At 63.9% G+C, this 57416-nt stretch carries 49 protein-coding genes and 3 pseudogenes (1 of these 52 running past the window's edge); 14 read left to right on the top strand and 38 right to left on the bottom strand.

The window, feature by feature from the left end:
- Nucleotides 1–309 precede the first annotated feature (309 nt).
- Both OKW37_RS10590 and OKW37_RS10585 read left to right on the top strand, forming a co-directional pair.
- On the top strand, nt 310–2001 hold the full coding sequence (locus OKW37_RS10590) for a putative bifunctional diguanylate cyclase/phosphodiesterase (protein WP_409259504.1): 1692 nt from the start codon (nt 310–312) through the stop codon (nt 1999–2001).
- 95 nt (nt 2002–2096) lie between these two features.
- Nucleotides 2097–3554 (top strand): HDOD domain-containing protein, encoded by a 1458-nt coding sequence (locus OKW37_RS10585; RefSeq protein ID WP_429406623.1) that lies wholly within the window; start codon nt 2097–2099, stop codon nt 3552–3554.
- A 100-nt stretch (nt 3555–3654) separates the two neighbouring features.
- On the opposite strand, the gene OKW37_RS10580 is transcribed toward OKW37_RS10585, so the two are convergent.
- The 15 genes from OKW37_RS10580 to OKW37_RS10510 all read right to left on the bottom strand — a co-directional run bounded on the left by OKW37_RS10580 (nt 3655) and on the right by OKW37_RS10510 (nt 21088).
- The gene (locus OKW37_RS10580) at nt 3655–5031 is read right to left on the bottom strand and encodes an EAL and HDOD domain-containing protein (protein WP_429406625.1); all 1377 of its coding nucleotides are present in this window, start codon (nt 5029–5031) and stop codon (nt 3655–3657) included.
- Nucleotides 5032–5281: 250 nt separating this feature from the next.
- Complete coding sequence (locus OKW37_RS10575) at nt 5282–6076, bottom strand: ABC transporter substrate-binding protein (protein WP_176365738.1); 795 nt, start codon at nt 6074–6076, stop codon at nt 5282–5284.
- A gap of 145 nt (nt 6077–6221) precedes the next feature.
- A complete protein-coding gene (gene astE / locus OKW37_RS10570) occupies nt 6222–7292 on the bottom strand; it encodes a succinylglutamate desuccinylase (protein WP_429406627.1) in 1071 nt (356 codons plus the stop codon).
- Entirely contained in the window at nt 7276–8616 is a 1341-nt protein-coding gene (gene astB / locus OKW37_RS10565) for an N-succinylarginine dihydrolase (protein ID WP_429408440.1), read from the bottom strand. Before astB ends, astE begins: the two co-directional genes overlap by 17 nt.
- A 12-nt stretch (nt 8617–8628) precedes the next feature.
- Nucleotides 8629–10092, bottom strand: a complete 1464-nt coding sequence (gene astD, locus OKW37_RS10560) for a succinylglutamate-semialdehyde dehydrogenase (protein WP_429406629.1) — start codon at nt 10090–10092, stop codon at nt 8629–8631.
- Between the two features lie 2 nt (nt 10093–10094).
- Nucleotides 10095–11132: an arginine N-succinyltransferase gene (astA, locus tag OKW37_RS10555; protein ID WP_184008656.1), complete on the bottom strand. Its 1038-nt coding sequence runs from the start codon at nt 11130–11132 to the stop codon at nt 10095–10097.
- The gene (gene aruF, locus OKW37_RS10550) at nt 11129–12181 is read right to left on the bottom strand and encodes an arginine/ornithine succinyltransferase subunit alpha (RefSeq protein WP_429408442.1); all 1053 of its coding nucleotides are present in this window, start codon (nt 12179–12181) and stop codon (nt 11129–11131) included. The genes astA and aruF overlap by 4 nt, the downstream gene beginning before the upstream one ends.
- Nucleotides 12182–12248: 67 nt before the next feature.
- A complete protein-coding gene (locus OKW37_RS10545; protein WP_429406631.1) occupies nt 12249–13484 on the bottom strand; it encodes an aspartate aminotransferase family protein in 1236 nt (411 codons plus the stop codon).
- 157 nt (nt 13485–13641) lie between these two features.
- Nucleotides 13642–14685, bottom strand: coding sequence for a GlxA family transcriptional regulator (locus tag OKW37_RS10540; RefSeq protein ID WP_429406633.1), 1044 nt, complete (start codon nt 14683–14685; stop codon nt 13642–13644).
- A 28-nt stretch (nt 14686–14713) separates the two neighbouring features.
- Entirely contained in the window at nt 14714–15505 is a 792-nt protein-coding gene (locus OKW37_RS10535) for an ABC transporter ATP-binding protein (RefSeq protein WP_184032922.1), read from the bottom strand.
- 91 nt (nt 15506–15596) lie between these two features.
- Nucleotides 15597–16310: an ABC transporter permease gene (locus OKW37_RS10530; RefSeq protein WP_184062056.1), complete on the bottom strand. Its 714-nt coding sequence runs from the start codon at nt 16308–16310 to the stop codon at nt 15597–15599.
- A gap of 5 nt (nt 16311–16315) precedes the next feature.
- Nucleotides 16316–17005, bottom strand: a complete 690-nt coding sequence (locus OKW37_RS10525) for an ABC transporter permease (protein WP_090805677.1) — start codon at nt 17003–17005, stop codon at nt 16316–16318.
- A 355-nt stretch (nt 17006–17360) separates the two neighbouring features.
- Nucleotides 17361–18314 (bottom strand): patatin-like phospholipase family protein, encoded by a 954-nt coding sequence (locus OKW37_RS10520; protein ID WP_184044233.1) that lies wholly within the window; start codon nt 18312–18314, stop codon nt 17361–17363.
- Between the two features lie 59 nt (nt 18315–18373).
- Nucleotides 18374–18925, bottom strand: coding sequence for an outer membrane protein assembly factor BamE domain-containing protein (gene bamE / locus OKW37_RS10515; RefSeq protein WP_090803993.1), 552 nt, complete (start codon nt 18923–18925; stop codon nt 18374–18376).
- A 561-nt stretch (nt 18926–19486) separates the two neighbouring features.
- A complete protein-coding gene (locus OKW37_RS10510; protein ID WP_184062057.1) occupies nt 19487–21088 on the bottom strand; it encodes a rhodanese-related sulfurtransferase in 1602 nt (533 codons plus the stop codon).
- A gap of 325 nt (nt 21089–21413) precedes the next feature.
- Between OKW37_RS10510 and OKW37_RS10505 the strand changes: the two genes are divergently transcribed.
- Nucleotides 21414–22409, top strand: a complete 996-nt coding sequence (locus tag OKW37_RS10505; protein ID WP_429406636.1) for an LLM class flavin-dependent oxidoreductase — start codon at nt 21414–21416, stop codon at nt 22407–22409.
- Between the two features lie 126 nt (nt 22410–22535).
- Here the strand turns inward: OKW37_RS10505 and OKW37_RS10500 are convergent, their stop codons facing one another.
- Nucleotides 22536–23327 (bottom strand): SDR family NAD(P)-dependent oxidoreductase, encoded by a 792-nt coding sequence (locus tag OKW37_RS10500; RefSeq protein ID WP_429406638.1) that lies wholly within the window; start codon nt 23325–23327, stop codon nt 22536–22538.
- A 550-nt stretch (nt 23328–23877) separates the two neighbouring features.
- On the opposite strand from OKW37_RS10500, the gene OKW37_RS10495 reads away from it, so the two are divergent.
- Nucleotides 23878–24078, top strand: coding sequence for a hypothetical protein (locus OKW37_RS10495; RefSeq protein WP_184062060.1), 201 nt, complete (start codon nt 23878–23880; stop codon nt 24076–24078).
- Nucleotides 24079–24129: 51 nt separating this feature from the next.
- Here the strand turns inward: OKW37_RS10495 and OKW37_RS10490 are convergent, their stop codons facing one another.
- Nucleotides 24130–25047 carry a LysR family transcriptional regulator gene (locus OKW37_RS10490; protein ID WP_429356981.1) on the bottom strand — a complete coding sequence of 306 codons (918 nt, stop codon included), beginning with the start codon at nt 25045–25047 and terminating at the stop codon, nt 24130–24132.
- Between the two features lie 128 nt (nt 25048–25175).
- Here OKW37_RS10490 and OKW37_RS10485 point away from each other — a divergent pair, with 128 nt between their 5' ends.
- On the top strand, nt 25176–26108 hold the full coding sequence (locus OKW37_RS10485) for a DMT family transporter (RefSeq protein WP_187612018.1): 933 nt from the start codon (nt 25176–25178) through the stop codon (nt 26106–26108).
- A 501-nt stretch (nt 26109–26609) separates the two neighbouring features.
- Entirely contained in the window at nt 26610–27812 is a 1203-nt protein-coding gene (locus tag OKW37_RS10480) for an acyltransferase family protein (RefSeq protein ID WP_429406640.1), read from the top strand.
- Between the two features lie 312 nt (nt 27813–28124).
- On the opposite strand, the pseudogene OKW37_RS10475 reads toward OKW37_RS10480, so the two are convergent.
- Nucleotides 28125–28403: pseudogene (locus OKW37_RS10475) on the bottom strand (alpha/beta fold hydrolase); the annotation flags it as partial.
- A 767-nt stretch (nt 28404–29170) separates the two neighbouring features.
- Here OKW37_RS10475 and OKW37_RS10470 point away from each other — a divergent pair.
- Together OKW37_RS10470 and OKW37_RS10465 are read left to right on the top strand one after the other, a co-directional pair.
- A complete protein-coding gene (locus OKW37_RS10470) occupies nt 29171–29317 on the top strand; it encodes a hypothetical protein (RefSeq protein ID WP_429401673.1) in 147 nt (48 codons plus the stop codon).
- 28 nt (nt 29318–29345) lie between these two features.
- Nucleotides 29346–29522: pseudogene (locus tag OKW37_RS10465) on the top strand (sigma factor); the annotation flags it as partial.
- Between the two features lie 410 nt (nt 29523–29932).
- Here the strand turns inward: OKW37_RS10465 and OKW37_RS10460 are convergent.
- The 17 genes and pseudogenes from OKW37_RS10460 to OKW37_RS10380 all read right to left on the bottom strand — a co-directional run bounded on the left by OKW37_RS10460 (nt 29933) and on the right by OKW37_RS10380 (nt 46426).
- A complete protein-coding gene (locus tag OKW37_RS10460; RefSeq protein WP_429406642.1) occupies nt 29933–32200 on the bottom strand; it encodes a filamentous hemagglutinin N-terminal domain-containing protein in 2268 nt (755 codons plus the stop codon).
- 1051 nt (nt 32201–33251) lie between these two features.
- Nucleotides 33252–34079, bottom strand: coding sequence for an alpha/beta fold hydrolase (locus OKW37_RS10455; RefSeq protein ID WP_184062068.1), 828 nt, complete (start codon nt 34077–34079; stop codon nt 33252–33254).
- A 48-nt stretch (nt 34080–34127) separates the two neighbouring features.
- The gene (locus OKW37_RS10450) at nt 34128–35030 is read right to left on the bottom strand and encodes a SphA family protein (RefSeq protein ID WP_184062069.1); all 903 of its coding nucleotides are present in this window, start codon (nt 35028–35030) and stop codon (nt 34128–34130) included.
- Nucleotides 35031–35101: 71 nt separating this feature from the next.
- Nucleotides 35102–36109, bottom strand: a complete 1008-nt coding sequence (gene dmpG, locus OKW37_RS10445) for a 4-hydroxy-2-oxovalerate aldolase (RefSeq protein WP_429406645.1) — start codon at nt 36107–36109, stop codon at nt 35102–35104.
- Nucleotides 36110–36129: 20 nt separating this feature from the next.
- On the bottom strand, nt 36130–37089 hold the full coding sequence (locus tag OKW37_RS10440) for an acetaldehyde dehydrogenase (acetylating) (protein ID WP_429406647.1): 960 nt from the start codon (nt 37087–37089) through the stop codon (nt 36130–36132).
- A gap of 28 nt (nt 37090–37117) precedes the next feature.
- A complete protein-coding gene (locus OKW37_RS10435) occupies nt 37118–37309 on the bottom strand; it encodes a 2-hydroxymuconate tautomerase (protein WP_018424339.1) in 192 nt (63 codons plus the stop codon).
- 31 nt (nt 37310–37340) lie between these two features.
- Complete coding sequence (gene dmpH, locus OKW37_RS10430; protein WP_429406649.1) at nt 37341–38129, bottom strand: 2-oxo-3-hexenedioate decarboxylase; 789 nt, start codon at nt 38127–38129, stop codon at nt 37341–37343.
- Nucleotides 38126–38950 (bottom strand): 2-oxopent-4-enoate hydratase, encoded by an 825-nt coding sequence (gene dmpE, locus OKW37_RS10425; RefSeq protein WP_184062073.1) that lies wholly within the window; start codon nt 38948–38950, stop codon nt 38126–38128. Before dmpE ends, dmpH begins: the two co-directional genes overlap by 4 nt.
- An 8-nt stretch (nt 38951–38958) precedes the next feature.
- Nucleotides 38959–40414 (bottom strand): annotated as a pseudogene (locus OKW37_RS10420) (2-hydroxymuconic semialdehyde dehydrogenase).
- A gap of 38 nt (nt 40415–40452) precedes the next feature.
- Nucleotides 40453–41382, bottom strand: a complete 930-nt coding sequence (locus OKW37_RS10415) for a catechol 2,3-dioxygenase (RefSeq protein ID WP_184062075.1) — start codon at nt 41380–41382, stop codon at nt 40453–40455.
- 25 nt (nt 41383–41407) lie between these two features.
- Entirely contained in the window at nt 41408–41779 is a 372-nt protein-coding gene (locus tag OKW37_RS10410; RefSeq protein ID WP_184062076.1) for a 2Fe-2S iron-sulfur cluster-binding protein, read from the bottom strand.
- A gap of 33 nt (nt 41780–41812) precedes the next feature.
- Entirely contained in the window at nt 41813–42886 is a 1074-nt protein-coding gene (locus tag OKW37_RS10405) for an NADH:ubiquinone reductase (Na(+)-transporting) subunit F (RefSeq protein WP_184062077.1), read from the bottom strand.
- 14 nt (nt 42887–42900) lie between these two features.
- The gene (locus OKW37_RS10400) at nt 42901–43260 is read right to left on the bottom strand and encodes a phenol hydroxylase subunit P4 (RefSeq protein ID WP_184062078.1); all 360 of its coding nucleotides are present in this window, start codon (nt 43258–43260) and stop codon (nt 42901–42903) included.
- A 41-nt stretch (nt 43261–43301) separates the two neighbouring features.
- A complete protein-coding gene (locus tag OKW37_RS10395) occupies nt 43302–44825 on the bottom strand; it encodes an aromatic/alkene/methane monooxygenase hydroxylase/oxygenase subunit alpha (RefSeq protein ID WP_184062168.1) in 1524 nt (507 codons plus the stop codon).
- An 18-nt stretch (nt 44826–44843) separates the two neighbouring features.
- Entirely contained in the window at nt 44844–45113 is a 270-nt protein-coding gene (locus OKW37_RS10390; RefSeq protein WP_018424330.1) for an MmoB/DmpM family protein, read from the bottom strand.
- Nucleotides 45114–45120: 7 nt separating this feature from the next.
- Nucleotides 45121–46134, bottom strand: a complete 1014-nt coding sequence (locus OKW37_RS10385; RefSeq protein WP_429406654.1) for an aromatic/alkene monooxygenase hydroxylase subunit beta — start codon at nt 46132–46134, stop codon at nt 45121–45123.
- A 55-nt stretch (nt 46135–46189) separates the two neighbouring features.
- A complete protein-coding gene (locus tag OKW37_RS10380) occupies nt 46190–46426 on the bottom strand; it encodes a phenol hydroxylase subunit (protein WP_018424328.1) in 237 nt (78 codons plus the stop codon).
- Nucleotides 46427–46544: 118 nt separating this feature from the next.
- Here OKW37_RS10380 and OKW37_RS10375 point away from each other — a divergent pair, with 118 nt between their 5' ends.
- On the top strand, nt 46545–46757 hold the full coding sequence (locus OKW37_RS10375) for a hypothetical protein (protein WP_184062079.1): 213 nt from the start codon (nt 46545–46547) through the stop codon (nt 46755–46757).
- Nucleotides 46758–46842: 85 nt separating this feature from the next.
- Here the strand turns inward: OKW37_RS10375 and OKW37_RS10370 are convergent, their stop codons facing one another.
- From OKW37_RS10370 to OKW37_RS10360, 3 genes are all read right to left on the bottom strand, one after another.
- Complete coding sequence (locus OKW37_RS10370; RefSeq protein WP_018424326.1) at nt 46843–48558, bottom strand: sigma-54-dependent Fis family transcriptional regulator; 1716 nt, start codon at nt 48556–48558, stop codon at nt 46843–46845.
- 346 nt (nt 48559–48904) lie between these two features.
- Nucleotides 48905–49381, bottom strand: coding sequence for a lecithin retinol acyltransferase family protein (locus tag OKW37_RS10365; RefSeq protein ID WP_429408444.1), 477 nt, complete (start codon nt 49379–49381; stop codon nt 48905–48907).
- Between the two features lie 628 nt (nt 49382–50009).
- Entirely contained in the window at nt 50010–51122 is a 1113-nt protein-coding gene (locus OKW37_RS10360) for an alpha/beta fold hydrolase (protein ID WP_429406657.1), read from the bottom strand.
- A gap of 477 nt (nt 51123–51599) precedes the next feature.
- Here OKW37_RS10360 and glgC point away from each other — a divergent pair, with 477 nt between their 5' ends.
- The 5 genes from glgC to OKW37_RS10335 all read left to right on the top strand — a co-directional run.
- Complete coding sequence (gene glgC / locus OKW37_RS10355) at nt 51600–52865, top strand: glucose-1-phosphate adenylyltransferase (RefSeq protein WP_184062082.1); 1266 nt, start codon at nt 51600–51602, stop codon at nt 52863–52865.
- Nucleotides 52866–53003: 138 nt separating this feature from the next.
- Complete coding sequence (gene glgA, locus OKW37_RS10350) at nt 53004–54464, top strand: glycogen synthase GlgA (RefSeq protein WP_429406660.1); 1461 nt, start codon at nt 53004–53006, stop codon at nt 54462–54464.
- A gap of 269 nt (nt 54465–54733) precedes the next feature.
- Complete coding sequence (gene pdxY, locus OKW37_RS10345; protein WP_090803972.1) at nt 54734–55600, top strand: pyridoxal kinase PdxY; 867 nt, start codon at nt 54734–54736, stop codon at nt 55598–55600.
- A gap of 145 nt (nt 55601–55745) precedes the next feature.
- Nucleotides 55746–56207, top strand: a complete 462-nt coding sequence (locus tag OKW37_RS10340; protein WP_090803970.1) for a hypothetical protein — start codon at nt 55746–55748, stop codon at nt 56205–56207.
- Nucleotides 56208–56627: 420 nt separating this feature from the next.
- Nucleotides 56628–57416, top strand: partial view of a branched-chain amino acid ABC transporter substrate-binding protein gene (locus OKW37_RS10335; protein ID WP_090803969.1) — the 5' portion only. The gene runs 363 nt beyond the window's last position; only the first 789 of its 1152 coding nucleotides appear in the window; it begins with the start codon at nt 56628–56630; its stop codon lies off the right edge, out of view.

Raw genomic sequence — 57416 nt, 5'->3', positions numbered from 1 at the left:
AACCGAATCGTCCCGGCGACGGCGCCGGGCTTCTCCTTACCAGATGTTTTTCTCCACGGGCCGCTAAAGATTTCCCCGCATGCGTCGTTATCTCGTTCTGATGGGGCGGCCTGCTATCTCCTGGCCGCCCGGAGCGGCGGACAAGCAGCCCCGCCTGCGGACGAACCCAGGTTGCCAGCGACAAACATGGAAGCGAACACGATCACCGCGCCCCGCCGGGGCTCCTTGCGCACGGTCATCGACCGGCTGTGGGCGTTCGGCCGGCGCGAGGACGACGACCAGCCGAGCAGCGCGAAGCGCCCGCCCCCACTGGAACAGGTGGTCGGCGCGGTCGATCTGCTCGCGCACGTCGACGATGCGCTGCGCTTCATCTACGTGTCCGACGCGAGCCTGCGCTTCATCGGCTATCACCGCGAATACCTGAAAACCGCGACGCTGCACGATCTGGTCGCGCCCGCCGACGTGCCGCGCCTCGACGCGCTGCTCAAGCTCGCGGCGGCCTCGGGCAATGTCGAGAAAGCGACGCTCGGGCTCGTCAAGTCGCTGACCTATCCGATCACGGTCGAGCTGCGGGTCGTGCGCAGCAGCCACGACGGCGTCGACGGCTACGCGATCGCCGGCTTCGACGTGTCGTCGTGGCGCGCCACCGAAGAGCGCCTGACCCAGGCGCTGCATCTGGACCGGCTGACCAGCCTGCCGAACCAGTCGGGCTTGCTGCACGCGTTGCTCGACGCGCAACAGAAGGCCGACGCGCACGGCACGCCGGTCGCGCTCTTGCTGCTCGATCTCGACGACTATCAGCGCGTGAATCGCGCACTCGGCTACGACGCCGGCGACGAGATGCTGCGCGACACGTCGCGGCGCCTGTTGAACATGACGAGCCCGAACGAAACGATCGCGCGCGTCGCCAGCGACGAGTTCGCGATCCTCGTGAAGCCTGCCGCGAGCCGCACCGACGCGGCGGCGGCCGCCGAAGCGCTGGCGCGGCGTCTGTTGACCGCGATCCAGCAGCCGTACGTGTTCAAGGGTCAGCAGGTGCACCTGTCGGCCAGCATCGGCATCGCGCTGTACCCGGACGTGCGCCACGCCAACGACACCGGCGGCCACGACACGCACCTGCTGCGCTGGGCCGACCACGCGCTGTTGCAGGCGAAGGCCGCGGGCGGCAACACGCTGGCGTTCTACGTACCCGACGACAACCCGGCCGACGCCGAGCGCCTCAAGCTCGAGGCCGACCTCTACGACGGCGTACGCAACGGCGAGTTTTCGCTACACTTCCAGCCGATCACGAGCAGCCGCACGCGGGGCGTGGTCGGTGTCGAGGCGTTGATTCGCTGGACGCATCCGGTGCATGGCCTCGTGCCGCCGTCGATGTTCATTCCGCTCGCGGAGTCGATCGGGCTCATCAACTTTCTCGGCAACTGGGTGCTGAAGGTCGCGTGCATGCAACTGATCCAGTGGGACGCCAAGGGCATTTCGCTGCAGTACGTGGCCGTCAACGTGTCGCCGCAGCAGTTTCGCGATCCGCGCTTCAAGGACTCGGTGCGCGAGGCGATCGAGCTGACCGGCATCGATCCGCGCCGCCTCGTCTTCGAGATCACCGAAAGTCTGCTGATGCACGATCCGGCGCACGCGAAAGGCTTGCTCGAAGAGCTGACCGCGATGGGCATCCGCTTTGCCGTCGACGACTTCGGTACCGGCTATTCGAGCCTCGCGTACCTGCAGCGTTTTCCGCTCGCGAAGCTGAAGATCGACCGGAGTTTCGTGGAGAATCTGCTAACCTCGCGAAACGATCAGGCAATCGTTAGCGCCGTCGTCGGCCTTGCGCAGACGCTCGACCTCGAACTGGTAGCCGAGGGCGTCGAAACGGAAGCGCAACGCGCGTTGCTCACCGAGATGGGCTGCGATCACATTCAGGGCTGGCTCGTTTGCAAGGCGCTGCCGTCCGAGGAACTCGCGCAGCGCTTCGAATCGCGCGAGCTTCAGTTGCACGGCGCGTAACGGGCGATGCAGACACGACGCCCAGGCAGCGCAACAAGCCGGCTCACGACCGGCATGGCATTCACTGGAACACGTATGGCTTTTGCGGGACTCACATGGTAAAGGCGGCAGTGCTCGACCGGCTCTGGACGCGAATGAGCGAGCGCGGCGATTTCCCTATGCTGTCGCAATCGCTGCGCACCACCATGGCGGCAGTGACCAACGACGACCTCGACTTCACCGGCCTCGTGCAAGTGGTGCTGTCGGACTTCGCGCTCACCCAGAAGGTGCTGCGCCTCGCGAACTCGGCGATGTACATGGCGTTCGGCGGCAACATCACGACCGTGTCGCGCGCGCTGATGGTGCTCGGCATGGATGCGGTCGGCCATCTGGTCGTCGGTCTGAAAATCGTCGATCACTTTCATCAAAGCGCGCCGCGCCGCATCGACGCGAAACTCGAACTGAACCGCACGCTGCTGTCAGGCTGCGTCGCGCGCAAGCTGACCGAGCGCGGCGACTTGCGCGCCGGTGAGGAAGCGGTGGTCTGCACGCTGATGCGGCAGATCGGCAAGCTGCTGGTCGTGTTCTATCTCGACGCCGAATGGGACCAGATTCGCCGCCATATCGACGGCGGCGCACTCGAAACCGATGCGTGCGTGCTCGTGCTCGGCGTGACGTTCGATGAAATCGGCGCCGAAGCCGCGGTGCGCTGGCGCCTGCCTGACACGATCCGCTCGGGCATGGGTGAGTTCGATCCGGAGGATGTGACCCAACCGCGCCAGGTGCAGTGGCTGCGCGCGATCACCAATTACTCGACCGCGGTCGCCGACGTGCTCACCCAGCAGAACATGCCCGAGGGGGAGCGCGAGGCACGCATCGGCGAGCTTGCGCACGAGTACAGCGGCGCGCTGAACACCGACCCCGAGGTGCTGCTGCAGATGAGCGTCGCGCTATCGCGTGAGGATGGCGGCGACAGCGTGATGCGCGAGATCGTCGAGTTACGCGCGAATGCCGATGCGATCGCGCGCGAGGCGCTTACACCCGAGGCGCGCATCGAGATCGGGGTGAAGGATCTGCGCGACCTGCCCGAGGGCAGCCCGCTCGCACCGACGCTCGCGATGGCCGCCGAGACCGTGCTCGCGGCGCTCGGCTTCTCGCGCACCGTGGTGTACGTCAAGCACAGCAGCGGCACGTTCAAGGCGCGTCTCGGCTTCGGGCCGAAGATCGACGCGGCGCTGCCGCGGCTCTCGTTCAGCACCGCGTTCGAACCCGACGTATTTCATCTCGCGATCGCGAACTCGGTGGGCATCTTCATCGAGAATGCGCGCGATCCGAAGATGGTCGCGCGGCTGCCCGAGTGGTTCCGGCGCTCGTTCGACGACGCGCGCGCGTTCGTGCTGCTGCCGATCGTCGACGAAACCGATCAGACCGTCGCGCTGCTCTACGGCGACTGGTCGCATACGCAGGAGGCGCGCCGCATCTCGCAGAAGGAGATGAGCGTGCTCAACGAACTGGCACGGGAGTTAGGACGTTTTTTCGGCCAGGGGCAGATGCGGGAAATGGAGATGATGTGAAGACCTGGCGTGATCGTTGATCACGCCGCTTCACTTCGATCCTTTCCGTGTTTGCCCGAAAACGATTTTATCCGGGCACCGTGCGGGGCTTTTACCCCACTCAATCGTCGATCCGCTCGAGCCCTTCCGCGCTGCGATCCGCGACGCCGGCCCATGCGCCGGCCGCGAGACCCATCTGCGCGACCTCTTCCACGGTCAACGGAGCAAGACGCTCGCATAGCGTGGCGACGCGCTCCCATGCGCCGCCTTCGAGCGCTTCGACCGCGCTCAACAGCAGACCCAGCCTGCCCTCGCGATGCAGGATTGCTGCCTGGATCGGTCGCGACAGCGTAAGGATGTTCAGCGTATTTTCGAGCGAGCCGCCGAACACCGCATCGACGAACGAAAACACACCGGTCAGGAAGGCCGCATCGGCTTCGTCGCGGCCCGCCTCGGGCATGCGCTCGATCGCGAGTTCCATGAAGCGCGCGCGCGTGGCCGCGAGTTGCAGCAGCGGATCGTCCTCCAGCGCGACCTTGCGGCCGTCTGCGTAGAGCAGCAGCTGCGTCCAGCGCGCGATGCGGTCGGTGCCGGTCGCGTTGATCGCGTCGCGCAGCGTCGTCACCTTGTGACCGACCGGGAGGCCGCTCGAATTCGCGAGCTTCATCAGATGCATGACGAGCACCGGGTTCAGCTTCAGCTCGGCTTCGAGCTGCGCGACCGTCGGGTCCCCCGCGAGCAGTTGCAGCAGATTGAGCAGCGCGTGGCGCGGCGCGCTGACGCGGCGCGTCGCCGAGCTTTGCGCGCGCGCGAAGTAATAACCCTGGAAGCGGTCGAAGCCGAGCTCGTGCAACGTTTCGAAGTCGGCCTGCGCATCGACACCTGATGCGAGCAGCAGCTTGCCAGCCGACTTCAGCACGCTCGCGAGCTTCGGCAGCAGCGCGCGCGGTGTGCGCGTGACGTCGATCTTGACGACTTCGGCGTACGGCAGCAGCTTCGCGAAAGTCTCGTTGGGCTGCGTGACGTCGTCGAGCGCGAAGCGGTAGCGGCGGCCATGCAGATACACGACACGCGCGATCAACGCGTCGTCGACTTCGAGCGATGAAGGCAGCTCGAGCATGAAGCGCTCGGCGGGCAGTCTCAGGATCGCGTCGTCGAGCAGCAGCTCGCGGCTCACGTCGACGTAGGCCGGATGGCCGGTCAGCGCGCCGCGCACGTCGCCCTGCACGAGCCCGCGCACGATCGCGCGCGCGACGCGTTGCACCGGCGTGGACGCGCGGCCCGGCAACGCGTCGGTTTCGGGCGGGAGATCGGTATTGGCTTGCGGGGCGATGCGGTCCGCGTCGGCGAGCGGCAGCTCGGGCGCACGCACCTTGATCTCATAGCCGCACAGCATGCCGTCCCGATTCAGAATGGGCTGCCTTGCGTAGCTGGCGATGAGCGACGCGTCGTCGGTCGTGCCGCTGTGGCTCAGAGTCTCGATTGCGATGGTGGTCATTCCAGTCCCCCGCTCGGCGCCGCTGGCGCCTGGCCGCTATGTTCTGTTTTTCGCTGCACGTTGGCGCGTTTCTATGACGTTGCAAGCTCCGTCGCGCGCGGCAGTGTGCGTCGCAATTTTATCGCAGCGTCATTGGGCACGAACAGGCTTACGAGACAATATCTCGAAATATTTGCTGAACGTTTGCGACACGCGTGCAGAAAGCAAAACGGCCGCAACGCGCGGCCGTTTTGCACACTTCGATGCATCGCTACTTCAGCACGACTTTCACGTCGAAGTATTTGGCGGCGAGGCGGTCGATCGTGCCATCCGCCTTCAGCTCCTTCAACGCGCCGTTCAGCGCATCCTTCAGTGCCTTGTCGTTCTTGCGCACGCCGTAGCCGACACCCGCGCCGAGCAGCTTGTCGTCGCTGACGGCCGGACCGGCGAACTCGAAGCCCGCGCCCTGCGGCTTCTTCAGAAAGCCCTTCGATGCCGCTTCGGCGTCCTGGAACGACGCATCGAGACGGCCCGACGCGAGGTCCGCGTAGATCTGGTCCTGCGTCTGATAGGGCACGACGTCGACCCCGGCCGGCGCCCAGCGCGCCTTCGCATAGGTTTCCTGGATCGTGCCCTGCAGCACGCCGACGTGCTTGCCCTTCAGCGATGCGGGCGTCGGCTGCAGAGCACTACCCTTCTTCGCGATCATCTGGTTCGGGATCGTGTAGATCGGATCGGTGAAGTCGATCGCCTGGCGACGCTGGTCGGTGATCGTCATGTCCGAGTTGATCGCGCTGAACTTGCGCGCTTCGAGCGCCGGGATCAGGCCGTCGAACGAGTTCTCGACCCACACGCATTTGGCCTTCAGCTTCGCGCACACGGCATTGCCGACGTCGATGTCGAAGCCCTGCAACTCGCCAGCGGGCGACTTCGATTCGAACGGCGCATACGACGCCTCGACGCCGAAGCGCACTTCCTTGATCTCAGCCGCCGACGCGGTGCCTGCCGTCAACACCGCCGTCGCGAACAGCGCGAGTGCGGCCAGGTTGGGCCAATTCTTCTTCATTACGGATGTTCCTTTACGGTGTGGACTGAAACGGAGCCGATTCGGCGCGCACAGGCGGATTACGCCGCCGCGCTTCGGACTCGCGCGGCCGGCGTGACCCGTGGATGCGACAGCCGCGAAGCCCGCGATTGTACATGGAACCTGTCTAGACAAGCCTGGACAGCGTGTCGGCAGTGGTGTCGACGACGAGCAGACCGGCGCGCAGGCCGGGCTTGACCGTCGGGTTCGGAAACACGATGCGCTCTTCGTCGCGCTGCACCGTGTATTGATAGTCGCCGTCGCGCGCCAGCAAGCTGCCCTTGATGAGCGGCGTGAAGTTCGGCACGTCCGGCGCGAGCAGCAGCTCGAATGCGTCGCTTTGCTTGGTCAGCTGATCGACGACGGTGAACACACGCGGCAGAGCGGCTTGCGCGTCGGCTTGCGAACCCACGCGCGTGCCGGCCAGCAGCGCGCGCACCGCGAGATCCGCGCCCTCGAAGCGTGTCAGGTCGTTCTCGCCGAACGGCCGCACCTTGCCGAGTTCGAGCGTGCACGCAGCAGCGCCACACGCTTGCGCGGTGAAGTGCGAATAGGTGTTGCCCTTCGTCGTGTGCAGCAGCACCGCGCTGATACGCGCGTCGCCGAGCCATTCGAACATCGCGCGCGAAAACGGCTTGCCGGTATGCGGCAACAGCGCGAAGCGCTCGAACACCGACACGCGGATCGCCGTATGCATGTCGATATGCCAGCGCGCGCCGGGCGCGGCGGACGCGTCGGCGAAAAAGCGCGTCGCGGCCTGTTCGAGCGCGGCCGCGCGCGGCGCCTCATGACTGTGCGGCAGTTGCAGATGACGGCCGCTGAACAGCCGGTTCAGATCGTCGTCGCGATAGCGGCCGCCGTCGCGCATCGCCTCGATGTTGCCGAGAATCACTAGCAACCGGCATGCAAGCACGGCGCGGCCCTGCGCGATATCGGCGACGATGCGCGACAGCAGTTCGATCGGCGCGGTTTCGTCGCCATGCACGCCGGCCGACACAAGCACGCTACGGATGTCCGAGTGCTGCTCCGCGGGCTCGATGACGAGTACACCGTCGCCCTGCCACGTCCAGCGCACGCCGTTCGCACACGTGCCTTGCGCTTGATGTGCGGCAGGCCGGGACCCCGCGAGCGTCCACGCGAGAAAATCGTCGAGCATCGCGCTCGGGACCGCCATCGGGTGCTCAGCGCTGGAAGTCATACAGCGAACCCAGAGCGAGGATTTGCGTCAGCTCATCGAGCGCAGTGCGCGACTCGACCAGCAGCTTCGGATCGGTCAGATCGGCGGGTGCGAGACGATCGCGGTAGTGCTTTTCGATCCACGCATCGAGACGGCCGAACAGCGTGTCGTCGAGCCACACACCCGGCGCGACCGCCGCGCGTTCGGTGTCGTCGAGTACGACGCGCAGCCGCAGACATGCGGGGCCGCCACCGTTCTTCATGCTCTCGCGCAGATCGAACACGAGCACTTCGTCGATCGGACCGCTGTGCGCAGTCAGCTCATCCAGATACGCGGCCACGCGCGGATTTTCGCGGCATTCCTGCGGCACGACCAGCACCTGCTTGCCATCGGGCCGAGTCAGCAGCTGGCTGTTGAACAGATACGACGTCACCGCATCGGCGACGCTGACCTGGGCGTCGGGCACTTCGATTACGTTGAACCCCGCGTGCAGGCTCGCGAGCTTCGCGCGCAGCTCGTCGTACACCGCCTGCTGCTCGACGAACGCGAGCTGATGGCAGAACAGCGTGTTGCGATTGCCGACCGCGATCACGTCGTTATGGAACACGCCCGCGTCGATCACTTCAGGGTTCTGCTGCGCGTACACGGTCGCCGCTTCCTGCAAGCCATGACGATGCGCGACCGCGCGGCTCGCCTCGAACGTCTGGCGCGCCGGATAGCGCTTCGGTTCCGGCCCGCGACGATACTCGCTGCGGCCATACACGAAGAATTCGACACCGCGCGCCTTGTATTGCTCGCAAAAGCGCGTGTGATTCGCCGCGCCCTCGTCGCCGAGCGCGGGCGTGCCGGGCAGCGCCTCGTGCACGACGAAGCGGTCGGTGTCGCTGAACATCGCGCGCAGCGTGCGGCGTGTCGACTCATGTTCGATCGCGCGATGCAGCTTGCTGCACAGATTGGCCGGCGTGAAATGCACGCGGCCGTCGTGCGTATCCGCGGACGGGCTCACCGTCGCCGCGTTCGCGGTCCACATCGCCGAGGCCGAACTCGCCGCCGCGAGCAGTTCGGGCGCGTTGTTCGCGACGCGCGCGATCACCGAAGCATCGTCGCCGGAAAAACCGAGCTCGCGCAACAGACGCATCGACGGACGCTCCTGCGGCGGCAGCACGCCCTGATGAAAGCCGAGGTCCGCCAGCTGCTTCATCTTGCGCAGACCCTGGCGCGCGGCGGTCTTCGGATTCGCGACCGACTTCTCGTTGTTCTGCGACGCGACGTTGCCGAACGACAAGCCCGCGTAGTTGTGAGTCGGGCCGACCAGGCCGTCGAAATTGGCTTCAGTGGCTTGCAGCATCGTCGATCCTTAGAATTGAAGGCCCGGCGAGACGCTCGCGGGCATGGTCAGTTGCGCGCTCTCGACCGAGGCCATTGGGTATGCGCAGTAGTCGGCCGCATAGTACGCGCTCGGCCGATGATTGCCCGAGCGGCCCGGCCCGCCGAACGGCGCCCCTGAAGAAGCGCCATTGGTCGGCCGGTTCCAGTTGACGATGCCCGCGCGAATCGTGCGCTGGAAATGCGTCCACAGCGCTTCGTCGTCGGCGAGCAGGCCCGCCGAGAGACCGAACTCCGTATCGTTCGCCCGTTCGAGCGCGTCGTCGAAATTGCGGTAGCGGATGATCTGCGCGAGCGGACCGAAGTGCTCCTCGTCGGGCAGGTCCTTTACGTCGGTCACGTCGAGAATCGCGGGCGTGACGAAGCCGAGCTGCGGATCGCGCTGCTCCATTTTCAGCAGAGCCTTCGCGCCGCTCGCGAGCAGACGCTCCTGCGCGCCGATCAAACGCGAGGCCGCGCGCGCCGACACCACGGCGCCCATGAACGGCTGCGGCTTGGCGTTGTATTCACCGACGCCGATGCGCGCGGTCACTTCCGTCAGGCGCGCGAGGAAGCGCTCGCCGAACGCATCGTCGGGCACGAAGATGCGGCGCGCGCACGTGCAGCGCTGCCCCGCCGACAGAAACGCCGATTGAATCGTGTGGTGCACGGCGGCGTCGAGGTCCGCGACCGGGCCGATCACGAGCGGATTGTTGCCGCCCATTTCGAGCGCGAGCACGATCTCCGGCCGTCCGCCGAACTGTTTGTGCAGCAATGTTCCGGTATCCGAACTACCGGTGAAGAACAGTCCGTCGATCTGCCGGTGATTCGCGAGCGCGATGCCGGTATCCTTCTCACCCTGTACGAGATTCAGCACGCCGGCAGGCAGCCCCGCGTCGCGCCAGATCTGCACGGTCAGCGCCGCGACGCCGGGCGCGAGTTCGGACGGCTTGAACACGACCGCATTACCGGCGATCAGCGCGGGCACGATATGCCCGTTCGGCAGATGGCCCGGGAAGTTGTACGGCCCGAACACCGCCACCACGCCATGCGGACGATGCCGCAGCACCGCGGTGCCGTCGGCCATCGCCGAGCGCTTTTCGCCGGTGCGTTCGTTGTAGGACTGAATCGAGATCTCGACCTTCGCGGCCATCGAGGCCGCTTCGGTGCGCGCTTCCCACAGCGGCTTGCCGGTCTCGCGGCCGATCGCTTCGGCGAGCGCTTCCTTGCGCTCTGTCACGAGCGCGGCGAAGCGGCGCACCACCGCGCAGCGCTCGTCGAGCGTCAGCGCCGACCATGCGGCGAACGCGCGGCGCGCGCTACGTACCGCGCGATCGACGTCGTCCGCCGACGCGCTGTTGCCTTGCCACACCACCACGCCCGTGCCGGGATTGCGCGATGCGAATACGGGTCCTGTGCCGGCGGCCCATTCGCCGTCGATGAAAAGCTCGCTCATGATCATCCTTGTTTGTGTTTCAACGGCAGCACCCGCAGCGGATCGCCTGCCTGCACGCGCAGCGCGTCGGCCTCGGCCGCGCTCAGGCGGCACACACCGTTGCGCGGCACGCCCGCCACGACGCCTACGCGAAAATCGCCGAGCGATGTATTCGATACCATCGACTTCGGCCCGTCCTGCGCGGCTTGCTCTGCTGCCTCGCCAATTTCAGCCGCCACCAGCACGCTTTCGCGCACCGTGCGCAAATCGGCGATATGGCATTCGAGCACCGGACCCGCGTCGAAAATATCGACGTGATTCTCATAGCGCAGCCCTTCGGCTTCGAGCATGCGGCGCGCGGGAATCGTGTCGTTATGCGTGAGGCCGACGCAGCGCTGCGCCTCTTCCGGCAAAAGTTCGACGTACACCGGATAGCGCGGCATCAGCTCGGCGAGAAACGCCTTGCGGCCGTGCGAGCTCAAATAGTCGGCCGCGTTGAAATCGATCTGGTAAAAATGCGAGCCGACCGCGCGCCAGAACGGCGACGTGCCCTGCTCGTCGAAATGGCCGCGCAGCTCCGCGCACAGACGCTGCGGAAAACGCTCGCGAAACTGCGCGAGAAACATGAAGCGCGAGCGCGACAGCAAGCCGCCGACGCCGCTCGTGCGATAACGCGGGCTCAGAAACAGCGAGCACACTTCCGCATAACCGGTGAGGTCGTGCGAGATGTTCAGCGCGTGCATGCGCGTCCAGATGCCGAGATCCTGGCTCGCGTGCACGACCGTGCTCACGCGATAGTTGTAGAACGGCTGCTGCAGACCCACCGCCGTTTCGATACCGCAGACGCCGGCCACGTCGCCGGTCGCGGTGTCTTCCATCACGAAGAAATAACCGGCCTCGTGCGGCGCGGCCTGATCTTCCATCGTGCGGCGCGCGCGCTCGACACGCGCCGCGAGCGCATCGCGATCCGGTTTGAAGGTGGTCAGGCCCGGCCCGGTTTCCTGCGCGAGCCGCATCAGCGCATCCACATCGCCTCGTTGTACTACGCGAACGACGATCATTGCGCGTCTCCCGATGGTTCATCCTGCGGCTGATGCAGCGGTACGCAGCGCACCGCATCGCCTTCCCGTACGCCGAGCGCGGCGCGCGCCGCCTGTAACAACCCGGCGCCCGATTCCTTGCCGGGCGCGAGATCGCCGAGCACACAACGGAACTCGCCGGCGGCGCCGTTGTGCGCGATCAGGTACGTTGCGCCGCGCGTCGCGGATGCCTCGCGCACGACGCGCGTTTCGTTGTGCTGCACGCTGACACTGCGATCCACCTGCGCGGTCAGCACCGGACCCGCGTCGAAGATGTCGACGTAGCGATCCGTCTCGAAGCCTTCCTCGAGGTGAATCTCGTAGGCGAGCAGCGCGTTCGCGTCCGGTTCGCCGAGCACGCGCTGCGCCGCTTCGGGCAACAGCGGCACATACACGGGATAGGTCGGCATCACTTCGGCGATGAAGGTGCGGCTGCGGCCGCCCGATTCGACTTCGATGTCGGCGAAATCGCGGCCGAAAAACTTGCGCCCCACCGCTTCCCAGAACGGCGATACACCGTTTTCGTCGGTCACGCCGAGCAGCAGCGAGAACACCTCGGGCGTGAAGCGCTTGCGATTCGCGGCGATGTACATCATCCGCGCGCGCGAGATCAGTTGCGCGGCCGCGTCGCCGCGCAGCGACGGGTCGATGTAGTAGCCCGCGAGCCGGCTCTTGCCGGTCAGCTCGTGCGACATCGTCAGCGCGTGAATCTTGCGATTCACATGCAGTTCGCGCGACGCATGAATCAGCGCGTCGTTGCGAAACACGTAGAACGGGTCCGCGTACCCGGCCGCCGCGACGATGCTCGCGGTGCCCATCAGCTTGCCGGTCTCCGAGTCTTCGAGCACGAACAGATAAAACTCCTCGCCCGGAAAATCGACCTCCGCGCGAAACGAGTCTTCCGACAACGCGACCCGCGCTTCGAGCGCGCGCCGGTCGTGCGGCAGGGAATGCAGCACCGGCTGCGCGGTGCGCGCCATATGCTCGAGCGCATCGAGATCGGCAAGGCGGCCTGGACGTACGAAGAGCATCATCGTTCCTGTTGAATGTGACGCATGATCCGCTGCATCAGCGTGGGCGTGCGGGACTGCCTGAACATCAATGCGACGCCGCCTGCGCGTTCGCGCCGACGAGTTCGCCGAAGGCCGTCTCGAGGCGCGCGAAGCCTGCGGCCATGTCGTCGAGCGGCATGATCAGCGACGGCACGAAGCGCAGCACGTCCGGACCCGCCATCAGCATGATCACGCCGTGCTGGCCGGCCGCGGTGACGAAGTCCTTCGCGCGGCCCCGGAACGTGTCGTTCAGTTCGGCGCCGATCAGGAGACCCTTGCCGCGCACTTCGGTAAATAGCCCGAAGCGCTCGTTCAGTTTCGCGAGATGACCCCTCAGCACTTCGCCGCGCGAGCGTACGCCTTCGAGCAGCTTCGGGTCGCTGACGAGTTCGACCACTTTTTCCGCGATCGCCGAGCCGAGCGGATTGCCGCCGTAAGTCGTGCCGTGCACGCCGACCTTGAAGTGCGCGGCGAGCTCTTTGGTGGTCAGCATCGCGCCGATCGGGAAGCCGTTGCCGAGCGCCTTCGCGGTGGTCAGGATGTCCGGCGTCACGCCGGTGTCCTCGTACGCGTAGAAGAAGCCGCTGCGGCCCACGCCGGTTTGCACTTCATCGAAAATCAGCAGCGCGTTGTGCTGGTCGCACGCTTCGCGCAGCGCCTTCAGGAACGCCGGATCGGCCGGGATCACGCCGCCCTCGCCCTGGATCGGCTCGACGATCACCGCGCAGGTCTGCGCGCCGATCGCCTTCTTCGCCGCTTCGACGTCGTTGTACGGCAGATGCGTGATGCCGGCCGGCACCGGGCCGAAGCCTTCCGAGTACTTCGGCTGGCCACCGACGCTGACGGTGAACAGCGTGCGGCCGTGGAACGACTGCGCGAACGAAATGATTTCATCTTTCTGCGCGCCGTGACGGTCGAACGCGACGCGGCGCGCGAGCTTCAGCGCGGCCTCGTTCGCCTCGGCGCCCGAATTCGCGAAGAACGCGCGGTCGGCGAACGTGAGGCTTTCGAGGCGCTTCGCGAGGCGCAGCACCGGCTCGTTCGTATAGCCATTGCCGATGTGCCACAGCTTGCCGCCCTGCTCATGCAGTACCTTCAGCAGCTCGGGATGCGCATGACCGAGCGCGGTGACGGCGATGCCGCCGGCGAAGTCGATGTAGTCGCGGCCTTGCGTGTCCCACACGCGCGAGCCGAGACCGCGATCCGGTACGAAGGCGGCGGGGGCAAACACCGGCACCATGACTTCGTCGAAGGTCTGGCGTGTCACAGTCAGGTCGTTCATGGCAATTCCTTTTACGGGTGACAGGTAATACAGCTAGTGTAGGAAACCGCGCGCGGCACGTCTTGCGCATACGCGACGCGTTCTATGAGGTTCCGCGCGTCGCGGCTGTCGAGCTTTGCGCTGAACTTGCCGCGGTTTCGCTTTCAGATGGCTTGCGTCAATCGAGCTCGGGCCGCTCGATCAGCGCCGCCGGCCGCGGCTCGCTCGCGCCGCCGTGCGCGCCGGTCTGGCGGTCGATCCAGTTGCGGCGATCCTCGCGCGGGGTGACGCCGAAGCGCTCCCGATACGCATTCGAAAAGTGCGCCGCCGACGCAAACCCGCATGCGAGGCTGATCTGCACGACGGATTTGCTGGTGCGCTGCAATTGCGTGCGCGCCTTCGACAGCCGCAGCCCCAGATAGTATTTGGACGGCATCGAGCCGAGATACTGGCGAAACAGGCGCTCGAGCTGCCGCCGCGAGACGCCGACGAAGCCGGCGATTTCATCGGTGGTCAGCGGGTCCTCGATATTGGCTTCCATCAGCAGCAGCGCGTCGTTCAGGCGCGGGTGACGCTCGCCCGGCGCGGTCACGAACGGAATGCGCTGACGCTCCTCGCCCGCGCGCAGCACGCCTACGCCGAGCGTATCGGCGATGCGCTCCGCGAGTTCGGGCCCGTGCTCGCGGCCGATCATCGCGAGCATGAAGTCGACGGTCGCCTGGCCGCCCGCGCAGGTCGCGCGATCGCGATCGATTTCGAAGATCTGCTGCGTGACGATCGAGCGTTCGAACTGTTCGGAGAACTGCTGATAGGTTTCCCAGTTCACGCTGACGCGATAGCCGGACAACTGCCCCGCCATCGCGAGCCACCACACGCCGTGGTGGATACCGGTGACGAGCGGCGTGCGCTGACCGACGCGCGCGAGGCTCGCGAGAAACAGACGATAGTCGGCGAACTGCTGGAACCGCTCGCTGACGATGATCAGCCAGTCACACGCGATCGCGTCGCCGAACGCGGCATCGGCCGGCCATTGCGCGCCGCCCGCGAGCGGCACCGCGCGGCCGTCCCACGAACATACCTGCACGCGATACAGCGCACGGCCGTCGATTTCATTGGCGAGACTGAGCGCGTCGACGATCGGCCCGACGCCCGACATCGACACGGGCGGCAGTGCCACGATCACGACCTGGGTCGTGCGAGCCGGGCTGGACGTGCGGGCCATCGGGTGTCCGTGAAAAGCGAGCCGCGCGTTACTTCAGGCTGCCGGACAGGAACTGCTTCAGGCGCTCGCTGCGCGGCGCGCTCAGCACCTCGGCGGGATTGCCCTCCTCCTCGGTACGGCCCTGGTGCAGGAACATCACATGGTTCGACACATTGCGCGCGAAGCCCATTTCGTGCGTGACGACGATCATCGTGCGGCCTTCGTCGGCGAGCTTCTGCATCACCTTCAGCACTTCGCCGACGAGTTCGGGGTCGAGCGCGGAGGTCGGTTCGTCGAACAGCATCACGTCCGGGTCCATCGCGAGCGCGCGCGCGATCGCGACACGCTGCTGCTGGCCGCCTGACAGATGCGACGGATACTGCTTCTCGAGACGCGGCGCGAGCCCGACCTTCTCCAGATACTCGCGCGCCCGGTCCTCGGCCTCCTTGCGCTTCAGACCGAGCACATGAATCGGCGCTTCGATCACGTTCTCGAGCACGTTCATGTGCGCCCACAGGTTGAAGTGCTGGAACACCATCGCGAGCTTCGTGCGGATGCGCTGCAGCTGCTTGTGATCGGCGACTTCGAGATTGCCGGCGCGATCGGTCTTCGTCTTGACCGCTTCGCCGTCGACGATGATCTGCCCGGCGTTCGGCCGCTCGAGAAAATTGATGCAACGCAGGAAAGTGCTCTTGCCCGAGCCGCTCGCGCCGATGATGCTGATCACGTCGCCCTTGTTCGCGTTGAGCGACACGCCCTTGAGCACTTCGTTGTCGCCGTAGCGCTTGTGGATGTCCTGTACAGCGAGCTTGCAAGCTTCGGTTTGAGTGGTATGGAGCAAGATGCTCTCCCAGTGAGAATACGGATCGGTCTGGTGCGGACGCCGCCCTGCCGAAGCTCGAGGCGCCCGATGCTATGTCGTCAACGCGCGCTCAGTGCGTGCGCACCGCGAGATGCGCGAGCCAGCGACGCTCGGCACGCCGGAACAGCGCGACGAGCGCGAACGACACCACGAGATAAATCAGCGCCGCGAGCCCGAACGCGTTGAACGACTGGTAGGTCGCCGAGTTCGCGTCGCGCGCGACCTTCAGGATGTCGGGCACCGTGGCCGTGAACGCGACCGTCGTCGCGTGCAGCATCAGGATCACTTCGTTACTGTACAACGGCAACGCGCGGCGCAGCGCGGACGGTATCACAATGCGCCAGTACATCGTGAACGCGCTCATGCCGTAGGCACGCGCCGCCTCGACTTCGCCGTGCGAGGTCGAGCGGATCGCGCCCGCGAAAATCTCGGTCGTGTACGCGCAGGTGTTCAAGGCGAACGCGAGGATCGCACAGTGAAAGCCGCTGCGAAAGAACGCATCGAGCAGACTGTGCGAGCGCACGAACGCGAGACTGTACACGCCGGTGTAGATCAACAGCAGCTGGACGTAGAGCGGCGTGCCGCGAAATACGTAGGTGTACAGACGTACCGGCGTCGACAGCCAGCGCTTCTTCGACACGCGCGCGACCGCGAGCGGCACGGCGCACACGAAGCCGATCGCGATCGACGCGACCAGCAGCCACAGCGTGACCGCGAGACCCGACAGGCGTTGCCCGTCCCAGAACAGATACGCCTTCCAGAATTGATTGAGGATGTCGATCATGACGCTCAGAGCTCCGCGTGTCGCACGCCGATCGAATAGCGGCGGTTCAGCCAGATCAGCACGAGGTTCGATACGGTGGTGATCGCCAGATAGATCAGCGCGGCGACGAGGATGAAGAAGAACATGTTGAAGGTACTTTTGCCCGCGTCCTGCGCGGCCTTGACGACGTCGGCGAGACCGATGATCGACACGAGCGCGGTGGCCTTCACGAGCACCTGCCAGTTGTTGCCGATGCCGGGCAGCGCGAAGCGCATCATCTGCGGGAACAGGATGCGCGTGAACACGCGCACGCCGCTCATGCCGTACGCGCTGCCCGCTTCGAGCTGGCCGCGCGGCACCGCGAGAAAGGCGCCGCGAAACGTCTCGGTGAAATACGCGCCGTAGATGAAACCGAGCGTCAGCACGCCGGCCACGAACGGATCGATGTCGATCTGCTCGATGCTGAACATGTCGGTCAGATCATTGAGCCAGATCTGGATGCTGTAGAACAGCAGCAGCATCAGCACGAGGTCGGGCACCGAGCGGATCAGCGTCGTGTAGCCGGTCGCGATGACCCGCAGGGGCCGGTTGAACGAGAGTTTCGCCGCCGCGCCCGCGAGGCCGAGCAACACAGCGGCCGCCAGCGACAGAACGGACAGCTCGATCGTCTGGAGCGTGCCGGCGAGCAGCACGGGACCAAAGCCGTATAGGAACACGCGTGTCTCCATCCAGGTTCGTAGAATTGGCGCGGATGGCGGCGGCTTCATGGGCTGCTCGCTGCTCCGGCATGGCGCGGAGTCTCGCAAGCTGAAATCAATTTCTCAAATACCCAGCGGGTGGTTTGCTGCGACGCAACATGGCACTTCGACGCACGAGGGAACGCTCGTAGCGCTTGGTTTCACGGGGGTTATCGTGTTGTCGCACGCGCGGCGCGCGCCTGGCCGTGCGGCGATTTCGCAAGTTTCGGGTCGCTTTTTCGATAGGCCGCGCCGACGGCGGTGGCACCGCCCGATCGCGTCGCGCTGTTGCATCAGCGCGTCCACGCCGGCTCCGACGCCTGACAGCTCGCGCTCAGTCGAGCCCGAGCCGCGCGCGAATCGCCGGCAGCATCTGCTCGACCGCCTCGCGCCCTTCCTCGATGGCTGGCGCCGCGCGATGAAAATCGAAGATGCCCATGCCGCCGAGACGCGGCTGGATCAGGATATCGGCCGGTTCGCCAGCGAGCCGGCTGCGCGTGATGCGCACCTGCATGATGTCGATGCTTTGCGCGATCGAGCTCAGCATCGACGGCACCTGCGCGCTTGGCTTCGGCGGCACGCGCACGTCGTCGGTGGCGCTCGCCTCCGCCGGCGCGAGCCAGCGCGGCCATGGCTTGCCGTTGCGGCGCAGCGCGACGGGCGGCGGTGCGGTGGGATCGAGCGCGGGCGTTTGAATGACCGGGCCGCCGAAATCGCGGCCGTTCAGGATGTCGTTGTTCAGATCGATCGCGATCACGCAGTCCGCGCGCATGCCCCGCGCGACCGACACCGGCACCGGATTGCTGAGCCCGCCGTCGACGAGCCACACGCCGTTGTGCCATACCGGCGTGAAGATGCCCGGAATCGCAATGGATGCGCGCACCGAGTCGATCGTGCTGCCGTCCTGCAGCCAGATTTCGCGGCCCGTGTCGAGTTCGGTCGCGACCGCCGCGAACGGCATGTGCAGTTGCGCGATCGAGCAGCCGGCGAATTTGTCGGCGAATAGCTGGATCACCTTGCGCCCGCCAAGCAGGCCGCCCGAGATGCGCAGATCGAGCAGCCGCACCACGGTCTGCCACGTGAGGCGCGACACCCACTCCTCGAGCCAGTCGAGATCGCCGTTCGCATAGACCGCGCCGACCAGCGCGCCGATCGACGTGCCGCACACGACGTCGGGCCTGATGCCCGCGTCTTGCAGCGCGCGAATCGCGCCGATATGCGCCCAGCCGCGCGCGGCGCCGCCCCCCAACACCAGCCCGATCCGGCTGTATCGACGTCGACGTATCATGCCTACCCCGCTTTTTCGGCCCGCTTATCCGGCCGTCTTCTGATCGACATTGCCCCCGCCTATCGCCCGCGGATCACGTCCGAGCGTGACGTGGTGTACACCCTCTGGTTCCGGTCGAAGTGAACGTTGAAGATGCCTTCTTCGGTCACGCCGCCCTCGCGCCATTTCCAGCTCCACACGGTTTCCGGCTTCAGCGGAAACACCGCCACCTGTCCAGGCTTGCCAAGCAAGCGCCGCACCTCGTCCTCGGTCATGCCCGAGCGAACCTGCGCGAAGTTGTCCGCGGTCAGCACCTGCGTGATCGCCTGCAGCTTGCCGTCGCGATCGATGTCGACCATGTAGGTGTTCAGGCCTTGCGGGCCGCGCGGATATTCGAAGCGCTTCGAGCCGTCGGTGAAGGTGCGCGTGGTCTCGGGCTTGCCCATCTGCGCGAGGATTTGCGCTTCGGTCGTGACGCCCGGCGTCATGTTCTTGAGCAGCAACGCGTCCGGTTTGACGGCGTTGAAAAAGTCCTTGAGTTTTTGCACGGCTTGATCGCTCTGCTGTTGGTCGCAGCCGGTCAGCGCAAAGCACGCTATCAGTAGCGTGACGCCCAGCGGTTTGAGGCTCACTTCGGTTCCTGTCCGGAGGTGTGGGATCTGTCGTCGCGGCGCCTGGCCGGTCTGTAGTGTGTACTACAAGGATAACCGCGCACGGAGAAAACCGCGAGCAACGCGGGCGCGACGGGTGCGGCTACGCACGCAACGTGTTGCGCGTAGCACTAATGGACCGGCTGAGGTCCGTCGAGATGGGCACGCCAGAAGCAAAAAGGCGACGCTGTGTACAGCGTCGCCATGTCGGTCGATAGGATCAACCGAAAGTGACGGCGGCTTATTAGCCGCCTTGCGCGAGGCACCGCGGACGACGCGCAGCGGTCTGCTCCAGACGAAGCGATGAGCAACCTTGGCTACTCACCTTGCGCCATCGCCGAATGACAAACCGCTGCCTTTTATGGCCGCCCTGGTCCCTCGAAAAGCCTTCCAGATGCCGCTAATCTAAACGCATCGGAGGCTTTCGACGAGAGCGCGTTTACACCGAATCGGCAGAAGATTCGCGTGGCGCAAGAGGGGTGCCGGATGGCCGGCCCCCGGATGGCCGGCCCCCGGATCGCCGGCCGCCGGATGGCCGGCCCATCAAATCACACGAAAGCCGTGCGTGCCGTCGCGCGCGAGTTGCGCGACGAGCCCATGCTCCCACTCCAGATACGCGCTCATCGCTTCGCGCGCGTTCTCGGTGCCCTCATACGGCCGCTGATAACGATCGATCCGCGGCGACGCCATCCGCGTGCCGCCCGACTCCACGGGCAGGCCCGCGTCGATCCACGCGATCGTGCCGCCGCGCAGCACCTGCACCGGCCGCCCGGTCGCCGCGGCGAGCTCCGGCGCGACGAAGCGCGCGAGCACGTCGCTGCCGCACGTGAGCACATAGCGCTTCGCGTCGGGCAGTGTGCGCAGCGCGTCGGCGAGCTGACTGCGGATCACGAACCACGCGCCCGGAATATGCCGCCTCAGATAGTGCGTGCTGCTCGTGAAGTCGAGCACGACGGTTCCCGTCGACTGCAGCAGCGCGGCGAGCTCGGCCGGCGCGATGTCGTCGACGTCGGGCGGCGTGACCGCGTTGCGCGCCAACGGCGCCATGCCCTTCTCGGCGAAATCGGCCGCCGTCAGGCCATCGACCACGTACACCTCTACGTTCATTTGCGCGAGCCACGATGCGGTCATGTTCGCGCGCACACCGTCGCTGTCCGCGAGGATCACGCGCGCGCCGCGCACCGTCACGAAGAGGTCGGTTTCCTGCACGAGCTGGCCGCCTGGCGCGCTGCGAAAACCGGGAACGTGGCCCGCCTCGTATTCCTCGGGGTTGCGAACGTCGAAGCGATAGACGGTACGCATCGCTTCGTCGGCCCAGCGGCGCGCTTCGTCGCGCGACGTGCGGCGCACGCGCGCCCGGTCGGCAAGCGCGCGCGCGCCGTCTGCCGCGGCCAGACGGGAAGCGTCGTCGACCGCGCCTTCGACACGCCGCGCGCTGCCGTGCGCGAGCGGTTGACCGGCGAGCGTCCAGCCCATCGTGCCGTTGCGCAGCGCGGCCACCGGATTCGGCACGCCCGCGTTGATCAGCGACTGCGCGCCGATAATGCTGCGCGTGCGCCCCGCGCAATTGACGATGATGCGCGTGGCCGGATCCGGCGCGAGCTGCCGGGCGCGCAGCACCAGCTCCGCGCCCGGCACGCTGATGCTGCCGGGGATGTTCATGATCTGAAACTCGTCGAAGCGGCGCGCGTCGAGCACCACGACATCGGCCTCGCGATCGAGCAGCGCCTGCACCTGCTGCGCGGACAGCGACGGCGTATGACGCACGCTTTCGACCAGTTCGCCGAACGCCTTGCTCGGCACGTTGACATCCTTGAACAACTCGCCGCCCGCTTCGCGCCAGCCTTGCAGGCCGCCTTCTAGCAAGGCGACGTTGGTATAGCCGAGTTCGGCGAAGCGCTCGGCCGCACGCCTCGCGAGGCCTTCGCCGGCATCGAACACGACGATCGGCACGGCCGGGCGAGGCAGCCGCAGCGGCGCGTCGAGTTCGAGCCGCGACAGCGGCAGATTGGCGGCGAACAACGGATGACTGCGCGCGTGCGGATCTTCCTCCCGCACGTCGACGAGCGCGATCTCCTCGCGGTCGAGCAATGCATGGGACACGTCTTGGAATGACCGGGTACGAAACTCTTTGACGACATTCATGGGATCGGGAACTCCTTCGCTACATTCCGGATGTCCGGCAACGGGTCGCGTCACCGCACCGATACTTAACCGTACACTCGAATTCCGATCGGCGCACGGTCACTCGCTGGATTGCTGATTCGGGCGCACTGCGAATGCCAAGCACTGCCGCGCGAACACGCTACGCACGCGCAATTTCCGCGCCATGGGTCGCGCCTCGGCGCGCCTCATCGGTCCTGCCGACCCTTCGGTCGACAGGGGCATCGCCGCGCCGCCAGCAGAAAAGGCGCCGCTTTGCCACAATGCCCCATCGCGCGAAAGCGCCGCCCATCGCAATCAACAGACAATGATCCCCTTCTCGGTTCTCGATCTTTCGCCGGTCACCGCGGGTGCCACGCCGGCTGACGCGTTCAGGAACACACTGTCACTCGCGCAGCACGCGGAAAAGCTGAACTACAAGCGTTACTGGCTCGCCGAGCATCACAACATGACCGGTATCGCGAGCGCGGCGACCTCGGTCGTGATCGGCTACGTGGCCGGCGGCACGAAGACGATTCGCGTCGGCTCCGGCGGCATCATGCTGCCGAACCATGCGCCGCTCGTGATCGCCGAGCAGTTCGGCACGCTCGCGTCGCTGTATCCGGGGCGGATCGATCTCGGCCTCGGCCGCGCGCCCGGCACCGATCAGACCACCGCTCGCGCGCTGCGCCGCGATCTCCAGGCGAGCGCCGAAACCTTCCCCGACGACGTCGTCGAATTGCAACGGTATTTCGCCGAGCCGGTCGCGGGCCAGCGCATTCGCGCGGTGCCGGGCGCGGGCCTGAACGTGCCGCTGTGGCTGCTCGGTTCGTCGCTGTACAGCGCGCAACTGGCCGCGGCGCTCGGGCTGCCGTTCGCGTTCGCGTCGCACTTCGCGCCCGATTACATAATGACCGCGTTGCAGGTGTATCGCACGCAGTTCCGGCCGTCCGCGACGCTGGCGAAGCCCTATGCGATGGTCGGCGTCAATCTGTTCGCCGCCGACACGAACGACGAAGCCGCACGCCTGTTCACGTCGCTGCAGCAGCAGTTCATCAATCTGCGGCGCGGCACGCCGGGACAATTGCAGCCGCCGGTCGAGCGGCTCGACGCGTCGGAGATGGAGTTGAACAACGTCGCGCGTGCGCTCGCCTGCACGGTGCTCGGCGATCGCGACGCAATCCGCGAAGGTCTGCAATCGATCATCGAGCAGACCGGCGCGAACGAGTTGATGCTGACCGCGCAGATTTACGATCACGCCGCGCGGCTGCGCTCGTTCGAGATCGGCGCCGAGGTGCGCGATGAAATGATGGCGGCCAGATAAGCGGTTCGCGAACCGTTCGGCGGACGCGACGACGCACGAAAAAAGGGCGGCTCATGGCAAGCCGCCCTTGTCTTTGCACTGAGTTGGGGCCGGTCGTGTGAGAAGCCGGCCCAATGCCTTCGCGGTCTAGAAGGCGCTTTTTATAACGCCCCCGTCGGCCCGCAACGCGGCTCCCGTCGTGGCCGACGAAAGCGGACTGGCGATATAGGCCACGAGCGACGCGATTTCCTGCGGCGAACCAAATCGCTTGATGAGCGAGGTGGGACGGACCTTCTCGAAGAACTCTGTTTCGAACGCTTCAAACGATTTGCCGTCGGCCTTGGCAAGGGTCTCCGCGAATTCACCCACTCCCCGCGATTTCGTCGGCCCCGGCAGCACGCTATTGACCGTAATGCCCGTGCCGGCAACGGCTTCGGCGAGCCCCCGCGAGACCGCCAGCTGCGCGGTTTTCGTCATCCCGTAGTGGATCATTTCTGCTGGAATCTGCACCGCGCTTTCGCTCGAAATGAAAATGATGCGCCCCCAGTTGGCCTGCCTCATTGCAGGCAAAAACAGGCGAGCGAGGCGTACCCCACTCAAGACATTGACGTCGAAGAACCGCTGCCAGTCCGCATCGGGAATCTCTTCAAACGGCTTGGGCTCGAAGATGCCCAGGTTGTTGACCAGAATTTCCACGTCCGGATAGCGTCGCGCGAGCTCTTCTGCTGAAGCGGCGGTACTGAGATCGCCCGCAAATCCCTGCACGTCGCTGCCCGTCTGCGCTTTCAGCTGCGCGACCACGTCGTCCACAGATGACTGGGCGCGGCCGTTCACGATCACACGAGCGCCCTCCTGCGCCAACGTGGTGGCGATAGCGAGACCGATGCCGGCTGTGCTGCCGCTCACCAGTGCGAGCTTGCCTGTCAGGTTCAGGTCCATGGGTGATTTCCTTTCAATGGATGAATTAAAAATGGCGACATCGGAACTTGAACGTCGGATGCCGCCAGGAGGTCCACGTACGTGTAATCGATGCGCCACCATCGACCAGTGAGGCGGTTCGGTCAAGAACGCCTGCGATTCGTTGCTGTCGTTCATGCCTAGATACATCTGCGTGTCCACGGCGCCCGGCAACACCGATTAAGTCAGGATCGGGCGTGGAGCCTCGCTTTCGAACAGGAAAAAGAGTAGATGATCTGACGGAGATGGCCAGGAGCAGCAAAGCGTATATGTGGGGCACGCACATGAGTGGCGGGCGGATAGCGAAGCAGGCAGACCTGAAGTACGTGTAGGAGAAGGAAAGCAAGGCCATGTCAGCGATTTTCCAACTTCGTTTGGCTAAGTGATGGTGGCGCCCAAACTCGCATCATCGCGATTCACGGGGGGATGCGCTCCGCACATGTCACGCCCGGATGGCATGACATGTGCGTTGTGTGCTGCAAGCAGCCGGCCGCTTAAATGTTTGTACAACCCTCTTTCAAGGAGACACATCATGAACACGCTGACCATCGACGACATCCAGAATTCTGCAGAACTTGATCACCAGGAGATGACCAAAATCCAAGGCGGCCGGATGAAACTACCCGGCCAGCACATCGGCTCGATCCTCACGTCCGCTGATGGCGACCCTGTCGGCGTCTATGTCGACGGCGTGCTGCAAAACTCGGTCACCGACGGCTTCTACCACGGCTGACAGCAAAGGAGGCGCGCAGCCCTGCGCGCCTGATGCCGTCGGTGTGGCAGCCTACCTGTCGTGAAGCTGGCTCACCAGGTAATCGATGAGCGCACGTGCTCGAGACGGTAAAAAACGGCTCGACGGATAAAGCAGCCAGACCGGTCCCATATATGTACGGGCCTCGAATTCCCAGTCGGTCAGCACCCGGAGAATGTCGCCCCTCGAAATCGCCTGCGCAGCAGCAAAATCGGGCAAGCTCGCAATGCCCAGCCCATGCAGCGCAGCATCCAATCGCGCGCCCGCATCATTGGCGATGTATCGCCCCTTCACTTCGACCGACTGTGTCTCAGAATCGCGGCGGAAATGCCATCGATTATCGTCGACCGTCTCCCCTAGATACATGCATGCATGCCGAGCAAGGTCGTGCGGCTCGGCCGGGGTCCCCCGTTCCGCGAGATAGGCAGGTGACGCGCATAGAACCCATTTGACCGCTCCAAGTCGCCGGGCAGCAAGGCCTGGCGGAGGCGAACGCGTGAGTCGGATCACCATATCGACATCGTCACGTAGCGGATCGACTTCGTGGTCGGCGAAGACCAGATGGACATCCACGTCGGGCCACATGCGCAGAAATTCGGGAACAAGCGGATGGATGACAGATCTCGCAAATGAAATCGGCGCACTGATGCTGACCTTGCCTCGCGGATCACCCGTCACTTGTCCCGCGACGTCGACGGCGCCCGACGCTGCGCCGACCATATCCCGGCAATACCGGTAGATCTGCGCGCCTGAATCCGTCAAACGGATGCTACGGGTCGAGCGCTCAAGCAACCGCGTGCCAAGCGAATCCTCAAGGCGCTTGATCTGCCGACTGACAGTCGACGGTGTACTGCCCAGTTGCCGCGCGGCAATGGAGAAGTTGCCGGCGTCGACGACCCTCGCAAAGGTCGCCATGTCGGGTAGCAACGCAAAGAGTTCATTGGGATTCATCGCGACCCTCGCACCCACCAGTTATTTGTGCATCTCAAACATAAAAGATGTTCCACTGACCCGGATTATATTTATCAATGCAATACCTGACAATTTGGGCCGTTCGAATGAAAAACAGAAGGTCCGTCATGTCGAAGCAAAAGAGCCCGTTATGGATATCCGACCTGATGCTGCTTGCGGTCGCGATGGTGTGGGGCACCAGTTATGGGGTCGTGAAAGGCGCGCTCACGATCTATCCCGTGCTCGGCCTGCTGGCGTTGCGCTTCGGGCTGACGTTCCTTGTGTTGTCGCCGGCGTTGCGCTCGCTCCGACACGTCAAAGCGTCCGCCTTGCTGGGTGCGCTCGGCTCCAGTGCAATCCTGCTCGGCATCTTTTTGGCCGAGACGTTCGGGATAGCGCACACACGCGCGTCGAATGCGGCGTTCCTTATCAGTCTGTGTGTCGCGCTTACGCCGCTGGTCGAATGGGTGTTGCTACGACGAAAGCCGTCGAGTGGCGAATGGATCGCCGTGGGCCTGTCGCTGACGGGCGCCGCGTTCGTGAGCGCAGGCGTGATCATTCCGACCGCAGGCGACGCGCTGATTCTTCTTGCGGCGTTACTGCGTGCGCTGATGGTGTGCGTGACCAAGCGTGTGATGCGCGAATCGGAACTTGCTCCGCTGTCGGTGACGGCGGTCCAGGCAGGCGTCGTTGCATTGGGCAGTGTCCTGGCGGCGTTCGTGCTGCCGTCACAACATTGGGATGCGCTGCCGTCGCTCAGTGGGCACGGTGACTTCTGGGCGAGCATCGCTTACCTCGTGCTCGCCTGTACGTTGTTCGCTTTCTTCGCACAGAACTTTGCCGTCAAGCGCAGCAACCCAACGCGCGTCGCTTTGCTGATGGGAAGCGAGCCCGCGTTCGGTGCGCTATTCGCATACGTATGGCTCGGTGAGCATCTTTCTGGCTGGGCATGGTTTGGCGGAGGTCTGATGGTACTTGCATCGGTGCTGGCGGCGGTTCCGTTTAAAAGGGACGCCAACGCGGCGCTTGAAATGCATCCCGCCACTTCGGTTGACGGTTAGGCTGTCTTCAGGTCGCAAGCAGCCGTTCGACCTGAGGCTTTGATGACCGCTACCAAGGCGACTACGGCCGGCCGCATCGTTGTATCCCGCTCCGATGCTCGGCTGTGTAACTCGGGCCGACCAATCCGGCCTTTGGGGTTGTGAAAGCCAGTTCGGACGCGCAACAGCCATATCCGCCTTATAGAAAGCCTCTCATATAGAAAGCCTCTCATACAGTTCAGCGACCGCCGGAAGAAGAGCCATCCGCCTCGTCCGACCTGTTATGGGGGTCCGGCCCGCGACGGCAAGGTCGCAACTTCGCGAACAGCGGTCATTGCCTGATAAGCCTCCTGTTGAATGCGCCGATCGTTTGAATACGCCAATCCGTAGGGTGTTTTTGACGATCCGGCATTCGTGTCTGACCTATCGTCTTATCCTTGGGTGAGCTTCGTGGAATCCCTCGGTCGGATCGACCGCAAACAATATAACAAGGGCATGCTATGTGGAGGCCAGGTCCTGGCTATGACTAACGCCGTCGTGTCAGTCCGTCCCGCCAACGCGCGGAAGAATATCGAAGTGTTCACTTCGTTGCGCGGTATCGCATGCCTGATCGTTGTTATGGCGCACGTGTGGAGCATCCTTGACTGGCCACGCCTTTTTGCCAACGATCGTTCAGTCCTCTCTTCGTATCAATTCATTGGCGGCTTGTTCAATGCTTCGGGCGCCGTTCAGATGTTTTTCGTGTTGAGCGCATGCGTGCTTGCAGTGTCGCTGTCAAATGAACCAACGCAACAGGCGCCGCCGGTTAAAAAGTTCTATGTGCGGCGCTTTTTCAGGATCTACCCAGCCTTATGGGCTTCAATTGTCCTGACGCTATGTCTCTGGCATTTGATTCGATCCCCGCAGGCGTTGGACTCTGGGCTTTATAGCGCGTGGGGAGCGTGGCAAGCGTACCCTTCGCCGCCCACTGCAAAACTCATCGCGCTCTCCATGCTGGGGCTCTACGTACACCTGAACGGGCCGCTTTGGACCTTGCGTGTCGAGCTGTTTTACTCTCTCGCATTTCCAGTTATCTATCTGCTTGCCCGGCATCCACGCAAGCGGTGGGCGTTACTCGCTTGTGTTTCCCTATTGGCCCTGTTACCGATCCCGCGGGTGTTTTGTATGCATTATGCGTTAGCCTTCGGACTCGGCGCCGCCATTCCTTTCCTGCAGCGCGCGGACGATGTTCCATACCGCACCACAGCTACCATCGCATTGATTGCGCTGTTGTTCTCGCAGATGCCCGCGGACAGGCTCGGTATAGACATGAAAGCTGCCGAGAACATCGAGATGCTGGTCGCGTTCGTCGCCGTATATTGCCTGTATCACAGCGGAAGGTCGATGCAGGCACTTGAAGCCAGGCCGTTCGCATTTATCGGCGAAATCTCCTACAGCGTCTATGTGCTGCATTTCCCAATTCTGTTCGCGTTGACGCCGCTAGTCGTCGAGGGTTTCGGACCGACACAGGTGCGCGCGCATCCGTTGGCGTCTCTGCTCGTTCTCACCGTTGTCGCCCTTTGCACAACGATCTTCGTGGCAGCGCTCTCGCGCCGTTATGTCGAACGGCCTGGGGAACGCCTCGGTCGGATCTTCTACGCAGCGAGCAAGGAACAGTTTTCGCGCGGGTCTACCACTGGCAAGTCACCAAGCGGCGCAAGCAGGCGCCCGTCTGCGCGGGACTGACAGAGAAGCCCCAGCTTGCGCATGTCTTGCTGCAGGCTATATGTCTGCGGGTTGAAATCCTCATCTTGCCAGTCACGCGGCAGTCCGAGCAACGTGAATCGTCGGCGCACAAACGACCAGTCAATGGCGGCAAACCGCCATTGGGTGTCAGGTTAGCGAGCTACGTGACGGACCGTTCCTGCCCGACTACCGCCTGTCCGCAGCCGGCCCTCTCCGAAACACCGCGACGGACCGCAAAATAGCCCCAGGCACCTTAGCTTAACGGAGAGCGAAGCAGGAGTATGGCGGCGGGACAGAAACCCACGTGATCGATCAACGGTTTCCCGGCGCCGCTGTCAGCCCCTCCAACAGCGCCTTATGAAACGCCTGCGGATCCTGCATCTGCGGCGCATGACCGAGTTCCGGGAATTCAACCAGGGTCGCGTGCGGAATCGCTTTCGCAGCCTCTTTGCCGAGTTCCGGGTAACGGCCAATCTTCGCACGCACCTCGGGCGGCGCTGCGTCCTTGCCGATCGCGGTCGTGTCCTTCTGACCGATCAGCAGCAGCGTCGGCATGCTGAGCTGGCCGAGTTCATAAAAAGCCGGCTGGGTGCTGGCGTGTCGACTATAAACAATCCACGAAAAGAGCCGAAAGGCTTGCCAGTCTTGCGTTTGCGGTATTCACACGTGCCTTCGTTGTACCGCTAAATTCGCGCAGGAATCGTTCATGCTTACCCAGCGGGCCGAATCTCGGAGGATCACGCCATGTGCTATCAGGGGTGCCGTCAGTAAAGGGATTTTTTCGTACGCCAAGCGCTCAGGGCGTGCATCCCGAGCGTCGCTGATTGGCCGAACCCGGTCCGATAGCTGAATTGAGAACCGCTTGCCGGCCCGCAGCGGATGATCGTCGCAAGTCGAGCCACATTAGCCCGTCATGGGGTTGCGATACCATCGGCCGCTTCCGGGTTCTTCGGACATCCGCCGCGCTTCACGAACAAGGTATCGTCGGCAACCGCGAACGTCGTTCTAGCGATGCGGCGCTATGCCAGCAAACGGTCGCGGCGCACTTGCGCAAAGTCTGTGCCGCATCGACCGTGCATCGTCCCGAGGCGATACGTGTCACAAATAATCAATGCGGTGGAATAATGCCGCGCCGTGGGCGTTTGTAGATTAGGCGTCGCGTGCAAGACCGCGAAGCCGCGAAACGGAATCGTCGGCCGCGCACAGCGGTTGCGTCCCCGTTTTGCAGGGGGTTTGTCTGTCCTTTTTGTAAACGTTCACCGGCGTCGCGGCACTTGCCGCCAGCGATCCGCGACTCGCCGGCTCAACGCGCGGCCGCGCGACAAGTCAGTCGCGTTTGCCGTGCAGGAGAGTTCTACATGAAAGTATCAAGACTGCTATCGGCCGTATGCGTGATCATCGCGCTAGGAGTCGCATCGTTGTCGTTGGCCGCGTGCCAGTCCACGGGCGACACGAGCTCGTCGGGCAGCAGCAGCGGCACCAGCAGCAGCGGCAGCGGCTATTGATGCGCGCTCGCGCGGCCGTCAGCGCCGCGTGAACTTCGAAGCGGAAGTGATATCGCGGCTCCCGCAGCCGCGGCGCTATGCGCGTGCGCTGACGGGCGACTCAGTCTGGGCTGACCATCTGGTTCACGATACGGCCGAGCGGGCGCTCGCGCGCTGGAAAGGCTTTTGGCCCGACTGCAATCTGCGTGCGTGGCTGCTGACGATCCCTGCGACACATTGTCTGTCAGGCTCGTGAGGAAAATGCCGACATCTTCTTCTGGGACGAATCTGGCTTTCGGGCCGCTTCTTGAGTAGAGCAGCCGGTTGAATGACCATCTAAGCGCAAGGGCGAACGACCGTAGGTGGCCGACCTCTGCCTGACGCGATCGGCGGCACGCGACCCATCAGAGACATCGGAACAGCATTTCGCAAACGTCTCACACATGGCCATTCTCAGACATTCGACGTTACTGCCTGTACTCCAACCGGCACGATAAGGTCAACTGCTCGTGGACATGGCATGCGGGTCATTTTCTTCGCATTGAACCGAAACACATCAAGGCCGATGGCTCAGCTCGACCCACTCCGGTCTCGAGTCGTCTGCGCGATGGACAGTTCCACCAACATCGCGCCAGGCTAATGTTCCACTTGCCACCGCAGCACTGGATGCGTGGCGCCAGTTGGCATGACCCACACGCCGTTCGGCCCGAAGTCCCAGCCGACGAAGCTCGCCGGGTTGCTCATCTGGGCCGTGGTGAGCCCGTTGGACGCAGGAAGGTTGCCGCCGCTCGTCGGTTGCCCGGTTGTCTGGACATCCCAGTAAACGTCGGTGCCGAGACCCGAACAGTCCACGCAGATGCCTCCCTGGACCAACCCGTTGCCGCTCGAGACTCTGCCCGATGCAAACGACTGCGTAACGGAACCGAAGTTCTCCAGGACTAGCCCGGCGCCACCGCCATGCGTATAAAAGCCTGTAGCGGAGCCCGTTGCATACGACTCGTCGATCCTCCCATAGTTGGTGAAAACGAGTCCGGCCGCCTCGCCACCGGTCCGAACCGTAACACTGCTTCCAGAGCGTTCGATCAGCCCGTAGTTCGACCCAACGAGTCCTGATAGCGTTGCGGAAAAGCATTCGCAGCTGTTCGCGCCAGAGGCGAATGTATTGACGATCGTGCCATGGCTATTGATCGCCAGGAGACCGATTCCACCGTAGAACCCTGTGTCATTGGCGGGCGGGTGGCCGTCGACTTTCAGGTCGCGCACGACGCCGCCTTGCCCGATGTCACCGAAGATAGCGTCGAGGTTCGGCGAAAAATTCGAAATGGTATGCCACATGCCGTCGAATTGGCCGGCGAACGGCGCGCTAATCGTGTAGTCGGTAGTGCCCAGCGTTGTGAACGCAGCGTTGTTCGCTTCGATATCTTTTCCCAGTGCGTAGTTGCCGGTCATGTCGTTGCCGACGGCCTGAAGGTCCGCTACCGAATTGACCAGTCGATAGCCGGTGATCTGCGTGACCAGGCCGCTGTAAGCCGGGGCGGTCCATAAAGCGTTGCCGATCGACGTACCGGGGCTGTAACTGCCGTTCATATCGTAGAGCGCGCTGACGATGCCCGTACTCTTCGACCAGTCGATGGTGCCATTGTTGACGACGCTGCCGCCGTTATCGATGCCCGAAGCGTCGGCGCGCAAGGTCAGATTGCCCGTTCCGTTGTTCGCAATCGTCCTGCCGCTCGCCACTGAGACATCGCGGTACGCGGCAAGCGTGAGCGAAGCGGAACTCTTCCAGCGCAGGCTCGACGCGACGCCCAGGTCGCCCGTTGTGCCGTTTGCACCCGTCGTGGTGACATCGACCGAGGTGCCGGCGTTCAGGCTGCGGCGCAATGCATGCGCGGCGACATCATCGATCGTGAAAACAGGCGTCGAGAGATTCCATTGGGCTGCATTGACCACTGTGTGCTTGCCGAACGTCAGCTGTGCCGCCTGTGTATCGACGGTCCCGCCGCTGTCGTCCGCGTTGCTCGCGGTGATCTTGCCGACTTGGTCCACACGGCCGCTGTCGGCGACCAGCCACACATGGCCGTCGCGGCTGGCCGTGCCCGTCGCGCGGATGCGCGTGCCGCTGCCTGCGAGCGCATACACGTTGCCGTCGGCGGCCTGCAGGCTGACCTGTGCGGCCGTTATCCGCCCCTTGTCTACGACCATGCCCTGACTGCCTGTCTGCACGAACACCTGCCTGCTGCTGGCCGAGTCCTGCAGCAACACCTGCTCGCCCGCGGCCAGTTCCGCCGTGCCATTGGGTGCCGCCACGGCCCCGGCGTTGATGACGGCGTGTCGTGCAATCACGAACACATCGCCGCCGCTCGAACTGATGCTGCCGAGGTTGATCACGCTTGCATCGGAGTCGCCCGACAGTGTGAGCGTGCCGCTACCGGTCATGAATGCGCCGTTGCAGACATCGAGGGTGGACGCGACGAAGCGGCCACCCGTGCTGATCACAGCCGACGGGCCCACGACGATGCCCTGCGGATTGATCACGTACAGGCTTCCCGTTGCACTGAGCCTGCCGAGAATGGCCGAGGGTGAGCCACCCGTTACCCGGTTAAGGGTCGCGCCCGAGCCGTTGTCGAATGTCACGCTGTTGTGCCTGCCGATCGAGAAACTGTTCCAGTCAATCACGCCGCGCGTCGAACCCGGTTGCGTGATCACGAGACCGTTCCGCTGGCTGGCTATCGTGCCCGTGCCGGCGACGTACCGGCCGCCTTGCGGAAGGCTGCCCGCCGCGAGCGCCACGGGCGTCAGGGACAGTCCAGTCAGCGAAATGCCGATGGCGAGCCAGATGTGTCCGCGCGATTGCTGTCGACGCAGTGCGCGTCGCGCGGGCCGAGGTAGTTCCGCATGTAACATACAGCCCCTTTTCCGCTGCGTGCGGAATGGCTGCCGACGACCCGCAGAGCCGGACGGAAACGCGTGAGTCCCGGCGTCTGAAGAATAGCACTCGGCGTCGCGAATGCATGCCGATATCTCAGCGTATTGCGCCTTCCTGTTCGGACTATTGCGGCGTCTGTTGCGTGGTGGGACTTATGGTGCGCGTCGGCAAAATCCGACGCCAGATTGCGCCAAGGCATCAAGAGCAGCGACCGTGTCTTCCACTGTTTCGGTCTCAAGGTGAGCTGTCGACAGCGGAAAATATGGCGATCGAAGATAGGCGTTCGTGTTCTGGAGGCCAATGGCCGCTTGCGATTGCAGAACCGACGTCTGAACGTCTGTTCAACAATAGGGGCGAATGACACTTCGTGGCCGTGTGCCGACCCATGCAATTTGCATACACAACGTCAACCTCGCGAGGCTGCGATCGGCAGCACACGACCCACTGCGGACCTACAGATGCTCATCAGTCGAATGACAGCTTCCGAAGGTGGAACTGCCATTGACGCGAAGATCGCCACTGCCCGCTCATCGGCCATGTTGCGGACATTCATCTTCCTTTGGAACTTGCTTATAGCGAATGGCCGGTTACGAGAAAAGCAAACGCGCGATGCCGAGCGACCGCAGGTAATCGTTTGTCACGCTTGAAAAGTCGGCTCCGTGGCGTCACGATTGGGTCAGTTTCTCTATCTGCCCGTTTACTTGACGCGATGGAAAAGTATGGCGCCTCGTCTGGACAAGCAGTGCTCCTGCGAGCTCAGCGTCGACACTGATCATGTGAACCGCACGCGGCAGTTCTTCGAAGCATCGACGGGAATCACTGCCGTGGCAGCGCCGAAGCGAGTGTTCCCGCATGGGCGATCCCCCAATCGACATAAACATGAACGTGCCGTCGAGACCAAACGCTAGCCTGTCGGCAGGGCAAACCCCATAGGCTGAACGGCGTGACACACCACATACGCGACTACGCCGAAGCTTTCTGGCGGCGCCCGTCTTGCCGCACTGAGGATCGACCGCCTCGCCAGCTTTTCTAACCCACCAGAAATTTGTCGACCAACTGATTGAACGCATCGGCATGTTCGATCTGCGTCCAGTGCCCGCATTGACCGAAGACGTGCAATTGCGACGGGCCGATGAGTTCGAGCAGCCGCAGCGAGTTGGCGAGCGGAATCACCTGATCGTCGCGGCCATGCACGATCAACGTCGATTGTCGGACCTCGCCCAGTTCATGTTCGTGACACGCGAGCGCATCGACCCAGCGTTGCCGCGGCGCCGGAAACATCGCGGAAAACGACTCCTGATAGCCGGGCCGGATGCTGGCCCGATAGCGCGACTCCGCCAACTCGGGCGTGAGGCGTGAACGATCGAACGCGAACACGTTCATGATGCTTTGCATGTTCGCGACCGTTGGCTCATAGCCCCACACTGCATCGAGCCCCGGCGTCAGATCGAAGCGCACACCCGCTGCACCCATCAGCACTAGCTTGCGCACGCGCTCCGGATGACGCACGGCCATTGCCAGCGCGAGGGCGCCGCCGAACGAGTTGCCGACCAGGTCGGTGCGCTCGATGTCAAGCGCGTCCAGCAGACCGACCAAGTGGTTCACCCACAGATCCATGTCGCAATGTGTGCCCGCGCGACGCTCCGTGTAGCCGAAACCCGCCATGTCGGGTGCGATCACGCGGCGCGTACGGGCGAGCGCTGGGATCGTAAGACGCCAGTTTGCCCACGCGGTGACCCCGGGCCCCGAGCCGTGAATCAGCAACGCCGGTTCGCCGGCGCCGACGTCGTGATAATTCGTGTCGAGGCCCGCCGCGCGAATCCGCAGGCCGATTTCAGGATCGTGTTGCTGTGTCATGGTGAACTCCTTGGCCGTCGCCTTCCTGGCGGCGGCATTGATTGATTGTCAGAACGGGATGACAGCGCGCGCCCACACCGCCTCGCCCGCCGGTCTGTTTCTCACGAAAAGCTCCTTCACCACACGCACGTCCACGCTCCCCTTCGCAAACTCGTAGCGAAACCCCGGGCCGATTGCGAAGACCTGACCGCGAAAACCGTCGCCGTTCACCGACGCGCCATATTGCGTGTCGTCCGTGGTCTGCTTGACGAAATAGCCCGCAATGCCGACCCGCGCCTTTGTCGTCACCGCATAGCTCGCGCCATAGTCGACGTGGAACAGTTGGCCCGAGTGGTAGTCGGTCGCGGTGTTCATCGAGTTAAAGCTGTAAGTGATCTTCGCCGACATCTCCAGTCCGGGGGCCGGAAACCAGCTGACGCCGAATATCGGTCTCACCGTGTAATAGTGCTTGCCGGTGTTTAGCGCTGCGTTCTTGTCATACTGTCCGGTCGGCAGCACGAATTCGAGCGCGCCCACCGTTCGCAGGGAACCATCGCCCCACGCGATTAACGCTGGGCTCACGATCAGATCGCCGAGATTGGTGCGATCGAACGACGCGCCTCCCGCGTCCAGCGACAGATGCTCCATCGGCAGCACCACATACGCGCCGAAGCGCCCGCCGAGCAGCGACAGATTCGACATGTACAGGAGCCTCGGAATCAGCACGTCGGCATTCAGCTTGAACCCTGGCACAGAACTGTTGCCGTGCGAGTCGTTGAAGCGCGACGCGAAGTAATGCGTGTAGTACAGCAGTCCATATAGACCCGCGGGCGGAAACGCTCCGGCGAAAAAGGCCTCGGCGCCCTCGCCTATCGTGTCGCTGCCGCCTTCGGTGGCGTGCACGTTGGTGCTGAGTGCGGCGCAAATGCCGGCCAGCAGCATCCCTCGCCTGAACGCGATTCGAACTTCCATCTTGCTGTCTCCTTGATATTGTTTTCGTGAGCCTTTGCGGGTGGACGGCCTGGCGGCCGCCCGCAACGGGGTTACTTCTTCAGATCGAGCGCGACATCGACGATCATGTCTTCCTGCCCGCCGACCATGCGCCGCCGACCCAGCTCCACAAGAATATCGATCGTCTTCAGACCGTATTTCCCGGCGGCCGCCTCGGCGTGCCGCAGGAAGCTCGAATAGACGCCCACATAGCCAAGCGCCAGCGTTTCGCGGTCGACCCGCACCGGCCGATCCTGCAACGGACGCACGATGTCATCGGCTGCGTCGAGCAGGCCGTACACATCGCAGCCGTGATTCCACCCATGCCGGTCCGCCGCCGCGATAAACACTTCGAGCGGCGCGTTGCCCGCCCCCGCACCCATGCCCGCCAGCGATGCGTCGATCCGGTCGCAGCCCTCCTCGACCGCGACAATCGAATTCGCCACCCCGAGCGACAGGTTGTGGTGCGCGTGCATGCCGGTCTGGGTGCCGGGCTTCAACACGTCCTTGAAGGCGCGGAAGCGCTCGCGCACGCCGTCCATCGACAGTGCGCCGCCCGAGTCCACGACATAGACGCAGGTCGCGCCATAGCTTTCCATCAGCTTTGCCTGCTGCGCCAATGCGGCGGGCGTCGTCATGTGGCTCATCATCAGAAAGCCGACGGTGTCCATGCCGAGTTCGCGCGCGTGCTCGATATGCTGCTTCGACACATCCGCCTCGGTGCAATGCGTCGCGACGCGCACAATGCGCGCGCCCGCATCGTAGGCGTTGCGCAGATCGTGGACGGTGCCGACGCCCGGCAGCAGCAGCGTCGCGACCTTCGCGTGGCTGACCGTTTCAGCGACGGCCGCAATCCATTCGACGTCGCTGTGCGCGCCGAAGCCGTAGTTGAAGCTCGATCCGCAGAGTCCGTCGCCGTGTGCGACCTCGATTGAATCGACGCGCGCATCGTCGAGTGCGCGCGCGATCGCCTTCATGTTCGCGATGCTGTATTGATGACGGATCGCGTGGCTGCCGTCGCGCAGTGTCACGTCGGAAATATAGAGTTTGCGGTTATGCATGGTGTCGCTCCGTTGCGCGATCAGGCCGCGAGCGGCGCGAGCCGCGTTTCGGCGATACGTTCGGCGCACGCGAGCGCGGCCGAGGTCATGATGTCGAGGTTGCCCGCATAGGCCGGCAGATAGTGCGCGGCGCCCTCCACTTCGAGAAAGACCGAGGTCTTCAGTCCCGTGATCGGGCCGAAGCCCGGCACGTTCAGCGGCTGGCTTGCGTCGAACAGATCGAACTGCACGCGCTGCTTGAGCCGATAACCCGGCACGTAACGCTGCACACGCTCGGCCATCGCGGCGACGCTCGCTTCAATGGCGTCGCGATCCGCGGGATCGGACAGCGTGAAGACGGTGTCGCGCATGATGAGCGGCGGTTCGGCCGGGTTCAGAACGATGATCGCCTTGCCGCGCGTCGCACCGCCGAGCACCTCGATCGCCTTCGACGTGGTTTCGGTGAATTCGTCGATGTTGGCGCGCGTGCCTGGACCGGCAGAGCGGCTGGAAATCGACGCAACGATCTCCGCGTAGTGGACCTTCGCCACACGCGACACCGCGTTGACCATCGGAATCGTCGCCTGCCCGCCACACGTCACCATGTTGATGTTGGGCGCGTCGAGTTCGTCGTCGAGATTGATCGACGGAATCACATACGGTCCGATCGCGGCGGGCGTCAGGTCGATGACCTTGATGCCGTGCGCCTGCAGCAGCGCGTTGTGATGCTTGTGCGCGCCTGCCGAGGTGGCGTCGAACGCGATGCGGATGTCACCGAAGTCCGGCATGGCGAGCAATCCGTCGATGCCGCCTGCAGTCGTCGGCACACCGAGCCGTTGCGCGCGCGCGAGGCCGTCCGACTGCGGATCGATACCGACGAGCGCGGCCATCGCGACATGCTTGCCGTGACGCAGAATCTTGATCATCAGGTCGGTGCCGATGTTGCCGGAGCCGATGATGGCGACTTTTTGCGGCGCCGATGCGCCGTGTACGTTTGACATGGTCAGATTTCCTTTGATGCGTGGCGCACTAGCGCCCGAGTTCGAATGCGGTTTTGCCGCCAATCCCGAAGTGCGTCTTCGGGATTTCGATCAGCAGCACGCGCACCGATTCGCGCGGCGCGCCGATGGATTCGATGGCGGCGTCGGTCAGTGCGCCGATCAAACGCGCCTTCTGTTCGTCGGTCCGGCCTTCCATGAGATGAACGTTGATGATGGGCATAAATTTCTCCGTTTATGCAGGCACGCTTCGCTCAGACGAAGCGCATTGAAACGCTGCCAAGATGCTGGAAGCGCGCGGTGACCGAATCGCCGGCGGCAACTGCAATCGCCTCGGTCACGCCGCCGGTCAGGATCAACGTGCCCGCGGGAATGGCCTTGCCGCGCGCGCCGAGCATGTTGGCGAGCATCGCGACGCTGGCGGCCGGATGGCCGAGCACCGCCGCGCCCGACGCCGTCGCGACGATTTCACCGTTTTTCTCCAGCACCACGCCAAGATTCTTCAGGTCGAGACCGGCGGCGCTGCGATGCCGGCCCCCCGTCGCGAAGCGCGCCGACGATGTGTTGTCGGCAATTACGCTCTTCAGGTCGAAGCGGAAGTTTTCGTAGCGCGAGTCGATCACTTCCACCGCGGGCAGCACAAAGTCTGTTGCGGCCAGCACGGTGCCGATGTGGCAGCCGGGACCTGCAAGCGGATGCTTCGTCACAAACGCGATTTCCGCTTCCACTTTCGGGTGGATCAGCGACGACGTGTCGATTGCCGCGCCGTCCATGCACGAACCGTAGTCGGTGAGAAAGCCGTAGACCGGGTCTGTCACACCCATCTGGCGCATCTTCGCGTGCGACGTGAGGCCCATCTTCAAGCCCGCGACTTTCATGCCGCGCGCTTCCTTGCGGGCACGCAGCGAATCCTGGATCGCATACGCGTCGGCCCAGTCGATCTGCGGATACGCGTCGGTGATCTTGGTGACCGCCTCCCGTTGCAGTTCAGCTTCGTCGAGCCGATGCGCGAGGGCGTCGATCGTCGTTTGATCGAGCGTCATGGTTTTTCTCCCTGAATGAAACGCACCGACGCGCTGCCGATGCCGCCGAGACTGATCCGCAGCGAGTCGCCCGCCGTCACCGGCACCATTGCCGCGAGCGAGCCGGACAGAATCACCTCGCCCGCTTTGAGCGTCATGCCGAGCCGGCCGAGGGTGTTCGCGAGCCATGCCACCGCGTTGGCCGGATGCCCGAGCGCCGCTGCGCCCGCGCCGGTTGCCGCTATCTCGCCGTTCTTTTCGAGCGTCATGCCGACCAGTGCGAGATCGAGTTCGCGCGGGTCGATCGCCTGATCGCCGAGCACGAATACGCCCGACGACGCGTTGTCGGCCACGGTGTCCTGAATGCGGATCTTCCAGTCGCGAATACGCGAGTCGACGATCTCGAAGCACGGCAGTACGGCCTCGGTGGCACGCAATACGTCCGCATTCGTCACGCCCGGCCCCGCAAGGTCGTGTTTCAGCACGAACGCGATTTCGCCCTCGGCCTTCGGCGCGATCAGTTGCGACACGTCAATCGCGGCGCCGTCCGCGAACACCATCGCCGACGTGAGATGCCCGAAGTCCGGCTGGCGCACGTCGAGCATGTTCATCACCGCTTCGCTCGTCACGCCGATCTTCTTGCCGATCACTCGTTCGCCGCCGAGCGCGATGCGGCGTTCAATCATCCGCAACTGGATACGGTAGGCGTCGTCGATCGTAATGCCGGGTTCGCGTGCGGTCAGCGGCGCAACCGGCTCGGCATGACGCAACGCGCGATAGAGTTCGTCGCCGTAGCGCTCGATCGCTTCGGGCGCGAGCCCTTCTGTTTTTAACGGATTCATCTCAGCCCTCACAGCTTGACGCATACGTTGCGCAGCTCGGTATAGAACTCAAGCGAATGGATACCGCCTTCTCGGCCGATCCCCGACTGTTTCGCGCCACCGAACGCGGTGCGCAGATCGCGCAGAAACCACGAATTGATCCAGCAGATGCCCACGTCGAGCGCGCGCGCCATGCGATGCGCGGTGCCGGTGTCGCGCGTCCACACGGTGGCGGCGAGACCGTAGGGCGTGTCGTTGAGCTTTCGCGATCACTTCAGCTTCGTCATCGAACGGCGCGACGTGACAGCACGGGCCGAAGATTTCCTCGCGGATCACGCGCGAGCCGTCCGGGAGGCCAGTCCAGATCGTCGGCTCGATCCACGCGCCGTCCTTCAACCCGGCCGCCATATCGGGTACGCCGCCGCCGCTTACGACCACCGCGCCGTCGGCGCGCGCCTGCTCGTAGTACGACAGCACCTTGCTGCGATGCGTCTGCGAGATCAACGGACCGAAGGTGGTGCCTTCGGCGCCGGGGCGCCCCGGACGCAACGCCTTCGCTCGTGCCGCAAGCGCATCGACAAAGCGCTCGTAAATCGGCCGTTGCACGTAGACGCGCTCCGTACCGAGACACACCTGCCCTGTGTTTTCAAAAGCGGAACGCGCGATACCTATCACGGCCGCATCGAAATCGCAGTCGGCAAAGACGATGCCCGCGTTCTTGCCGCCGAGTTCGAACGACACCGGCCGCACGCCGTTCGCCGCAGCCTTCATGATGGCTTCGCCGGTGCGCGTTTCGCCGGTAAAAGTGATCGCGTTCACGCCGGGATGCTCAGTCAGGAACGCACCCGCAGAGTCGGGACCGAAACCGTGCACGACGTTGTAGACGCCCTTTGGCACGCCCACTTCGTTCATCACTTCGCCAAGCAGCGTTGCGGTAGCCGGCGTTTCCTCGGACGGCTTCACCACCACCGTGTTGCCGCATGCGAGCGCCGGCGCGACCTTCCATGTCATCAGCAACAGCGGCAGGTTCCACGGACACACGACCGCGATCACACCGCGCGGCGTACGCACACCGTAGTTGAGGGCTTCACCGCCGTCCTGCATCGCCATGGCGAAGCTTTCGGTGGGGACGTTGCGAATCATGTCGGCGAACACCTTGAAGTTCGCCGCGCCGCGCGGAATGTCGATGTGACTCGCCAGCGCATGCGGCTTGCCGGTATCGGCAATTTCGGCGGCGAGAAAGTCGTCGAAGCGCCGGTTGATGCCGTCGGCCACCGCGTACAGCAGTTCGACGCGCTGCGGCAGCGTCATGCGCGCCCAAGGTCCGTGCAAGGCCACGCGCGCGGCCTGCACCGCTGCGTTGACCTCGGCGCGGCCGGCCTCGTGCACGAGCCCGATCACACTGTCGTCGACCGGGTTGCGGTCTTCGAACGTGCGATCCGTGCCGACCCACTCGCCGCCAATGAAATTCTTGAATTCAGTCATGGATAGTCTCGATCGTTTCGTTGCGCCAGTCGCGCGGCTCAGGTCAACACGCTCAGGAAGGCCTCGTTGAGCTTGCGGTCGTGATAGAAAATCGCGCGCCCCAGATCCTTGTCGTGCCACGTGATAGTCGGCTTGTCAGGGTAGTGGATGTAGCCGCCCGCGAAGACCTCGTTGCGGTTGCCGGACGGATCGAAGAAGTAGATCGTCGCGCCGCGCGTGATGCCGTGACGCGTCGGCCCGATGTCGAGCGCAACGTCGTGCTTGGAAATCAGATCAGCAGCCTTGAGCACGTCGCCCCAACTGTCGAGCTGGAACGACACGTGGTGAAATTTGTTCTTCGCCGCGTGGCGGATAAACGCGACGTCATGTGCCTTGTTCGAGCACGTCAGGAACGCGGCGATCTGCATGCCTTCCGGTGTAACGACCTGCTCGGCCAGCGAAAAGCCGAGCACGTCGCGAAAGAGCTTCACGGTATCGTCGAGTTCGTCGCCGTACAGCAGGCAATGATCGAAGCGGCTCGGCGACATGCCGCGCAGGCCGTCGGGCCAGGGGTCGGGGTTCACGTCGCCGGTCGCGCTGCCGACCTTGTCCTTCGTCGCGAAGAGTTCGATCGAGTGGCCGGTCGGTACGGTGAAGCGGAAACGCCGCCCTGTATGCAGATGCTCGCCGGCTTCCATCCAGAGGAAGTCTTTCGCGTAGCCCGATTCCTTCACCGCGTTCGCGAGCCGGTCGAGCGTCGCTTCGCTGTCGACGCGAAAGCCGAGGTAATCCATGCCCGGCTCGTCCGCTTCGCGCAGCACGACGCTGTGATGGTCATGTTCGTCCCATGCCTTCAGATACACGCGCCCTTGCGCGTCGCGGCCGGTTTCATGCAGGCCGAGCACGTCGATGTAGTGCTTCAACGCCGGATCGATTTCGAGGACCCGCAGCGCAATATGGCCGGGTCGCAGTACGCCTTGCAATGCCATGATGTGTCTCCTTGATGGTTCTGGTTCAGACGCCGCCCGGCGCCTGTTGCTGCTGGATGGATTCGTGGTGTTCTTCCGCCACCATTCCGGCGCGCGCCTTGTCGATGCAGCGCGCCATCCTGCCGATCACGCGCACCGACAGATCCGTGAGCGGACTGATGCGGCATGCGAGCACCGTGCCGCGCGCTTCCTCGTCGGCGCTCACGCAAGCGCGGCTCATCTTGCAGGCGTGATAGCGGCCGCTCAGCACCTGCACCTTGCACACACCGCAGCCGCCGCCGCGACAGCCGAGCGGAATGCCTCGCCCGCCTGTCGCCGCCATCGCATGAAGCACGGTGGCGTTCTCCGCGCAGCCGAACGTGTCGCCGGTGTTTTCAACTTCGATCCGCCAGGTCATCACCGCTCTCCTAGAGTGAGCTGACGGAGCGCGTCAGATGCGGAACAGCGGGCTTTTGGCCGCCTCGCTCGCATCCGCCGCCGACAGGAACTGCTCCGTGTAGATGTCGCGCTCGAACAGCCGGCCCTGCATCAAGGTTTTGATGCACGCCTCGACCATCGGCGGCGGCCCGCACAGATACGCCTTGTGGCCGCGAAAATCGGTGATGCCCGCGGCGTCGGAGTACTGCGCTTTCAGGACCTCGTGCACGAAACCGCGCGGGCCCGGCCAGCCGCTGTCGTCCGGCTCGCTCGACAGCGCGGGCAGGTAGCGGAAATTCGGGTGGCGTTCGGCCAGGTCGTTGAAAAAGGCTTCGAAATAGAGTTCGTCGCGTGTGCGGGCGCCGTGGATCAGCGTGATCGGCAACGTCGAGCCTTCGTTCAGCAGATCGAGGATCATCGACTTCGGGCTCGACAGGCCCGAGCCGCCGGCGAGGAAGATCGTCGGCATCTGCGCCTGTTTGCGCACGAAGAAGCGGCCGAACGGCGCGGCGAACGCCAGTTGCGCGCCCGGTCGCAGTTCGTCGTGCAGCCAGCCGGTCGCGACCCCGTCCGGCACACGGCGAATGTGCATCTCGATCTCGCCGTCATGTGGCGCATTGGCAAGCGAGAATGCGCGCGGCTGCCCGCAGCCCGGCACATGCAGATTCAGGTACTGGCCTGCCTGAAACGCGACACGCCCGGCGCCCTCCACCGCGAGCCGGATCACGCGGATAGTCGGCGTGGCGTCTTCGATCGCGACGACCGTGCCCGTGTAATCCTGCAGCGGCAGATTTTGCGCGTCGGGGTCTTCGTCGATGTCGGCTTCGATCACGAGATCGGACATCGGCGTCGCGCAGCACGCCAGGCACTTGCCCTCTTCGCGCTCGAAGTCCATCAGCGCGAAGTCCGACGCGTCGCCCTGATCGATCTCGCCGTCGATGACCTGCACCTTGCAGGTCGCACACAGCCCGTGACAGCAAGCATGCGGAAGCCACACGCCCTGACGCAAACAGGCATCGAGCAGCGTCTGCCCCGCTTCGATGCCGATGGTCTGGCCGAGCGGTTCAATACGTACGGTGTAGTCCATCACTGTCTCCCGCGTTAGCTGCACGAACCGCCGATGCCAGTCAGGCCCGGCGTCCGCAGACGGATCACGTCCTTGTGAACGAGACCGTTGTCGGCGAGCGAGCGCTCGCTGTCCGGCCGCCACGGCTCGCCGGATCTGAACCACTGCGCCGTGTGCCAGTCGATCGCGGCAAAATCAGGATGCGCGTCATACAGACCCGGTAGCACGTCCGACACCAACGCGCCGAACGTCATGTCAGCCGGCACCGGCACGCACAGCGGCGCGCAGAACATCAAGTGGTCCTCCCAGCCGATATAGAGCAGCCGGTTGCCATGAAATTGCGACTCGCGGTCGGCCGGTTCGAACGCGTATGGTTTGATCGCGGTGATGCTCATGCTTGTCTCCTTCGTCTGTCTGTTCTCGTGTCGCGTCGCGCTCATTCGCCTGAAACGTGGGCGCCGGATGCGTCTTTCCACGCATTCCAGTTGCGTTCGTCGGGCGAGCCCGCGAAGTCGAGGTTGTCGTGACCGTGGTTGAGGTTGTAGTACTTGAGAACATCGTCGAGCGACGCGCCACCACAGTTGCCCTGATAGATCTGGTGCACCGGCAGCCACGCCTGCACATATTTCTCGGGCTCGCCTTCGAAGATGTCCTTGCAGCCGTCCGAGCAAAAGTGGAACTTCATGCCGTGATACGTCGATTCGCGGTAGGCGATTTTGGTCGGGTCGTCCGGCTCGCTGAAGAACATCGGTACCTGGCAGGTCTGGCAGAGCATCGGCAGACTGGCGTTGTAGAAACGCTTGCCCGCCTGCTGCTGTTCGCGCCAGTATTCGAAACGCGGCCGGTAGACGCTGTCGAAGGTCTCCGGGTACTTGGCGGAAAGCCAGTCGAGTTCTTCGTCGGAGGGCACCCAGGTGTGGAAGTCAGCAGCGGCGCCATAGTTGTAGAACGTTGCCCAAGCCTCATGCGTGACGCGGTCTTTGGTCTGCGTCGCGATCTCGTGATACTTCGGCATGCGCAGGCCATAGCGTTCGAGGTCTTTGAAGAGCGCGCCGCCCGCGTCTTCGAAATAGATCTTCCACGCCTCGGACCACGACATCACGCGCTTGGGCAGCATGTAGTCCATCATCATGCCGACCAGCGTCAGCAGCCGGAAACCACGCCAGAACCATTTGTCGAGCCACTTCTGCACGATCGGCACATTGTCGGGGTCCTGCTCGCAGAGAAACTTCACGACTTCGAGACCGAGCGTCATGTGACGCGACTCATCGGACTGCGCGGAGAAGCCGAAGGTGACCGTCGCCATATCGCCGTTGTACGCCGCGCCTGACATGAACGGCATGAACAGCAGGTTCGTCAGCACGTATTCGAACGAAAACGAAATCGCCGTGATGAATTCGAACGGACCGGCGCTCATCGCATCTTCGAAGTACGACTTCGGCACCGATAGATACCAGACGCGGTCGTACATATGCGGCCATTCCGCGAAGCCGTTGAAATACTTGTTGTAGAGCGACAGCGTGTGGACCTGAGTCTGACAGTGACGCAATTCATCGATCGACTGCATCTGGCAAGCGACGCGCGCACCAACCCCGCGAAAATGGCGACCCAGATGCGCATAACCGCGATGCGCCGCGTATTCGAGCGGCGTCACGCCGGTCAGGAACAGCTTGAGCGTGTTGATATAGCGTGCGTCGGAGACATTCATGTGCCCGTTGTTCTGCGCGAACGAATCGATGATCGCGTAGAGTTTGCGTTCCTTCTCCGCCTGATACTTCCAGTACGCGTCCATCGTCATGCGGAACGGGTCTTCCCACTTGTCCCAGTCGTGAATCTTGATGCCCTCGTACTGATCGAACGGGAACACCTTGTCCATCGGCTGATAACTGGTTTCCCAGCCGAGATCGCGCGTCATCAGCGCGTACTTGTCTTTCAGGTTCAGCTTCTTGCGTGCGTCCATCATTCGTCTCCGTTTATATCAGGCGTGCCATTGCAGCGTGAAGGCATCGTCGGTTTCATCGATGTTTCCCGACAGCGACACCAGATTCAGTTGCAGCTCCTGGATGTTCCAGTCGCGGCCCAACTCTTCCGATACGTGGGGGCGCGAAATCACGAGCTTGCCGGGCGCGTCGATCTTCACCATCGCCGGATACTCGTTGACCGTAGCCTCCGGATTCACGGCGGTAATCGCGGCAACGATCGCGCGCGTTTCGTCGGTGTTCTGCAATGCGATGTAGACGTTTTGCATGACGGCCTCAGGGTTGGACTACTGCCACCGGCAATGCGCCGAGCTTCGTAAGACGAGCGGCGAACTGCGCGCCGCTTTCATCGAGTGCGGCAGCGCCCGCGCCGTCGAGCAGCGTGCCTGCAACGGGGAGAAGCGCGTCGAGCGTGCGAGCGCGGTAGTACTCGACCCAGCCGGCAATTCGTTGCTGGTTCTCGGGCGATTCAGCGCTCACCGTGCGGATCAGCGCGTCGACCCACTTGGTGTGATCGGACTGCCATTGCTGCGTGAACTCGGTGAGCATCGCGAGACTTGCACCGAGGTACTGCGCAACGAACGCGTCGAAGTGCTGATAGACGAGCGGATACAGCAAGCCGTCGAGCACAAGGTTCTGCGCGACGAAGGTCTCGAACCAGTCTTCGATCACGAAGAGGTCCTCGACGAGGCGGCGCATCGGCTGCCAGGCCTCGGCTTCCAGCCACGCGGTCTTCGCGCGTTCCAGCGCGACGCCCGTGTTGCCGTCGAGCGCGAGACCGATACGCGACAGATACTGGGCAATGCCGAGCCGGTCCATCGCGCAGAACGTGCAGGCCTGCGTAATCGCGGTGCCGTAGCCGTAATCGGCGCACAGCGTGTTGTTCATATTGGCGCCCCATTCGATGTGACGCAGCGGCAACAGCCCGGCGATCAAGCGCTCCTGCCATTCGTACGACAGCCCCGCCAGCAGTCCGCGACGCTCCACCAGATCGAACGCGCCTTCGGCCGCCTCCTGTTGCCGCGCGCGTGTCGTCACATAAGCGCCGTAGTAGTACTGGCGCGGATCCTTCAGCGCGTACCAGTCCTTCATGCGGATTTGCGTGCGGCTCGCGTCGAACAACTCAAACTCCGGCGCCCATGTCGGCCGATAGTGAAAGTTGGTGGTGGGCTGAATGTCGTAGGTCGCCTCCTGATATCGCGAGGCCGGCTTGTCGCCGAAACGGCGCCCGACGTGCCCATAGGTTTGACGCAGCGGCTGGGCCTTGAGCGTCTTGATTTCGACTTGCATGAGACTGTCTCCGTGTTTGTCCACTACTCTTCTGAATGAGCTGTTTCGCCTGGCGCTAGCCCTCGTATCGCCAGCGTTCGCGCGTAAGGCCGATCTGTTCGTCGGTTTGCGTAATCGTGCGAACCGAGTTCACCTGGCAGAAGCGATCGAACATCGTCTGGTTCATGATCAGTTCGACAGCTAGATCGGGGTCACCGACCGAGAAATCGAATTCGACATAACCATCTTCGCGTTGCGCAGTTATCCGAATGAATCGTCGAGTCCTGTCGAACAGCGGTCTCGGATCTTGCATCGTTGCCTCCTCGTTTTTCTTGTCTATTGCACGACCTGTGCCATGTGCGGTTTGTACAAAAAAACGAGGGTTTGCCCGAAGAAAAACCGCAAATCTCGCGAAATGGCGGTGCGAGGCGATGATCAAATCATCAAGCGATGGCGGCCTGTTTGATCATTTGATGAAGAGCACGCCGACACGCCGTGTCGACGGCGATTTCTTGCATGCGATGAGACTGCGGCAGCGCGCCTGTGCGTCGTCTGGAGTGGCGAAACAGGCGTGGCAATGCGGTACATGGGTCACGCGTGGCACCAGCCGCGCCGATGCTCTGCCAAGACGTTTGATCAATTGATCAAACGTCTCGCGAGCCACGCATCGCACAGCAGAAAAAAAAGCCGCCCAAAGGGCGGCCCGAATCGTCAAGCGGAGCAGCGTGATTATTTGTCCGCGGGCGGAGCGGTCTTCTCGCGATTGCGCCAGCGATAAGCAAGCTGCGGCCGCGTGATGCCGAGCATTCTCGCCGCCTGGCTCAGATTGCCGCCCGCACGTTCGACCGCGGCTTCGATGAGCATGTTCTCGACGCGATCGAGCGGCACGCCTTCGCGCATCATGTGATCGAACAACGCGTCGGCGACGTCCGCGTTTTCGCGCAGCGGATGGCCACGCTCGTCGAGTGATGCGGCGCTGTCGTCCCCGGACTCCGGCAGGGCCGTGAACAGATCGCGCTCCGTGATCTGACCGCCTGGTCGCGCGAGGATCACGCCGCGCTCCACCGCGTTTTCGAGTTCACGCACGTTGCCGGGCCACGCGTGGGCGCGCAGTGTCGCTATCGCGCGATCGGTGAGCCCCAGCACGCGCTTGCTGTGCCGCACGCTGTACTTCGCGATGAATCGCTCGACAAGACGCGGGATATCGTCGGCCCGCTCGCGCAGCGGCGGGATCGTGACCGGATAGACATTGAGACGATACAACAGATCCTTGCGAAACGCGCCGCGCCGCACCGCTTCCGTCAACTCGACGTTGGTCGCGGCGACAACCCGCACGTCGACCTTGCGCACGCGGTCGTCGCCGACGCGCTCGAACTCGCCTTCCTGGAGCACGCGCAGCAGCTTGGCCTGCGCCGACGCCGAGAGCTCGCCCACTTCGTCGAGGAAGAGCGTGCCGGTATCCGCCCGCTCGAAACGGCCGATCCGCGTCTGATGCGCGCCGGTAAACGCGCCTCGCTCAACGCCGAAAAGCTCGGCCTCGAGCAACTCCTCCGGCATGGCGGCACAGTTGATGGCGACAAAGGGCTTGTCGCGCCTCCGGCTCACGCCGTGCAACGCGCGCGCGAAGCGCTCCTTGCCGACACCCGTTTCGCCGAGCAACAGCACGGTCACGTCGCTCGACGCCGCGCGCTGCGCGAGCCCCCACGCCGCGAGAAAACCCGTGGACGCGCCGACCAGTTCTTCCGGCTGCGCCACTTCCTGCTGCAGCGAGCGCAGGTTTTCCACTTCGCTCTGCAATTGCAACAGCGTTTCGATGACCGGATCGGGCGTGTACAGCTTCAGCATCTCGTCGCCGTCGAGCCACTCTTCGACCGGCTTGCCGACGATGCGGCAATGCGGATCGCCACAGCCCGAACACAGCGTCTCCTTGTAGAGGATGGTGCGGCCCATCAACGCCGACGTATAACCACTCGCGTAACCGACCTGCATCCAGCAGACCGGGTCATTGCTCAGCCCGAAAATTTTCTGATGCACTTCGGCTTCGAACGAGTCTTCCCACAGGTGGTCGCCGTAGTACTTGCCGTTGGCGATATCGATGTCCACTTCGATCGGCGTCACTCGCACGTTGCCTTCGAGCACGTGCAGGCACGGCCCGAGTTCGAGCAGGCCGAAATCGCTCGCGGTGGGGCGTAAAGTGCGGGCGAGTTCTGCGTCGCGCGTGCCGGATTGAAAGCCCATTCGCGTGAACAGGCCCCGCGTGCGCTCCAGGCCGAGCGTGTCGACGAGTTCCTTGCGCAGCGCGCCCAGCGTGGCTGTGTGAAGGAGAATCATGCGATTCTCGCCGAGCCAGATGTGTCCCTCCTGTCTGACAAATTTCAGGCGGCGCGAAAGGTTCTCGATCCCCTCCCGCATGCTCGCCGAAAACCGCGCGGTGCTGTCTGTCACAGCGCCTCCTTTTATGTGAATGAGGTGTCTCCGTCTCTATTCTAGGCAAAGTCCATGCCGGGAGGTCGGCTCATCGTCACGGCTCAGGGCCGCGATTATGAGGGGCTGATCTGCCGTCGGCTTTGGGGGTTGGCTGTTTGGGCGCCACCGCTTGCGCGGGCGAATCGTCATGACGAGGTCAGTACTTACCCCAGCGACCGATTGATCAAATCATCAAAACGACCCGGAATGGACTGTCCATTTGGTGAAGCGTCTTATGCCTGCTAGCGCTCGCAACTGGGCCAGCGAAATCGCCACGCATGCGCGTGCTTGTTCATTTGGTGTAAACGCACAGCGGATGGCTTCGTCAGCACGCGAGCCTATCTGTGGAGACATGAATTGGTTTTGCGCGCACGAATTGCCTGAGCATGTTGACCAGCGCGTGCAGGCAGCGCTGCGGCAAGGCGACCAGGGCATCGATCTGATCGCTTCGGCTTTCGCCGCACAGACACCACGCGCAGAAATGCTCGCAGTTGTTCGTGGTCACCCGGTAGCAGTCTTCGCCGAGACGCGAGTACGCACGCCGGACCACTTCCTCACGCGAGTACCTTCTGCCGGGCGTCCGCTCGACGCGGATCTCGTGGCCGTCGGCAAACTCACTCAAGGAAGTCTCCTGCACCGGGGCGCGACGCAGCGAACAGGACCATCCGGCGTAATGCAACACCTTGCCATCGCCGACGTAGATGCCGTGATGCGTGTAGCCGATGCGGTGCGTGACAAGATGCCCCCCTATGACCAAGGAGGCATTTCCATGCTGGCCTATTTCGTTTGCTGATTCCGACATGTCGATCACCGCGTTCTGCTGGGTCCTGCGGTGACCTAGGCATAGGACGTGCCGATACTCTAGACGAGCGGTGCCGCACCGCGCCCGGCGGACGTGCCGACGATAAATGCAAACTGGGTCAGCCTGCGAATGCTGCGGCCGCGCTTCACCAATTGATAACGGCGCACGCGCAGCCTTTAAATGAAATGTCGCAAACCGCCGCTGGTGACGCAAACAGCACTTCACCAAATCCGATACCGCAAACCGCCCGCTTGACCATTTGATCAATCCTGCATCAGGGTAAATCCGGCCTCTGTCGATGTGCTGCCAGACGTCGAGTCATCTTCAGGTTTATTCAACGCCTGCCCGCACGCGCTATCCCGCGTTTCCACGCCCGCAGACGTGGGCAGGCATCGAACAAACCTCAAGAGATGTTAGCCTTGAGCATCCGGCAGGTTGCGGAGGCGAACCAGCCGTTCGAGTGACCGCACTTGTGTCGGGGCGAGCGGCAGAAATTGGCCGACTACAGCCTGTCCGCGAGCGTCCCCCCTTGAAATCCGCGAAGAACCATAAAGTAGCCGCCAGGAAGTTTCGCCTAGCGGTGAACGACGTAGGAGTACGGTGGCGGGACAGAAAGCCTTTTGAACGCTCACCGATTCGCCGGCACCGCCGCGATCCCATCCAGCAGCGCCTGATGAAACGCTTGCGGGTCCTGCATCTGCGGCGCGTGCCCCAACCCCGCGAATTCGACGAGGGTTGCATGCGGAATCGCTTTCGCGGCCGCCTTGCCGAGTTCCGGATAATGGCCGAGCTTCGCACGCACTTCCGGCGGCGCAGCGTCCTTGCCAATCGCCGTCGTGTCCTTCTGACCGATCAGCAGCAGCGTCGGCATGCCGAGCTGCCCCAGCTCATAGACGACCGGTTGCGTGTAAATCATGTCGTAGAGCAGCGCGGAATTCCACGCGACGATCTGCTTGCCCGGCCCACGATACATGCCCGCGAGCATCTGCACCCACGGTTCGTAGTCCGCGCGCCATTGCCCCGCGTAATAGGTCGCCTGTTCGTAGCGGCGGATGCCGTCGGCGGTGGTCTTCAGCTCCCGCTGATACCACTGGTCGACCGACAGCGACGGCACGCCCTTCGCCTTCCAGTCCTCGAGTCCGATCGGGTTCACGAGCACCAGTTGCTGCGTTTCGCGCGGATACATCAGCGCATAGCGGACGGCGAGCATGCCGCCCGTCGAATGACCGACCACCGTCACCTCGCTGACGCCGAGCGAATCGAGCAGCGCATGCGTATTGCGCGCGAGTTGCTGGAAGCTGTACTGGTAATGCTCGGGCTTGCTCGATTTGCAAAAGCCGATCTGGTCCGGTGCGATCACGCGATAGCCGGCATCGCTCAGCCGGCGAATCGTCGCGTCCCACGTCGCCGAGCAGAAATTCTTGCCGTGCAACAACACCACGGTGCGGCCGTTCGCATGCGCGGGCTTCACGTCCATGTAGGCCATCTGCAAAGGCACGCCCTGCGAGGTGAATTCGAAGCGTTCGACCGGCGCCGGGTAGCTGAAGCCCTGCAGCTCCGGACCGTAGGCCGGGCCGGAATCGTCGAGGGAAGACGCGGCCGCGGCGCTCGCGACGGCCGGGCTCGCCTCGCCGACCGGCACGCCCGCCGGCGTGGCGGCCTCCGCGACAGACGCCGCGCACAACATGGCGCAGGCGCAGACACTCGACAGGGCAAGCAGGAACGGGCGGTGAAGATTCATCGGAATGCTCTGCAAAAAACGCAATAGGGATGCACGAGGCAGGGAGCGCACGATTCTACGATGCGCCGCCGAACTCCGCCGCCAGTCGCGCACTGCGGGCACGGCACACGGCCGCGGCGAGATGGCATGCATATTGCGCGCTCTGGGCTCAGAGCATCGTCCGGACACGACCTCGTGGCCAATGTGTTGCGCCGCACCGAAAAACGCGCCGTAACAGGCGATCGTTTGAGGATGATCCGCCACGCGGCCCTCGCAATAAACATTATTCGCTCGCGTCCAATCGGTGCTAGAACTGACTGAGGGACCCGCGAAAACAGGCAGCGAAGAACGGCAATGCGGCACGACTGCCAGGCAGCCCGAATCATCAGCGCAGAGGAAGCGACCAGATCATCCCCGGGGGTATATCAATCAAGCAACCATCTTGCATGCGGTCGGAGCGAGTGCTGAAGGGCTCACTCCGATCGACAGGAGACAAATATGAATACTCCGGCACGGCTGAACGACTTACAACGCACTACCCTCGCGATCGTCCTCGCCGGCGGACGCGGTACCCGGCTCGGCCCGCTCACGAACAAGCGCGTGAAGCCGGCGGTGCACTTCGGCGGCAAATACCGGATCATCGACTTCGCGCTGTCCAATTGCCTGAATTCCGGCATCCGCCGCATCGCGGTGGTCACGCAGTACAAGGCCCATTCGCTGCTGCGGCATCTGCAGCGCGGCTGGAGCTTCCTGCGCGGCGAGATGGGCGAGTTCATCGACCTGTGGCCCGCGCAGCAGCGCGTCGAAGGCGCGCACTGGTATCGCGGCACCGCCGACGCGGTGTTCCAGAACCTCGACATCATCCGCTCGATCCGCCCGAAGTACGTAGTCGTGCTCGCGGGCGACCACATCTACAAGATGGACTACACGCGCATGATCGCCGATCACGCGGACAGCGGCGCCGACTGCACGGTCGGCTGTATCGAGGTGCCGCGCATGGAAGCGGTCGCGTTCGGCGTGATGGCGGTCGACGAAAATCGCCGCGTGACCGGCTTCGTCGAAAAACCGGCCGACCCGCCTGCGATACCCGGTCGCCCCGACACGGCGCTCGCGAGCATGGGCATCTACGTGTTCAGCGCCGACTACCTGTACACGCAGCTCGAAGAGAACATCGCCGCAATCGATACCGATCACGACTTCGGCAAGGACATCCTGCCGCGCGTCGTCACGCAGGGCGTGGCGATCGCGCATCCGTTCAGCATGTCGTGCGTGTCGTCGGACCCGAGCGTCGAGCCGTACTGGCGCGATGTCGGCACGATCGACGCGTACTGGGCCGCGAACCTCGACCTCGCCTCGACGATACCGACGCTCGACCTGTACGACGAGTCATGGCCGATCTGGACATACCAGGAGCAGTTGCCGCCCGCGAAGTTCGTACGCGACATGAAGGGGCTGCAGGGCTCGGGCAACAATCTGATCGTCTGCGGCGGCTGCGTGATCTCGGGCTCGCAGATTTCGCGCTCGGTGCTGTCATCGAACGTGAAAGTGAGTTCGTTCTGTAATATCAATGAGGCAGTGTTATTGCCGCAGGTCACGGTCGGCGCGAGTTGCCGCCTGCAGAAGGTCGTGATCGACCGTGGCTGCACGATTCCGGAAGGCACGGTGATCGGCGAAGACCCGGCGCGCGACGCCGAGCGCTTCTATCGCACCGACGAAGGCGTCGTGCTGGTCACGCAGGAGGCGTTGCGCCAGCATCCGGAGTAGCGCGCCCCGCCACCTGCCCGCGCCGGCGGCCACGCGCCGCCGGCCAGGCTTCACCTTGCTTCACCCGGCTTCGCCCGAACCACCGCTGACTATTTGCCGACCCCGAGCAACCCTGCCACCCCGACAGAGACCCGGCCTATGACGATTCGCGCCCTGCACGTCGCAAGCGAGCTGTATCCCCTCCTCAAAACGGGCGGTCTCGCCGACGTCGCGGGCGCGCTGCCGTCCGCGTTGATCGAGCGCGGCGCCGACGTGCGCGTGCTGCTGCCGGGCTTTCCGGCCGTGCTCGCCGGCCTGCGCGATCTGCAGCCGGTCGCGCAACTGGGCAGCCGCTTCGGCGCGCCGAACGTGACGCTCGAACGCGGCACGCTGCCCACCAACGGGCTGGCCGTCTACGTGATCCGCGCCGCGTCGCTGTACGACCGCCCCGGCAACCCGTATCTGAACGACGAACACGTGCCGTACGGCGACAACGCGCAGCGCTTCGCGCTGCTCGGCTGGGTCGCCGCGCAACTCGCGCAGCAAACGGACCCGACGTGGTCGCCGCAGATCGTCCACGCGCACGACTGGCACGCGGGGCTCGCGCCCGCCTACCTGAAGGCCGCCGAACGCGAGCACGGCCGCGCGCCCGCGCGCAGCGTGTTCACGATCCACAACCTCGCCTACCAGGGAATTTTTCCCGCGCATCAGTTCGGCCTGCTCGGCCTGCCGCACGATTTCTTCAACATGCACGGCGTCGAGTTTTATGGTCAGCTGTCGTTCCTGAAGGCGGGGCTCTACTACGCCGAGCGCATCACGACCGTCAGCCCGACCTATGCGCGCGAAATCCAGACGCTCGCGCACGGCGGCGGGCTCGATGCACTGCTGCGCCATCGTGCGCACGATCTGAGCGGCATCCTGAACGGCGTCGACTACACGGTGTGGAATCCCGCCACCGATACGCTGCTCGCGACGCACTACAGCGCGTCGAGGCTGGCGGGCAAGCTCGCCTGCAAGGAAGCGCTGCAAAAGCGCTTCGGCCTCGCGCAGAGAAGCGACGCGCTGCTGTTCGGCGTCGTCAGCCGGCTGACCGAGCAGAAGGGCCTCGATCTGCTGCTCGGCGCGGTGCCCGAGATCGTCAAGCGCGGCGGGCAACTGGTCGTGTTCGGCACCGGCGATCCGGCGCTCGAGAATGGCCTCAGGATGGTCGCGCAGGCGCATCCGGAATCGGTCGCGGTCGAGCTCGGCTTCGACGAAACCCTCGCGCATACGATCATCGCCGGCAGCGACGTGGTCGCGGTGCCGTCGCGCTTCGAGCCGTGCGGGCTCACCCAGCTCTATGCGCTCGCCTACGGGTCGCTGCCGCTCGTGCACTGCATCGGCGGTCTCGCGGATACGGTCGCCGACGCATCGCTCGAAAACCTCGCCGACGATTTCGCCACCGGCTTCGTGTTCGAACGCTTCGATCCGAAGGGACTGGCCTCGGCGATCCGCCGCGCGTTCGCGCTGTACGGACGCCGCACCGAATGGAAGGCCACGCAGCGGCGCGCGATGCGCCGGGACTTCGGCTGGGGCGCGTCGGCCGACCGCTATCTGGCCTTGTATCGCGAACTCGTCTGAAGCATCCGGCCGCACGCTGAACTGTCAGGTTTCGTTAATCTTCACGCGCGTTTGATGGTTCGGCGCAACAGCACGGGGACGGATCAACTCGCGGCTGTCAAACTCCTGTATCGTTTGCTGGCTTGCCGGCTATGCAGTTCGTGGGTTTTTCCTGCACCATCTGTATCAGGCATGTCTGCCGCACGGCGCCCGGGCCATCGGCCCGCCCGCGCGAGCCTCCCCTTCCAGTGTTTTGTTGACCGCGCATGACCGGTTGCGCGAGCCTTACCATGACGAAAAACGTTCTGAGCATCCAGTCCCATGTCGTGTTCGGTCACGCCGGCAACAGCGCGGCCGTGTTTCCGATGTGCCGGCTCGGCGTCAACGTGTGGCCGCTCAACACCGTGCAGCTCTCGAATCACACGCAATACGGGCATTGGAGCGGCAGCGCGATCGACGCATCGCAGATGGAAGATCTCGTCGACAGCATCGGCGCGATCGGCATGCTGCCGCGCTGCGACGCAGTGGTCTCCGGCTATCTCGGCACGAAGGAACAGGCGCAAGCGGTGATTGACATCGTCAAGGCCGTGAAGGCGGCCAATCCCCGCGCCTGGTACTTTTGCGATCCGGTGATGGGCGCCACGGGCGGCTACAAGGTCGAGCCCGGCATCCAGGAATTCCTCGTGAAAGAAATGCCGCAAGTCGCCGACGGGATCGCGCCGAATCACATCGAATTGCAGCGCCTCGTCGGTCGCGAGATCGAGACGTTCGAGGAAGCCGTCACCGCGTGCCGCGAGCTGCTCGCGCGTGGGCCGAAGCTCGTGCTCGTCAAGCATCTGCTCGATCGCAACAGTCCCGCTGACCGCTTCAACATGCTCGTCGTCACCGAACGCGAAGCGTGGATGGGACAGCGTCCGCTCTATCCGTTCGCGCGCCAGCCGGTCGGCGTCGGCGATCTGACGAGCGCGGTCTTCGTCGCGCGCACGCTGCTCGGCGATTCGATCCGCTCGGCCTTCGAGCACACGCTCGCCGCGGTCAATGCGGTCGTCAAGGCGACCTGGCAGGCCGGACGCTATGAACTCGAACTGGTGGCGATGCAAAATGAAATCGCCCAGCCGCGCGAGTGGTTCGATGCGTGGGTCGCGGAAACGGCTTAGATAACTTAGGCACGTCGCTCGTTGCCGAGCGCCCTCGCCAGCACCCTGCTGGCGGCCGTCCTATAATGCGTGCCGCGTGGACCAGGGCTTGCGCCCTCGCGCCACGGCATTTTCAGCATCCGGCATTCAGCAGACGAGGCATTCGATGGACGGTCATATCCGCAGCGAGCGGGAAGAATTTTTTGAGCAGTTGTGCATCAGCGTCGACGCGGACGAAGCGCACGAACAGGAAGCGATCGAGTTCTTCGAGAACCAGTTCGACCAGCCCGACTTCGATCCCGCGCAATGGCTCGATATCGCGCTCTACTACTCGGCCGCCGTCGCGCGCGGCATCGTCGACATGGTGACGGCCGACGACAAGGCACGCAGCAATATCGCCGAAATCATCGCCGACAATCTCGACATCTCGTACGGCGAGGACGACTGCCAGCAGTTCGCCGAGACGATCGAATTCGCGCTGAACAACGGCGTGCCGGTCGATCTCGACGTGGTGCTCGACGGCTGCCAGCGCGCAATCGACGATCTCGACACGTGGGCCGACGAAGACACGAAGGCGCCGCTTTTGCGTCTGCGTGAAGAGCTGCTGCGCCAGCAAGGCGAGCGCTAGGCAAAAGGCTCGAATCTCCTCCGACAACGCAACACCGCAACACCGGCCGGCGCGCTCGCGCCGGCTTCTTAAGCATATGCCGTAATCCGCAGCCCAGGCGGACCTTCGCACGGCAAGCCAGCTTGCATGCCTCACGCACGCTCCATGTGCACCACATGCACCTGTTGCCGCCTATGCCGAAATGCTCATCCAAAACGCCACGAATTGCCAAGACGACGGCAATTTGGCTTTCTATATTCGCCCCAGATTGACGTCGCGAACACGCTGCGAGGCTCAACGCCAGTGCGCGTATTCCAGCATTGTGAGCGGCGAGCGATCCTTCGTAGTCTTGCGATGCGCGAGGGCTTGCCTCGGCCTCACGTGTCGTACCGCTTCGCTGTCGTACCGCTTTCATAACAACCGTCGATGCAAGGAGAGACCATGAGTCTTCGCAACACGCTGAAACCGCTGGCCATGCTCGTGGGTGCGATGTTTGCCGTCGCGCCTGTTGCCAGTTTCGCCGACGACCTGCCGGTCAAGATCGGCTTTGCCGCGCCGCTGACGGGCGCCAATGCCGGCTACGGCAAGGATCTGGAAAACGGTGTGCGGCTCGCGATCGACGAAGCCAACGCGCAGAAGATCAAGATCGGCGACAAGGTCGCGCATTTCGAGATCGTCTCGCAGGACGACCAGGCCGACCCGCGCGTCGGCGTGCAGGCCGCGCAGAAGCTGGTCGACTCGGGCGTCGCGGTGGTCGTCGGCCACTTCAACTCGGGCACGACGATCCCGGCCTCGCAGGTCTACGAGCAGGCTGGCATTCCGGTGCTCGATCCCGCCGCGACGAATCCGATCATCACGGGCCGCGGCTTCGCGAACACCTTCATGGTGATTTCGACCGACGCGCAGAACGCCGGCAATGCGGGCGCCTATGCCGTCGACGTGACGAAGGCCAGGCGCATCGCGATCATCGACGATCGCACCGCGTTCGGCCAGGGCGAAGCCGACGAGTTCGAGAAGGCCGTGAAGGCGCACGGCGGCAACATCGTCGCGCGCGACTACACCGACAACCACGCGGTCGACTTCAGCACGCAGATCACCAAGTTCAAGGGCGCCAATGCCGACCTCGTGTTCTTCGCCGGCCTCGACAGCCAGGCGGCGGGCTTCGCGCGGCGCATGAAGCAGCTCGGCCTGAACGCACAGCTGGTCGGCGGCGGCGGCGTGATGGACGAG

This window comes from Paraburkholderia sp. MM5482-R2, assembly GCF_050436125.1.
Classification (GTDB): domain Bacteria; phylum Pseudomonadota; class Gammaproteobacteria; order Burkholderiales; family Burkholderiaceae; genus Paraburkholderia; species Paraburkholderia tuberum.
Note: the sequence above shows the minus strand (reverse complement) of the source record. Positions and strands in the feature narration are given on the sequence as shown.

What these genes read in the sequence shown, in the direction of transcription:
- OKW37_RS10405 (WP_184062077.1), bottom strand. Translation starts at nt 42,886, where the DNA reads ATGGACTACACCGTACGTATTGAACCGCTCGGCCAGACCATCGGCATC.
- pdxY (WP_090803972.1), top strand. Translation starts at nt 54,734, where the DNA reads ATGACGAAAAACGTTCTGAGCATCCAGTCCCATGTCGTGTTCGGTCAC.
- OKW37_RS10365 (WP_429408444.1), bottom strand. Translation starts at nt 49,381, where the DNA reads ATGTCGGAATCAGCAAACGAAATAGGCCAGCATGGAAATGCCTCCTTG.
- OKW37_RS10455 (WP_184062068.1), bottom strand. Translation starts at nt 34,079, where the DNA reads ATGACACAGCAACACGATCCTGAAATCGGCCTGCGGATTCGCGCGGCG.
- OKW37_RS10480 (WP_429406640.1), top strand. Translation starts at nt 26,610, where the DNA reads ATGACTAACGCCGTCGTGTCAGTCCGTCCCGCCAACGCGCGGAAGAAT.
- glgA (WP_429406660.1), top strand. Translation starts at nt 53,004, where the DNA reads ATGACGATTCGCGCCCTGCACGTCGCAAGCGAGCTGTATCCCCTCCTC.
- OKW37_RS10520 (WP_184044233.1), bottom strand. Translation starts at nt 18,314, where the DNA reads ATGATACGTCGACGTCGATACAGCCGGATCGGGCTGGTGTTGGGGGGC.
- OKW37_RS10495 (WP_184062060.1), top strand. Translation starts at nt 23,878, where the DNA reads ATGAACACGCTGACCATCGACGACATCCAGAATTCTGCAGAACTTGAT.
- dmpH (WP_429406649.1), bottom strand. Translation starts at nt 38,129, where the DNA reads ATGACGCTCGATCAAACGACGATCGACGCCCTCGCGCATCGGCTCGAC.
- astA (WP_184008656.1), bottom strand. Translation starts at nt 11,132, where the DNA reads ATGATCGTCGTTCGCGTAGTACAACGAGGCGATGTGGATGCGCTGATG.
- OKW37_RS10470 (WP_429401673.1), top strand. Translation starts at nt 29,171, where the DNA reads ATGAAAGTATCAAGACTGCTATCGGCCGTATGCGTGATCATCGCGCTA.
- OKW37_RS10460 (WP_429406642.1), bottom strand. Translation starts at nt 32,200, where the DNA reads ATGTTACATGCGGAACTACCTCGGCCCGCGCGACGCGCACTGCGTCGA.
- OKW37_RS10395 (WP_184062168.1), bottom strand. Translation starts at nt 44,825, where the DNA reads ATGGACGCACGCAAGAAGCTGAACCTGAAAGACAAGTACGCGCTGATG.
- OKW37_RS10450 (WP_184062069.1), bottom strand. Translation starts at nt 35,030, where the DNA reads ATGGAAGTTCGAATCGCGTTCAGGCGAGGGATGCTGCTGGCCGGCATT.
- OKW37_RS10400 (WP_184062078.1), bottom strand. Translation starts at nt 43,260, where the DNA reads ATGAGCATCACCGCGATCAAACCATACGCGTTCGAACCGGCCGACCGC.
- OKW37_RS10490 (WP_429356981.1), bottom strand. Translation starts at nt 25,047, where the DNA reads ATGAATCCCAATGAACTCTTTGCGTTGCTACCCGACATGGCGACCTTT.
- OKW37_RS10375 (WP_184062079.1), top strand. Translation starts at nt 46,545, where the DNA reads ATGATCAAATCATCAAGCGATGGCGGCCTGTTTGATCATTTGATGAAG.
- OKW37_RS10545 (WP_429406631.1), bottom strand. Translation starts at nt 13,484, where the DNA reads ATGAACGACCTGACTGTGACACGCCAGACCTTCGACGAAGTCATGGTG.
- glgC (WP_184062082.1), top strand. Translation starts at nt 51,600, where the DNA reads ATGAATACTCCGGCACGGCTGAACGACTTACAACGCACTACCCTCGCG.
- OKW37_RS10390 (WP_018424330.1), bottom strand. Translation starts at nt 45,113, where the DNA reads ATGCAAAACGTCTACATCGCATTGCAGAACACCGACGAAACGCGCGCG.
- OKW37_RS10410 (WP_184062076.1), bottom strand. Translation starts at nt 41,779, where the DNA reads ATGACCTGGCGGATCGAAGTTGAAAACACCGGCGACACGTTCGGCTGC.
- OKW37_RS10505 (WP_429406636.1), top strand. Translation starts at nt 21,414, where the DNA reads ATGATCCCCTTCTCGGTTCTCGATCTTTCGCCGGTCACCGCGGGTGCC.
- astD (WP_429406629.1), bottom strand. Translation starts at nt 10,092, where the DNA reads ATGAGCGAGCTTTTCATCGACGGCGAATGGGCCGCCGGCACAGGACCC.
- OKW37_RS10540 (WP_429406633.1), bottom strand. Translation starts at nt 14,685, where the DNA reads ATGGCCCGCACGTCCAGCCCGGCTCGCACGACCCAGGTCGTGATCGTG.
- dmpE (WP_184062073.1), bottom strand. Translation starts at nt 38,950, where the DNA reads ATGAATCCGTTAAAAACAGAAGGGCTCGCGCCCGAAGCGATCGAGCGC.
- OKW37_RS10585 (WP_429406623.1), top strand. Translation starts at nt 2,097, where the DNA reads ATGGTAAAGGCGGCAGTGCTCGACCGGCTCTGGACGCGAATGAGCGAG.
- astE (WP_429406627.1), bottom strand. Translation starts at nt 7,292, where the DNA reads ATGACTTCCAGCGCTGAGCACCCGATGGCGGTCCCGAGCGCGATGCTC.
- OKW37_RS10385 (WP_429406654.1), bottom strand. Translation starts at nt 46,134, where the DNA reads ATGCAAGTCGAAATCAAGACGCTCAAGGCCCAGCCGCTGCGTCAAACC.
- OKW37_RS10575 (WP_176365738.1), bottom strand. Translation starts at nt 6,076, where the DNA reads ATGAAGAAGAATTGGCCCAACCTGGCCGCACTCGCGCTGTTCGCGACG.
- OKW37_RS10360 (WP_429406657.1), bottom strand. Translation starts at nt 51,122, where the DNA reads ATGAATCTTCACCGCCCGTTCCTGCTTGCCCTGTCGAGTGTCTGCGCC.
- dmpG (WP_429406645.1), bottom strand. Translation starts at nt 36,109, where the DNA reads ATGCATAACCGCAAACTCTATATTTCCGACGTGACACTGCGCGACGGC.
- OKW37_RS10510 (WP_184062057.1), bottom strand. Translation starts at nt 21,088, where the DNA reads ATGAATGTCGTCAAAGAGTTTCGTACCCGGTCATTCCAAGACGTGTCC.
- OKW37_RS10340 (WP_090803970.1), top strand. Translation starts at nt 55,746, where the DNA reads ATGGACGGTCATATCCGCAGCGAGCGGGAAGAATTTTTTGAGCAGTTG.
- OKW37_RS10435 (WP_018424339.1), bottom strand. Translation starts at nt 37,309, where the DNA reads ATGCCCATCATCAACGTTCATCTCATGGAAGGCCGGACCGACGAACAG.
- OKW37_RS10440 (WP_429406647.1), bottom strand. Translation starts at nt 37,089, where the DNA reads ATGTCAAACGTACACGGCGCATCGGCGCCGCAAAAAGTCGCCATCATC.
- OKW37_RS10485 (WP_187612018.1), top strand. Translation starts at nt 25,176, where the DNA reads ATGTCGAAGCAAAAGAGCCCGTTATGGATATCCGACCTGATGCTGCTT.
- aruF (WP_429408442.1), bottom strand. Translation starts at nt 12,181, where the DNA reads ATGCTCTTCGTACGTCCAGGCCGCCTTGCCGATCTCGATGCGCTCGAG.
- OKW37_RS10415 (WP_184062075.1), bottom strand. Translation starts at nt 41,382, where the DNA reads ATGGCATTGCAAGGCGTACTGCGACCCGGCCATATTGCGCTGCGGGTC.
- OKW37_RS10500 (WP_429406638.1), bottom strand. Translation starts at nt 23,327, where the DNA reads ATGGACCTGAACCTGACAGGCAAGCTCGCACTGGTGAGCGGCAGCACA.
- OKW37_RS10530 (WP_184062056.1), bottom strand. Translation starts at nt 16,310, where the DNA reads ATGATCGACATCCTCAATCAATTCTGGAAGGCGTATCTGTTCTGGGAC.
- OKW37_RS10380 (WP_018424328.1), bottom strand. Translation starts at nt 46,426, where the DNA reads ATGCAAGATCCGAGACCGCTGTTCGACAGGACTCGACGATTCATTCGG.
- OKW37_RS10580 (WP_429406625.1), bottom strand. Translation starts at nt 5,031, where the DNA reads ATGACCACCATCGCAATCGAGACTCTGAGCCACAGCGGCACGACCGAC.